50 protein-coding genes and 1 tRNA gene (2 of these 51 cut by a window edge) are annotated in these 57,671 nt (G+C 32.9%); 25 read left to right on the top strand and 26 right to left on the bottom strand.

The annotated features are described in order from the left end of the window. From AAGV28_RS11850 to AAGV28_RS11885, 8 genes are all read right to left on the bottom strand, one after another. A protein-coding gene (locus tag AAGV28_RS11850; RefSeq protein ID WP_373407022.1) for a PepSY-associated TM helix domain-containing protein crosses the window boundary here: on the bottom strand, positions 1-652 show its 5' portion. It extends 908 nt beyond the left edge of the window; only the first 652 of its 1,560 coding nucleotides appear in the window; it begins with the start codon at positions 650-652; its stop codon lies beyond the left edge, outside the window. 3 nt (positions 653-655) lie between these two features. Continuing rightward, positions 656-958 (bottom strand): hypothetical protein, encoded by a 303-nt coding sequence (locus AAGV28_RS11855; protein ID WP_373407023.1) that lies wholly within the window; start codon positions 956-958, stop codon positions 656-658. Between the two features lie 12 nt (positions 959-970). Beyond that, complete coding sequence (locus AAGV28_RS11860; protein ID WP_373407024.1) at positions 971-1,300, bottom strand: hypothetical protein; 330 nt, start codon at positions 1,298-1,300, stop codon at positions 971-973. Positions 1,301-1,497: 197 nt separating this feature from the next. Next, positions 1,498-4,674: an efflux RND transporter permease subunit gene (locus AAGV28_RS11865; protein ID WP_373407025.1), complete on the bottom strand. Its 3,177-nt coding sequence runs from the start codon at positions 4,672-4,674 to the stop codon at positions 1,498-1,500. Between the two features lie 224 nt (positions 4,675-4,898). Then, positions 4,899-5,966, bottom strand: coding sequence for an efflux RND transporter periplasmic adaptor subunit (locus AAGV28_RS11870; protein ID WP_373407026.1), 1,068 nt, complete (start codon positions 5,964-5,966; stop codon positions 4,899-4,901). Position 5,967: 1 nt separating this feature from the next. Beyond that, positions 5,968-7,308, bottom strand: coding sequence for a TolC family protein (locus AAGV28_RS11875; protein ID WP_373407027.1), 1,341 nt, complete (start codon positions 7,306-7,308; stop codon positions 5,968-5,970). Further along, positions 7,308-7,904: a TetR/AcrR family transcriptional regulator gene (locus AAGV28_RS11880; RefSeq protein ID WP_373407028.1), complete on the bottom strand. Its 597-nt coding sequence runs from the start codon at positions 7,902-7,904 to the stop codon at positions 7,308-7,310. Before AAGV28_RS11880 ends, AAGV28_RS11875 begins: the two co-directional genes overlap by 1 nt. A gap of 31 nt (positions 7,905-7,935) precedes the next feature. Next, a complete protein-coding gene (locus tag AAGV28_RS11885) occupies positions 7,936-8,508 on the bottom strand; it encodes a YceI family protein (protein WP_373407029.1) in 573 nt (190 codons plus the stop codon). Between the two features lie 165 nt (positions 8,509-8,673). Between AAGV28_RS11885 and AAGV28_RS11890 the strand changes: the two genes are divergently transcribed. Together AAGV28_RS11890 and AAGV28_RS11895 are read left to right on the top strand one after the other, a co-directional pair. After that, positions 8,674-9,648 carry a polyprenyl synthetase family protein gene (locus tag AAGV28_RS11890; RefSeq protein WP_373407030.1) on the top strand — a complete coding sequence of 325 codons (975 nt, stop codon included), beginning with the start codon at positions 8,674-8,676 and terminating at the stop codon, positions 9,646-9,648. Between the two features lie 153 nt (positions 9,649-9,801). Beyond that, positions 9,802-10,155 carry a hypothetical protein gene (locus AAGV28_RS11895; protein ID WP_373407031.1) on the top strand — a complete coding sequence of 118 codons (354 nt, stop codon included), beginning with the start codon at positions 9,802-9,804 and terminating at the stop codon, positions 10,153-10,155. 88 nt (positions 10,156-10,243) lie between these two features. Here the strand turns inward: AAGV28_RS11895 and AAGV28_RS11900 are convergent, their stop codons facing one another. After that, complete coding sequence (locus tag AAGV28_RS11900; RefSeq protein ID WP_373407032.1) at positions 10,244-10,789, bottom strand: hypothetical protein; 546 nt, start codon at positions 10,787-10,789, stop codon at positions 10,244-10,246. Positions 10,790-10,905: 116 nt separating this feature from the next. On the opposite strand from AAGV28_RS11900, the gene AAGV28_RS11905 reads away from it, so the two are divergent. The 5 genes from AAGV28_RS11905 to AAGV28_RS11925 all read left to right on the top strand — a co-directional run bounded on the left by AAGV28_RS11905 (position 10,906) and on the right by AAGV28_RS11925 (position 17,230). Then, positions 10,906-13,695: a 2-oxoglutarate dehydrogenase E1 component gene (locus tag AAGV28_RS11905; protein ID WP_373407033.1), complete on the top strand. Its 2,790-nt coding sequence runs from the start codon at positions 10,906-10,908 to the stop codon at positions 13,693-13,695. 17 nt (positions 13,696-13,712) lie between these two features. Next, positions 13,713-14,306 carry a hypothetical protein gene (locus AAGV28_RS11910; RefSeq protein ID WP_373407034.1) on the top strand — a complete coding sequence of 198 codons (594 nt, stop codon included), beginning with the start codon at positions 13,713-13,715 and terminating at the stop codon, positions 14,304-14,306. A 74-nt stretch (positions 14,307-14,380) separates the two neighbouring features. After that, positions 14,381-15,625, top strand: coding sequence for a 2-oxoglutarate dehydrogenase complex dihydrolipoyllysine-residue succinyltransferase (gene odhB / locus AAGV28_RS11915; protein WP_373407035.1), 1,245 nt, complete (start codon positions 14,381-14,383; stop codon positions 15,623-15,625). A 409-nt stretch (positions 15,626-16,034) separates the two neighbouring features. Next, entirely contained in the window at positions 16,035-16,430 is a 396-nt protein-coding gene (locus AAGV28_RS11920) for an endonuclease domain-containing protein (RefSeq protein ID WP_373407036.1), read from the top strand. A 20-nt stretch (positions 16,431-16,450) separates the two neighbouring features. Further along, the gene (locus tag AAGV28_RS11925) at positions 16,451-17,230 is read left to right on the top strand and encodes a ThuA domain-containing protein (RefSeq protein WP_373407037.1); all 780 of its coding nucleotides are present in this window, start codon (positions 16,451-16,453) and stop codon (positions 17,228-17,230) included. 68 nt (positions 17,231-17,298) lie between these two features. On the opposite strand, the gene AAGV28_RS11930 is transcribed toward AAGV28_RS11925, so the two are convergent. From AAGV28_RS11930 to AAGV28_RS11960, 7 genes are all read right to left on the bottom strand, one after another. Continuing rightward, positions 17,299-18,063, bottom strand: a complete 765-nt coding sequence (locus tag AAGV28_RS11930; RefSeq protein WP_373407038.1) for a hypothetical protein — start codon at positions 18,061-18,063, stop codon at positions 17,299-17,301. Continuing rightward, on the bottom strand, positions 18,044-18,520 hold the full coding sequence (locus AAGV28_RS11935; RefSeq protein WP_373407039.1) for a retropepsin-like aspartic protease: 477 nt from the start codon (positions 18,518-18,520) through the stop codon (positions 18,044-18,046). The genes AAGV28_RS11930 and AAGV28_RS11935 overlap by 20 nt, the downstream gene beginning before the upstream one ends. Then, complete coding sequence (locus AAGV28_RS11940; RefSeq protein WP_373407040.1) at positions 18,495-21,089, bottom strand: CHAT domain-containing protein; 2,595 nt, start codon at positions 21,087-21,089, stop codon at positions 18,495-18,497. Before AAGV28_RS11940 ends, AAGV28_RS11935 begins: the two co-directional genes overlap by 26 nt. A gap of 96 nt (positions 21,090-21,185) precedes the next feature. After that, positions 21,186-21,599: a GxxExxY protein gene (locus AAGV28_RS11945; RefSeq protein ID WP_373407041.1), complete on the bottom strand. Its 414-nt coding sequence runs from the start codon at positions 21,597-21,599 to the stop codon at positions 21,186-21,188. Between the two features lie 54 nt (positions 21,600-21,653). Then, complete coding sequence (locus AAGV28_RS11950) at positions 21,654-23,609, bottom strand: PKD domain-containing protein (RefSeq protein ID WP_373407042.1); 1,956 nt, start codon at positions 23,607-23,609, stop codon at positions 21,654-21,656. 141 nt (positions 23,610-23,750) lie between these two features. Continuing rightward, positions 23,751-24,725, bottom strand: coding sequence for a hypothetical protein (locus tag AAGV28_RS11955; RefSeq protein ID WP_373407043.1), 975 nt, complete (start codon positions 24,723-24,725; stop codon positions 23,751-23,753). Between the two features lie 377 nt (positions 24,726-25,102). Continuing rightward, on the bottom strand, positions 25,103-25,402 hold the full coding sequence (locus tag AAGV28_RS11960) for a hypothetical protein (RefSeq protein ID WP_373407044.1): 300 nt from the start codon (positions 25,400-25,402) through the stop codon (positions 25,103-25,105). 114 nt (positions 25,403-25,516) lie between these two features. On the opposite strand from AAGV28_RS11960, the gene AAGV28_RS11965 reads away from it, so the two are divergent. The 6 genes from AAGV28_RS11965 to AAGV28_RS11990 all read left to right on the top strand — a co-directional run bounded on the left by AAGV28_RS11965 (position 25,517) and on the right by AAGV28_RS11990 (position 30,133). Continuing rightward, complete coding sequence (locus AAGV28_RS11965; protein ID WP_373407045.1) at positions 25,517-26,098, top strand: RNA polymerase sigma factor; 582 nt, start codon at positions 25,517-25,519, stop codon at positions 26,096-26,098. 6 nt (positions 26,099-26,104) lie between these two features. Beyond that, positions 26,105-26,830 carry a tetratricopeptide repeat protein gene (locus tag AAGV28_RS11970; RefSeq protein ID WP_373407046.1) on the top strand — a complete coding sequence of 242 codons (726 nt, stop codon included), beginning with the start codon at positions 26,105-26,107 and terminating at the stop codon, positions 26,828-26,830. 162 nt (positions 26,831-26,992) lie between these two features. Further along, complete coding sequence (locus tag AAGV28_RS11975) at positions 26,993-27,772, top strand: TatD family hydrolase (RefSeq protein WP_373407047.1); 780 nt, start codon at positions 26,993-26,995, stop codon at positions 27,770-27,772. Between the two features lie 60 nt (positions 27,773-27,832). After that, positions 27,833-28,975 carry a 1-acyl-sn-glycerol-3-phosphate acyltransferase gene (locus AAGV28_RS11980; RefSeq protein WP_373407048.1) on the top strand — a complete coding sequence of 381 codons (1,143 nt, stop codon included), beginning with the start codon at positions 27,833-27,835 and terminating at the stop codon, positions 28,973-28,975. Next, on the top strand, positions 28,959-29,987 hold the full coding sequence (locus AAGV28_RS11985; RefSeq protein WP_373407104.1) for an asparaginase: 1,029 nt from the start codon (positions 28,959-28,961) through the stop codon (positions 29,985-29,987). Before AAGV28_RS11980 ends, AAGV28_RS11985 begins: the two co-directional genes overlap by 17 nt. Positions 29,988-30,046: 59 nt before the next feature. Next, positions 30,047-30,133, top strand: a tRNA-Ser gene (locus AAGV28_RS11990). 59 nt (positions 30,134-30,192) lie between these two features. Here the strand turns inward: AAGV28_RS11990 and AAGV28_RS11995 are convergent. The 5 genes from AAGV28_RS11995 to AAGV28_RS12015 all read right to left on the bottom strand — a co-directional run bounded on the left by AAGV28_RS11995 (position 30,193) and on the right by AAGV28_RS12015 (position 37,128). Continuing rightward, positions 30,193-31,173: a LuxE/PaaK family acyltransferase gene (locus AAGV28_RS11995; RefSeq protein ID WP_373407049.1), complete on the bottom strand. Its 981-nt coding sequence runs from the start codon at positions 31,171-31,173 to the stop codon at positions 30,193-30,195. Between the two features lie 528 nt (positions 31,174-31,701). Continuing rightward, on the bottom strand, positions 31,702-32,043 hold the full coding sequence (locus tag AAGV28_RS12000) for a T9SS type A sorting domain-containing protein (RefSeq protein ID WP_373407050.1): 342 nt from the start codon (positions 32,041-32,043) through the stop codon (positions 31,702-31,704). Between the two features lie 238 nt (positions 32,044-32,281). Beyond that, the gene (locus AAGV28_RS12005) at positions 32,282-32,830 is read right to left on the bottom strand and encodes a hypothetical protein (protein WP_373407051.1); all 549 of its coding nucleotides are present in this window, start codon (positions 32,828-32,830) and stop codon (positions 32,282-32,284) included. A gap of 72 nt (positions 32,831-32,902) precedes the next feature. Then, on the bottom strand, positions 32,903-34,279 hold the full coding sequence (locus AAGV28_RS12010; RefSeq protein WP_373407052.1) for a hypothetical protein: 1,377 nt from the start codon (positions 34,277-34,279) through the stop codon (positions 32,903-32,905). Positions 34,280-34,317: 38 nt separating this feature from the next. After that, complete coding sequence (locus AAGV28_RS12015; RefSeq protein ID WP_373407053.1) at positions 34,318-37,128, bottom strand: TonB-dependent receptor; 2,811 nt, start codon at positions 37,126-37,128, stop codon at positions 34,318-34,320. Positions 37,129-37,306: 178 nt separating this feature from the next. Here AAGV28_RS12015 and AAGV28_RS12020 point away from each other — a divergent pair, with 178 nt between their 5' ends. From AAGV28_RS12020 to phoU, 8 genes are all read left to right on the top strand, one after another. Beyond that, positions 37,307-37,993, top strand: a complete 687-nt coding sequence (locus AAGV28_RS12020; RefSeq protein WP_373407054.1) for a response regulator transcription factor — start codon at positions 37,307-37,309, stop codon at positions 37,991-37,993. Positions 37,994-38,174: 181 nt separating this feature from the next. Beyond that, complete coding sequence (locus tag AAGV28_RS12025) at positions 38,175-39,257, top strand: sensor histidine kinase (RefSeq protein ID WP_373407055.1); 1,083 nt, start codon at positions 38,175-38,177, stop codon at positions 39,255-39,257. 337 nt (positions 39,258-39,594) lie between these two features. After that, on the top strand, positions 39,595-40,923 hold the full coding sequence (locus AAGV28_RS12030; RefSeq protein ID WP_373407056.1) for a porin: 1,329 nt from the start codon (positions 39,595-39,597) through the stop codon (positions 40,921-40,923). A gap of 127 nt (positions 40,924-41,050) precedes the next feature. Continuing rightward, a complete protein-coding gene (locus AAGV28_RS12035) occupies positions 41,051-41,914 on the top strand; it encodes a PstS family phosphate ABC transporter substrate-binding protein (protein ID WP_373407057.1) in 864 nt (287 codons plus the stop codon). 133 nt (positions 41,915-42,047) lie between these two features. Then, positions 42,048-43,298, top strand: a complete 1,251-nt coding sequence (gene pstC, locus AAGV28_RS12040) for a phosphate ABC transporter permease subunit PstC (RefSeq protein WP_373407058.1) — start codon at positions 42,048-42,050, stop codon at positions 43,296-43,298. 2 nt (positions 43,299-43,300) lie between these two features. Next, the gene (gene pstA / locus AAGV28_RS12045; RefSeq protein ID WP_373407059.1) at positions 43,301-44,179 is read left to right on the top strand and encodes a phosphate ABC transporter permease PstA; all 879 of its coding nucleotides are present in this window, start codon (positions 43,301-43,303) and stop codon (positions 44,177-44,179) included. Positions 44,180-44,222: 43 nt separating this feature from the next. Then, positions 44,223-44,975, top strand: a complete 753-nt coding sequence (gene pstB / locus AAGV28_RS12050) for a phosphate ABC transporter ATP-binding protein PstB (protein WP_373407060.1) — start codon at positions 44,223-44,225, stop codon at positions 44,973-44,975. A gap of 44 nt (positions 44,976-45,019) precedes the next feature. Continuing rightward, positions 45,020-45,688, top strand: coding sequence for a phosphate signaling complex protein PhoU (gene phoU / locus AAGV28_RS12055; RefSeq protein WP_373407061.1), 669 nt, complete (start codon positions 45,020-45,022; stop codon positions 45,686-45,688). A 305-nt stretch (positions 45,689-45,993) separates the two neighbouring features. Here the strand turns inward: phoU and AAGV28_RS12060 are convergent, their stop codons facing one another. Both AAGV28_RS12060 and AAGV28_RS12065 read right to left on the bottom strand, forming a co-directional pair. After that, on the bottom strand, positions 45,994-46,419 hold the full coding sequence (locus AAGV28_RS12060; RefSeq protein WP_373407062.1) for a response regulator: 426 nt from the start codon (positions 46,417-46,419) through the stop codon (positions 45,994-45,996). A gap of 145 nt (positions 46,420-46,564) precedes the next feature. Then, on the bottom strand, positions 46,565-51,469 hold the full coding sequence (locus AAGV28_RS12065) for a PAS domain S-box protein (RefSeq protein WP_373407063.1): 4,905 nt from the start codon (positions 51,467-51,469) through the stop codon (positions 46,565-46,567). A gap of 463 nt (positions 51,470-51,932) precedes the next feature. On the opposite strand from AAGV28_RS12065, the gene AAGV28_RS12070 reads away from it, so the two are divergent. Both AAGV28_RS12070 and AAGV28_RS12075 read left to right on the top strand, forming a co-directional pair. Beyond that, positions 51,933-52,925, top strand: a complete 993-nt coding sequence (locus tag AAGV28_RS12070) for a response regulator (RefSeq protein WP_373407064.1) — start codon at positions 51,933-51,935, stop codon at positions 52,923-52,925. Positions 52,926-53,016: 91 nt separating this feature from the next. Next, a complete protein-coding gene (locus tag AAGV28_RS12075) occupies positions 53,017-53,439 on the top strand; it encodes a response regulator (RefSeq protein WP_373407065.1) in 423 nt (140 codons plus the stop codon). A 379-nt stretch (positions 53,440-53,818) separates the two neighbouring features. On the opposite strand, the gene AAGV28_RS12080 is transcribed toward AAGV28_RS12075, so the two are convergent. Continuing rightward, complete coding sequence (locus tag AAGV28_RS12080) at positions 53,819-54,937, bottom strand: glycosyltransferase (RefSeq protein WP_373407066.1); 1,119 nt, start codon at positions 54,935-54,937, stop codon at positions 53,819-53,821. A gap of 58 nt (positions 54,938-54,995) precedes the next feature. Here AAGV28_RS12080 and AAGV28_RS12085 point away from each other — a divergent pair, with 58 nt between their 5' ends. Continuing rightward, positions 54,996-55,181, top strand: a complete 186-nt coding sequence (locus AAGV28_RS12085) for a hypothetical protein (protein ID WP_373407067.1) — start codon at positions 54,996-54,998, stop codon at positions 55,179-55,181. Positions 55,182-55,199: 18 nt separating this feature from the next. Here AAGV28_RS12085 and AAGV28_RS12090 read toward each other — a convergent pair whose 3' ends face one another. Together AAGV28_RS12090 and AAGV28_RS12095 are read right to left on the bottom strand one after the other, a co-directional pair. Next, entirely contained in the window at positions 55,200-56,456 is a 1,257-nt protein-coding gene (locus AAGV28_RS12090) for an aspartate kinase (protein WP_373407068.1), read from the bottom strand. A gap of 11 nt (positions 56,457-56,467) precedes the next feature. Beyond that, a complete protein-coding gene (locus tag AAGV28_RS12095) occupies positions 56,468-56,980 on the bottom strand; it encodes a GNAT family N-acetyltransferase (protein ID WP_373407069.1) in 513 nt (170 codons plus the stop codon). 171 nt (positions 56,981-57,151) lie between these two features. Between AAGV28_RS12095 and fbp the strand changes: the two genes are divergently transcribed. Then, a protein-coding gene (fbp, locus tag AAGV28_RS12100) for a class 1 fructose-bisphosphatase (RefSeq protein WP_373407105.1) crosses the window boundary here: on the top strand, positions 57,152-57,671 show its 5' portion. The gene runs 491 nt beyond the window's last position; only the first 520 of its 1,011 coding nucleotides appear in the window; its start codon is at positions 57,152-57,154; its stop codon lies off the right edge, out of view.

The raw sequence follows: 57,671 nt of genomic DNA on the forward strand, positions 1-57,671 counted from the left end.
ATTTAATCATAAAAAAAGCACCAGTAACTGCATATACAAATTGAAATGGCAAACCCAGCATTCCTAATGAAGTATGTGCATCCGTCCACCATGTTTTTAGTTTTTCTTTTGGGCGGAAAACATAAAAACTGGAAATGATTTTTTTCCAATGCAGCAACACTCCGGTTGCAATGGCAAACAAAAAAAACAAAGCAATAAATCCAGATAAATAGTAGCCAACAGGATAAGGAATTTGCGCTAAGAAATGCAAACGATAAATAAATTCGCCTAGACTATATGATTCCTCATAACTAGTCGTTTTGTAAGTCGAATTTTTTAAAATTAAATATTGCGATTCTTTCCCTTTTTTTGAAGCTAAGCTGTCTTTTGAAGCTTCTAGAGAAGTGCCTACACTATGTTCATTTTGAGGTTGATAAAAACTGATTTTTCTACCATGCAAGTCGTAAGCAGTGTCTAGTACTTTTAGAGCCTGATCGAAATTTAATTGTATTTTATTGGTCTGCAAAGTGGATTCTCCTTTTTCCCAACTTGTAATATCGTCTTTGAAAAAAGAAAATGATCCTGCGAAAAAAATCACATATAAAACGACGCTAATAACGATGCCGCTAACGGTGTGGGTATGGAAAAAAATGTTGTAATTTCTATTGTTCATTGTTTATTTTGCTATCGGATTATAAGCTTGACCTAAAAAAAATATTCCTAAAAAGAAGAGGCTTAAGCCTAAGTAGATTAGCCAAATGTTCCAGCCGTTTTTAGCTAAGAATGCCACTACCATAAGGGCTACCCAAAGTATAAAACCACTAAAAGCCATTGTTATTATTACATCAGCTCTGTTAAACCAACTGGCTAGGGCTAAATGAAAGCTGATAGCAACCAAATAACCACCTAGAATTGCTGCGATGATTTTAGAAAAACGTTGCCATTTGGACTGCGTTAAATATTTTGGATTTGCTGGCATGTTTCAGGGATTTTAAGAATAGGTTTCAAAAAAAACAACTAGAAAAAACATTCCTAATATCAATTTATAATTAATGATTTTTAGTGGAGCTAAAATCACAACAAGACTTCCTATAGTCATAATTTGAATTAGATAAATTAGTGCACTTGAACCAATTGCTTTTTCTAATAATAATATTAAATAAGCTGTAATCAATAGTCCCAAGCCTATTAATTTAGAAGGTTTAGGATTGTTTTGCAACCATTTTTCAACAGTAAGCGTATTTGATAAATATGCTTTTTGAGAGGTATTGTACAAAGTATAGAAACCAAAAAACACGAGTAAACTTGCAATTGAAATCATCTTATTTAGAATTGTTTTTGATAACGCAAAAGTAATTAGCAAAATGTTATAAAACAAATTATTTTAATTTATTCTAAATAAGAAGTGTGAGATAGATTTAGTTTCAATTAAAAAATCACTAGAGAGTTACTTTGATTAACCAACAAAGCCTGCACATTTGATTGTGCAGGCTTTGCTTATTAATTTAATTAAGATAATTAAACCGTGTGTTTCGGGTTAAAACCGTCTTCGCTTAATTCTGTGTGAACATAATCAGCAACCATTTCAGCTTCGTAATCCACTTTTTCTCCTTTAGAGAATTTACGAATTAATTTTTCCATGATTTCATAAATCACAGGAACAATAATCAGAGTTAAGAATAGAGAGGAAATTAATCCACCAATAATTACCCAAGCTAATCCGTTTTTCCATTCGGCTCCCGCTCCAGAGGCCAGTGCAATTGGGAACATACCAAAAACCATCGCAATAGTTGTCATTAAAATAGGACGCAAACGAGCGTGATTCGCTTGAATCAATGCGGTTCTGATAGATTCTCCGGCTGCTCTTCGTTGATTGGTATAATCGACTAACATAATCGCGTTCTTACAAACTAAACCAATCAACATAATGATACCTAAAATGGTAAAGATGTTTAATGAGTTGTTTGTTAAAGCCAAGGCTAGCATTGCTCCAATAAATGAAAGTGGAATAGCAAACAATACTACAAATGGATGCGCAAAACTGTCATACAAACCAACCATTACTAAGTAAACCAAGATAATAGCGGCTAATAATGCAATTCCAAGTGTACCAAAACCTTCCGATTGGTTTTCCTGATCACCACCCCAAATGTAACTTACACCTGTAGGTTTTTCTAGTTTATCCAATTTTTCTTGCCATTGGGTTACAATAGTTCCTGCTGGTACTCCAATATTTTGACCTTGAACAGTAACCGAAGCCGTTTTGTCTCTACGTTCTAATTTACTTGGACCAGAACCTTCAGTAATAGAAGCAAATTGAGATAATTTAATTTGTTGTCCTAAATCATTAATAAAGATAAGGTTACTCACATCAGTAATGTTTTTTCGATCAAAAGCATTGTACTTTATGTTGATGTCGTATTCGTATTCTCCTGCTCTAAATTTACCATCGGTGTTTCCGCTGTAAGCCGTTTGCATGGTCATACCTACCGTTTGTAAATTCAATCCCAGTGCCGCCATTTTATCACGATCTACTTGAACGTTAACCTCAGGATTTCCATCTTCAACGGTTAATTTAATCTCAGTAGTTCCAGGAATTGTTCTTAATTCAGCTTCGGCTAATTTGGCAAAATTCATAGCACTTTCTACATTTGGACCAGTAACAATTAACCCTAAGGTAGCATCTTCGGCAGTACCAAGAATACCTACAGGAACCGTTTTTACTTTGGCACCAACCAATATTTTTTCTAATTGGCGTTTCATTTTTGCTGCATAAACGGAGGCATCATCTGTACGTTCTGATTGTTCAATCATTTTTACATTGATTTCCGCTTTGTAAGAAGTTGCCTGAGAAGCACCCATTCCTTCAGAAGTTTGACCCACTGTTGTAATTTGGCTATAAACATATTCCTGTGATTTCAAGTAAGCTTCTGCTTTTTGAGTCATAAAGTTGGTTTGCTCTAGCGAAGCATCTTTAGGTAATTCGATTTGAACTAAAAATTCCCCACTGTCTGAAGTAGCGAAAAATTCTCCACCAATGAAACCACCGCCAATTAACCCTACAGTTGAAGTAAAGAATAATACTAATACCACTAAGATGGTTTTGATGTAATGATCCAAAGACCATTCTAAGATTTCAGTAACCCAGTTTGTAAAACGAGTTAATAATTTTTCGAAACCAAGAATGATTCTTCCAAAAAGATTTTTCCCTTCAATATGTTCTAATTTTCCAAAACGAGAAGATAACCAAGGAATAATAGTAAAAGATGCTAAAAGAGATAATAATGTAGAGATTACAACAGTCATACAAAACTGTGTAATAATGTTAGCTACTAATCCTGTACTCATAGCAATAGGTAAAAATACCACCACAATTACTAAGGTAATTGAAGTTACAGTTCCACCAATTTCGGCAGTTCCATCATAAGAAGCACGAATACGGCTTTTACCCATTTCCATGTGTCGGTAAATGTTTTCCAATACCACAATGGCATCATCCACCAGAATACCTACAACAAGTGATAATCCTAATAAACTCATTAAGTTTAAGGTGTATCCTAAAAGGTAAATACCAATAAAAGTAGCAATTAACGAAGCAGGAATAGAAACCATTACAATCAATGAGTTTCTAATACTGTGCAAGAAGAATAACATTACTAGCGCAACAAGAATTACCGCAATTAATAAATCGTGTAAAACAGAGTCTGCTGCTTCCAGTGTAAAAACGGTACTGTCTTTTGCAATAGCTAGTTTTAAATCATTTATCTTGTAATCCTTTTCCAGAGTAGCAATGGTTTGTACTAATTGCTCACTTACTGCAACAGCATTAGCGTCCGATTGTTTCACAATTTGTAATATGATGGCGCTTTTTTGATTTACACGAGCTACTTTTTCAGCAATTCTTTGCGTGTCTTGTACATCGGCAATGTCTTGTAAACGAATTTGAATTCCGTTTTTTGACGAAATTACTAAGTTTCTTAATTCGTCAACATTTTTGTATTTACCCGCTAAACGAATTAATATTTTTTGCTCACGGGTTTGAATGTTTCCAGTAGGGAAGTCCAAATTTGAAGCTAAAATAATTTGTTGAACCTGTGGAACAGATAATCCATATCCTTGCATTCTGGTAGCATCAAGGTTAACTTGAATTTCACGTTCCTGACCACCAATGATATTTACTTGTGCCACACCCTGAACACGAGATAATACGGGAGCAATTTTTTTGTCAATTAAGTCATAAAACTCGGCTTCATCCATTTTTCCATTGGCACCAATAGTCATAATTGGTAAATCACTCAAAGAGAATTTAGTCAATGAAGGCGGATCGGCATCATCAGGTAAGTCACTCAGTACGGCGTTGATTTTTCGTTGTGCATCGTTCATCGAATTGTCAACATTGGCATTTGATGTCAATGTTATCGATACAATCGAAAGACTTTCATACGATTTAGAATCTATCTTTTTGATGTTTTCTAAAGAAGCAACGGCATCTTCAATCTTTTTAGTGACTGTATTTTCAATCTCACTTGGAGAAGCTCCTGGATATACCGTAGAAACCGTGATTACATTGGTCTCAAATTTAGGAATCAATTCATAGCCCAGTTGGCTGTAACTGAATATTCCTCCAAGGATTAGTATCGTAAATAAAACGATAACTAACGAGGGACGTTTTATGGATATTTCTGCTAATTTCATATTTTCTTTTATGTTTTGTGGAGTGCTTGGTTTTTTGTCCTTAGTTCTAAGTTGTTAGTTCTTAGTTTTTAGTTTTTAGTTTTTAGTTCTATGTTGTTAGTCCTTAGTTGTTGTACCTAGTTCTTAGTCTTTAGATAATTTCACTAGGTACTATTCACTAAGTACTGAGTACTATGTACTATTCACTAGGTACTAAGGACTATGTACTAAGGACTAGTTACTAATTACTTAATAACCTCTACCGTTTTACCGTCTTGTAAGTTAATTTGACCAGTTGTAATAACTGTTTCACCATTTGACAAGCCGTCTAAAATTTCAACTTTATCACCCAATATTCTTCCTGCAGTAACTGTTTTTAGTTTTGCAATTCCATTTTCAACTACAAAAACTTGGTTACTACTTACGCTACCTACAAAGGCATTTCTTGGTACAACAGTTAAAGTTTGTTTTTGTTGAGACGATTTGAATACAGCAGTTCCGTACATCCCCGCTTTTAAGTCATTGTTGGCATTGTTTGAAATTTCAATTTCAACAGGGAAATTCAAACTATTATCTGCTTTAGCAGCAATAAAAATAATTTTACCTGAAAACTGTTTATCAGGATATACGCTTGTTGTAACGCTGATATTGTTGCCTACTTTTAAACTCGCTACTTGAGATTCGTTAACTGTTACTTTTAATTTTAGAGTATTCACGTTTACAATTTCAAACATTTGTGTAGGAGGCATAGCAGCTAACATGGAGCCTGGCTCGATAAGTTTTTTATTGATAATGCCGCTTATAGGTGCTTTTATTCTAGTGTCACCAATGTTTATTTTTGCTTGTTTGTAGTTCGCTTCAGCATTTATTAAGGCTACTTTTGCCTGATCTAATTGCTGTTTAGTCACACCGCCTGTTTTGTAAGCGTTGTCAAAACGACTGTAATCCGATTTTGCATTTTGGTAAGCCGCTTCGGCCGCTTGAGCACTTACATTGATGGCATCTCCTCTCATGATTGCTAGAGTTTGCCCCGCTGATACGCGGTCTCCTTCTTTAGCTAATACTCTAACAACCTTTCCTGATTTTTCAGCAGCAAATGTTAATTCTTGTTTTGGTTCAAAACTTCCATTAGCAACAAAATCTAAATTGATTTCTTCTGTTTTAACCGTAGCCACTTTTACAGAAACACTGGCGTTTTTCTCAGCAACAATAGCAATTTTTTCTGCGTTTGCTTCTTTGTTCTTCATTAAAATAAATCCTATTAAAGCTAGAGTAGCAATAATTACAATTCCGATAGTTATGTTTTTTTTCATCTTAGTTATTTAATAATGTTCTTAGTTCTCCTTTTGATTTTATTAGTTTAATTTCTGCTAGTTTGTAATCTAAAATTGCAGCAGTATAGTTGTTTTGTGCTTCTGTTGAAGCATTTTCAGCATCAAGCAAATCTGTTAAAGATGCTAAACCTTGTAAATAATTATTGTTGATATTTTTAAGGATTTCATTTGCAAGTCTCATGTTTTCTTTTTGATTTTGCAGCGTGATGATGCTGTTTTCAATTTGAGTTTTAGCATTTTTATAATCTAAATTCAATCCTAATTGAGTGTCTTTAATGTCTTCTTGGATGGTTCTTAATTCTACATCAGCTTGTCTTACTTTAGCTCTTGTTCCAAAACCGGAGAAAATAGGCACTCTTAAGTTTAATCCAATAGCAGAGAAATCAGACCAGTAAACACCATCTGAAGGTTTTGCAAACCAAGGCATTTGTGGTCCTTGACCAATGTAGTTGTAGCTGGCTGAAAGTGAAAGAGTAGGGTAATAACCTGCAATTACTGATTTTTTTTGTAGCACCAATAACTCTTCTTGTTTTTTCAAGATTAAATATTCGCTTCTGCTAGCCACATTTGGAGTGTCAGAAAAAGCGGCTGGCGTTATTTCAAATTCTGATTGTGGAATATTGATTTCAGCATCAATTGGCATCCCAATGTAAAATTTTAAAGCATTTTCCTGTAATTGTACTGCATTGATGATTTGTTGTTTTTGGGTATTGATGTTCGATAGGTTTACGGTCATTCTATCTAAGTCAATTTTTTTAGCTAATCCGTTGTCAAATTGTCCTTTAACAATATCGCGAACCTTTGAGGTTGTATTCAAATTACTTTCGGCTAATGCTAATTTTTGACGTAAAACATAGACTTGGTAATAGTTGTTTGCTACTCTTTCAATCACTTGTTCTTCGGTCAACTGATTGTTAATTTGGTAAAATTCACGTGTTGTTTTTGCTGCTTTTAAACCCGTAAAAACCGATTGATCAAACAAAGCTTGTGTTAACGAAACCCCTGCAGTTGAAATCCATTTTTGTCCAAAAGCTGCTTGAATTGTTGTGCCGGGTGCGTTAAATGCAGCACCATCAATAACAGTTGTTTGGATGATAGGGTTGTAAGTTAGACTTCCATTTGCTGAAATTTGAGGCAAAGCTCTAGAACGTACTTCCTGAATTTGATATTCGCTGTTTTCAATTTTTAATTGTGCTTTTTTAGCATCGGCTTTGTTCTCAAGCGCATATTTTATGGCTTCTTTGAGTGTCAGTGTTGTTTTTTCTTGTGCATTTGCAATTGTTACAAATGATAGAATTGTTAGTATGAGTAATTGTTTCATTATTGAGATATATTAAGTAAATTTTTTTCTAATTCGATAATCCCTTCAGCTGTTGCCATGGCTCGGGTATGGTATTCTAAGGCTTCTAATTCTAACTGATAGGCTTCTCTTTCAGATTGGATGTTTTCGTTGATGTTAAATATCAAGTAATAGTAAAATTTGACGTAAGACTCTATGTTGAGGTCTTTTCGATATAAATTTTGAGCAATCCCTTTATGAATATTTTGTCGAAAACAAAATTCACATTCATCGATTTGAAATTTTAAAGCATTTCGATAAATTTCAGGATAATGTTTTTTGAGTTGGTAGATGGGAGAGCTTTCAGACGATTTGAACATTTCGCCAAACATGCGTCTGATTTCAAAGTTTTCTTCTATGGCATTGAAGTTTTTAGAAATGGCTTCGTTAATCAATTCGCTAACTTTTTGATGAATCAAATCGACAGTTTGTTCAATTAGGATTTCTTTATTGCAAAAATATTTATATATTGTTTTTTTAGAAATGCACATTTCCCCCGCTATGTCATCCATAGTGATACTTTTAAAACCTAGTTTTAAAAACATTTCACTTGCCTTAGAAATTATCTTCTCTTTCATTTTATTTTTAATTCATTAAGGGCAACATTAATTAAATGCTAAATTCTACGTTTGCCACCAGTTTAATATCTTGTCCCATTGTTAATCCGTTATTTGTATTAAAAGAATTTGATGCAAGTCCAAAATCTTTTCGGTTTATATCAGCTGTAAGTTCAAAGGATACTTTTTTCTCTCCATCTAAATAATCTGTTTCTATCAATTCTACATCAAGTTCTACGGTTTTAGTAATATTTTTGATAGTTAAATCTCCTTTAAGAAAATTGATGTTTTTGTTAATTTTTTGAAAAGAAGTTGATTTGAAACTAATTGTTGGATATTGATTGACATCAAAAAAGTCATTCAATTTTAAATAGTTGCTAAACTGCTCTAGTTTTGATTCTCTGTTTTTAACATTCAACGAAAATGCTATTGTTGCATCTTGGATTTCGTTGTTTTTAAAATCGGCATGACCCTGAAAATTATTTAGATTTCCGTCTAAATAGGCAATTATTGAATGTCTCATTCTGATTAAAACATCAGATTGGCTTGAGTTAACTTTCCACTTTGTTTTCATAATTCTTTTTGTATTTGTAACGACCAATCTGTTTTGCTTGAAGTGCTTCATTTTAAGCGCCTCCGAATTTAATTGTTAAATTCTGGCGCAAATATAGAACGGAAACTTTAAACACCAAAATAGTTTCCAATGTATTTATGATAATTTAACATTTCATTGACAAACGAAGTTTGTAATCCAATGTGAATGCTGTAAATTAGCCCGAAAATTAAATTTATGCACGCCGTAAGTCAATACCAAGAATTTTTATCCGAATACCTTCAGTCCCAATTAGAAGTTAAAGAGCCAAGAAATTTATACGAACCTATACATTATATATTAGGACTTGGTGGTAAAAGAATTCGTCCTGTTTTAACGCTAATGAGTGCTGAGATTTTTGGTGTATCTTATAGAAAAGCTTTGTCAGCAGCATTGGCGGTTGAGGTTTTTCATAATTTTTCTTTGGTTCATGATGATATTATGGACGATGCCCCTTTGCGAAGAGGTAGTGTTACCGTGCATGAAAAATGGGATACTAATACAGCTATTTTATCTGGGGACGCCATGCTGATTTTGGCATACCAATATTTTGAAAATTACAAGCCTGCTATTTTTAGAAAATTAGCCAAGTTGTTTAGTAGAACAGCCTTGCAGGTTTGTGAAGGTCAACAAATGGATGTGGATTTTGAAGTTCGCCAGGATGTAACTATTCTGGAATACCTAAAAATGATAGAATATAAGACGGCGGTTTTAGTTGCAGCAGCTATGAAAATGGGTGCTATTGTTGCCAAATCTCCTAAAAAGAATGGAAACTTAATTTATGATTTTGGTTTGAATTTAGGATTAGCATTTCAGTTGCAAGACGATTATTTAGATGCTTTTGGAGATCCAAAAACCTTTGGAAAACAAGTAGGAGGTGATATTATTGAAAATAAAAAAACCTATTTGTATTTAAAAGCAATGGAGTTTGCGGGCGAAGCAGATAAACAAAAATTAGCTGATTTATTTTCGACTCAATTAGAAAATAACTCGTCTAAAATTACTCAGGCTAAAGCCATTTTTGTCAATTCTGGAGCTGCAACTGCTACACAAAAAGCCATTGAAGAATACACTTTTAAGGCTTTTGAAACTTTAGAGAAAATGAGTATTGGTGATAAAGAGAAACAAATTCTTAAGTCTTTTGGTGAGAATTTGATGGGAAGAAAAGTATAAATAATATCAATATCAATTTCAATATTCAATTTCAATAATGTAATTGATTTTTTTCATTGTTATTGTAATTGAATATTGAAATTGCTATTGCTATTGAATTTTGCCATTGCCATTGATTTTTGAAATTGTTATCGATTTTTTGATATTATAATTATGTATATTACTCCGTTAAATACCGATTTGTTGTTTGAAGAAGCTCAAAAGGAATCTTTGTATTTGAAATTAATTGAGCAAATCAATAAGGATTTCAACTTGGCCAATGAAGGAGTTGATTTTCCATTGAGTATTTCTCCGGATGATCTAAAAATCCAATTGCACGAGAAAGTCTATCGATTGATTCAGTATAAGTTTGCCGAATATTTGAATTTGCTTTATGTTATCGATGTTTCAGAAGAGGTAATTAAAAAACTCGATGGTTCTGATTTGGTTATTCTTGCTGAAGATGTTGCTTTTTTGATTTTAAAAAGAGAATGGCAAAAAGTGTGGTTTAGGAATAATTTTAAGTAAAGTTTCTAAGATGCTAAGGGTTTGAGTTGTTAAGGTATGTTGCCTCTTAGAATCTTAGAATCTTAGAATCTTAGCCTCAGTAACTTTCTTAAAAATAAAACCGTACAAAAGGCATAAACGCATCACTGTAAGCGCTTTTGTTATCATCATGTAAAACATTATAACGGGCACCTATGGTTACATTTCCATTGCGGTAACCAGCGCCTAAAAACAAACCAGTGTTCCAAAAGTTGTTACTGTAATTGTTTGTGCCAACTCCATTTACATTAACTCTCAGTTGTTCCAGTTCTGCCAAAAGTTGGATTTCAGGAATGGGATTGAATAGTGTAATTAAGCTTCCACCGTATAAATTTGAATTGTATGAATTTCTCACTTTGATATAGGTATATTGCACTCCTAAACCTACGGCGAAGTATTGGTTCACATTATAAATAGCACTTGGAGCAACCGAAATATCGGTGAAACCAGAGCCCAAACTTAATCCTAATCCGCCTCCAAATTGTACATTTTGCCAAAAATCATTGTTGGGTTCAAAGGCGGAATTCTGTTTTTGAGCTGATAATTGGAAGGAAAAAAATACGAATAAAGCGGTCAATGTTAAATTTGAAAAGACCATGGCATGTTTTTTTGTCATAAGTAGTAAGGTATTTAACATTTTAATAGTTAAAAGTGTTTTAATTTTCAAGTAAATTTAGTTGATTATTGTACTTTTGCCAAACTATTTTAACAAAAAGTATATTCACTAACATTATGGATAGGTTTTCATTTTTAAATGCAGCGCATACCGAATTTTTCGCTCAATTATACGATCAGTATTTAGTAAATCCAGATAGCGTAGAGCCTAGCTGGAGAAGTTTTTTTCAAGGTTTTGATTTTGGAATGGAAACGTATAATGACGAAAATCCAATTCAATACCATAGAGAAGTAGCTCCAGTATCTTCAGTGTCTTCGACTCCTGTAGATAATAGTAAAATATCAGAGCAGCTTCACAAAGAATTTAACGTTGTGAAACTAATCGACGGCTACCGTTCTAGAGGTCATTTGTTTACTAAAACAAATCCTGTTAGAGAGCGTAGAACTTTTTCTCCAAGTTTAGATTTAGAAAACTTTGGTCTTTCTTCAGCCGACTTAAACACTACTTTTGATGCAGCAAAAATATTAGGTTTACAGCCTTCTACTTTGTCGCAAATTATCAATCACTTAAAAGCAGTTTATTGCCAGCACATTGGTATCGAATACATGTATATTCGCAGACCAGAAATTGTAGAATGGATTCAAAAAAGATTGAATGTTAATGAAAACCAACCTACTTTTTCTGCTGATGAGAAAAAAGGAATTTTAAATAAATTAAATCAAGCGGTTTCGTTCGAGAACTTCTTGCATACTAAATACGTGGGTCAAAAACGTTTTTCTCTTGAAGGAGGAGAATCAATTATCCCTGCCCTTGATGCTTTGATCGAAAGAGCTGCTGAAAAAGGAGTTGAACAATTCGTAATGGGAATGGCCCATCGTGGTCGTTTGAACGTTTTGGCTAACATTTTTGGCAAATCGACTCAGGATATCTTCTCTGAATTTGACGGAAAAGATTACGATCAGGAATATTTTGACGGTGATGTAAAATACCACTTAGGTCTTACGGCTGACAAAATTACCAAATCAGGTAAAAAAATCAATATCAATTTAGCTCCAAATCCTTCGCACTTAGAAACTGTAGGTGCAGTTATTGAAGGAATTACCAGAGCAAAACAAGATAAATATTTCCCTAATGATTTTTCTAAAGTATTGCCTATCGCTGTTCACGGGGATGCTGCTATTGCAGGACAAGGTATTCTTTATGAAATTATTCAAATGGCTCAATTAGATGGGTACAAAACAGGAGGAACTATTCATATTGTAATTAATAATCAAGTTGGTTTTACAACGAACTACTTAGACGCACGTTCTTCTACTTATTGTACAGATGTTGCTAAAGTAACTTTGTCACCAGTATTACATGTAAATGCTGATGATGCAGAATCTGTAGTACATGCGATGCAATTTGCACTGGATTTCAGAATGCAATTTGGACGTGACGTATTTATTGACTTATTAGGATATAGAAAATACGGTCATAACGAAGGTGATGAACCTCGTTTTACACAACCAGTATTGTATAAATTGATTGCTAAGCATCAAAATCCAAGAGATTTGTATGCTGAAAAATTATTGTCTGAAGGAATTATCGATGCTAATTTGGTAAAAACTTTAGAAAAAGAATACAAAGACGATTTAGATCATAATTTAGAAGCTTCTCGTAAAAAAGACTTGACTATCATCACTCCATTTATGCAAAATGAATGGAAAGGTTTTGAACAAGTTTCTAATGTTGGAATGTTGCAAAAGGTGAATACTAAGGTTGAAAAATCAACTTTAGATTCTATCATTTCAACCGTTTCAAGTTTACCAACAGACAAAAAATTCATTAACAAAATCACTAAGATTGTTACTGATAGAAAAACGGGATACGATAACAATACTATTGATTGGGGTACTGCTGAAACATTAGCTTACGGTTCGCTTTTGACAGAAGGATTTGATATTCGTATTTCAGGTCAGGATGTAGAGCGTGGAACTTTCTCGCACCGTCATGCTGTAGTAAAAGTAGAAGATTCAGAAGAAGAAGTTGTTTTATTAAATCATATCGAAAACAAAAAAGGAAACTTCCATATCTTTAACTCTTTCTTGTCAGAATACGGAGTATTAGGATTTGATTACGGTTATGCGTTGGCTAATCCAAATGCTTTAACAATTTGGGAAGCACAATTTGGAGATTTCTCTAATGGAGCCCAAATTATGATTGACCAATACATTTCTTGTGGAGAGGACAAATGGAACAATCAAAACGGATTAGTAATGTTGTTGCCACACGGTTACGAAGGTCAAGGTGCTGAGCACTCTTCTGCACGTATGGAGCGTTATTTACAACTATGTGCACGTCACAATATGTACGTTGCCGATTGTACAACGCCAGCTAACTTCTTTCACTTGTTGAGAAGACAAATGAAAACTACTTTCCGTAAGCCATTAATTGTTTTTTCTCCAAAAAGTTTGTTACGTGATCCAAGATGCGTTTCTACAGTTGAAGAATTGACAAGTGGAGAATTCCAGGAAACTATAGACGATACAACAGTAAACAAAGCGGACGTTAAAACATTAGTTTTCTGTACAGGTAAATTCTACTATGATATTGTTGCCGAAAGAGAAAACAACGGACGTAAAGATGTTGCAGTGGTTCGTATCGAGCAGTTGTTCCCATTACCAGTGGAGCAATTAAAAGCAATTATTGCTCAATATCCAAATGCAGATGATTATGTTTGGGCACAAGAAGAACCTAAAAACATGGGAGCTTATAGCTTTATGTTAATGAATTTCGATTTGGTTAAATGGAGATTAGCTTCTCTAAAAGCCTATTCAGCTCCAGCAGCGGGAAGTTACACAAGAGCAAAACGCCGTCATGCTGATGCAATCAGAATGGTATTTGATAAAAAATTATTTAGATAAACTCAAATTTTGTAATTATGAAGAAACTTTTAACTTTATTATTTTTTAGTTTAATTTTTAGTTTTTCTTATTCTCAAGAATTAAAAAAACCTAGCGAAGGAAAGTCATTAGTGTATTTTACAAGAGCGACAGCGACAGGTTTTTTGATCAATTTTAAATATTTTGATGGGGAAAAATATTTAGGCAAATTTAATTATGGAAAATACTTGGTTTACGAATGTGAACCTGGAAAACATTTATTTTGGTCTAAATCTGAAAATACTGACTTTTTAGAAGCAGAATTAGAAGCGGGTAAAGTTTATATAATTGACTCGGAACCTCAAATGGGTGCTTTTAAAGCAGCTGTAAAATTAATGCCTTTTGATAATGATTCTAATAATTATAAGAATATCAAAAAGTACGAAAGAAAAAAAGAAGGAATATTAAAAGCTATTTCAGGAGCTAAAGAATATACTATAAGTGAAGATGATTTGGCTGAAGCCAAAAAAGATCAAGAAGATTTAGTGAAACGTTCTATTGAGAAATATACCAAACGAAAAGCAGAAGGAGAAGTTTATCCTACGATGACAGTAAATAGTAATTATGTTTCGAATTTAGAAACAGGAAAATAATTCAATTGCTAGTAAATAAAAAAACATAAGTAATTGTAACAAGAATTAAAATTCATAATTTAAAATAATAGAACATGATTTTAGAAATGAAAGTCCCGTCACCAGGGGAATCTATAAAGGAAGTTGAAATTGCAACTTGGTTGGTAAAAGATGGGGATTATGTTGAAAAAGATCAAGCTATTGCTGAAGTAGATTCAGACAAAGCTACATTAGAATTGCCTGCTGAAGCAAGCGGAATCATTACTTTAAAAGCAGAAGAAGGCGATGCAGTGGCAGTAGGAGCAGTAGTTTGTCATATAGATACTGCAGCAGCTAAACCATCAGGTTCTCCCGACGCTTCGGGACCAGCAGCGGAAACGCCTGCAGCAGAGGCTCCAAAAGCCGAAACACCAAAAGCAGCTCCTGCTCCAGCGGCACCAGCAGCACCAGCAGTTACTTATGCAACTGGAACACCATCTCCAGCAGCTAAAAAAATATTAGATGAAAAAAATATCGAGCCTGCTTCAGTTACTGGAACTGGAAAAGGTGGAAGAATTACTAAAGATGATGCAGTAAATGCAGTGCCATCAATGGGAACTCCTACAGGGGGTAACCGTGGTTCTGAGCGTACTAAATTGTCTATGTTGCGTCGTAAAGTAGCAGAACGTTTAGTTGCTGCTAAAAACGAAACAGCCATGTTGACTACTTTTAATGAAGTAAACATGACGCCAATCAACACTTTGCGTAATGAATACAAAGATGCATTCAAAGCAAAACACGGTGGTATTGGGTTAGGATACATGTCATTCTTTACAAAAGCAGTAACAAGAGCTTTAGAATTATATCCAGACGTAAACTCTATGATGGATGGTGATTATAAAGTAGCTTATGATTTTGCTGATATCTCTATCGCAGTTTCTGGACCAAAAGGATTAATGGTTCCTGTAGTTCGTAATGCTGAAAACTTAACTTTCCGTGGTATTGAAGCTGAAATCAAAAGATTAGCTATCAAAGCACGTGATGGTCAAATTACGGTTGACGATATGACTGGTGGAACTTTTACAATCACTAATGGTGGTGTATTTGGTTCTATGTTGTCTACGCCAATTATCAATCCTCCTCAATCAGGAATTTTAGGAATGCACAACATTATTGAGCGTCCAATTGCTGTAAATGGTAAGGTGGAAATTCACCCAATGATGTATGTGGCGCTGTCTTATGACCACAGGATTATCGATGGTCGTGAGTCTGTTGGTTTCTTGGTTGCTGTTAAGGAAGCTTTAGAAAACCCGGTAGAATTGCTTTGCGGTGGAAATCCTAAAAAAGCATTTGAATTGTAATTCAAAAATGTCATTCTGAGCGAAAGCGAAGAATCTAATTATAAAATCCCAAATTCCTCCCGAAGCCTCGGGACTGGAGTTTGGGATTTTCTTTTTATATTCGAAAAGTATATTATGCGTAAAACACCCCGCCCGCCGCGGCGGGCACCCCTCTTAAAAAGAGGGGAAGTGTAGCGTGTATTAGGAATGTCTTTTTTTAAGAATGATGAATTTCCCTTGGTAGCGTTGAGCAGAAGGTTGGAAATATAAGAAAAGAGGGAAATTGTAATCTTTATTTGTAATGCAATTTTTTAAAAATGATGGATTTCCCCTCCTCATGAGGGGTGCCCGCCGCAGCGGGTGGGGTGGTTACTATACATAAAACAAGAAATAAGTCTGATTATGAAACCTGAAATTCTTACTTATATTCATGAGAAACCTATTTATAGGAGAAGTGTCGGATTATTGCCCCGCAAAAGCATTAAGTGGCAGAGCCAAGGCTTTACGAAAAGCAGGAGTTTTGTCGGAAGTTATTTTTTGGAGACAAGTGCGAAATAATACTTTTTGGTCAGTTGATTTTGATAGGGAGCGAATTATAGGTAGTTTTATTGTGGATTTTTATATAAAATCTCTTGGTTTGATTATAGAAATCGATGGCTCAAGTCATGATGATAAACAGGAATACGACACATTGAGAGAGGAGTTTTTAAATAATTTAGGACTACATGTTTACAGGATTTCTGATTTTAGAGTGCAACACGATTTAGAAAATGTGATGAATGAATTAGAGGATTATATTTTGGAAAAATTCGGTTCATTATTATAAAATAAAATAAACCTATACCTATGAAAATCAAATTACTTTTAATTACCATTTTTTTTGGGCTAACTACTGTTTTCTCCAATCCGCCAGCTAAAAAACGAATTTTGGTTTATACTAAAAACGGAAAAGGTTATGTACATAAAAATATTCCTTTTAGTGTGGAAGCCTGGAAAAAAATAGGTGAAGCCAATAAATTAATTGTTGATGTTTCGGATGATCCAGCGGTGATGAATACCGAAAATCTGGCAAAATATAGTTGTATGGTTTTTTCGAATACCTGTAATGCTATTTTTGATACTGAAGAACAGAGACAAGCATTGGTAGATTACATTCATGCTGGTGGTGCTTTTGTAGGCATTCACAGTGCTTCTGATTCTGAGAAATCCTGGCCTTGGTATGCAAGAATGGTGGGGGGAAAATTTAAAAGCCATCCTGCTTTTCAATCTTTCGAAATAAAAGTGATTGATAAAAACCATCCGTCAACTTCGATGCTTGGCGAAACTTGGACAAAAGAAGATGAGTGTTATTATATGAATGAGTTCAACCCGAATATTCATGTTCTTCTAGCTGCCGATATGCGAACGGTAAAAGACAGCGAAAAAGAAGTTTATCCAGGACGTACTTTTGGCGATTATTTGCCATTGGCCTGGTGCCATGAATTTGAAGGTGCTAGGGTGTTTTATACCGCTTTAGGGCATGAGAGTAAGGATTATGTTGACCCTGTGTTTATAGAGCATCTCACAGGAGGACTTTTGTGGGCATTAGGAGAAAATCCAAAAAAGTCTCATTCGAATAAAAAATAAATAAAAAAAGCCTTCTTTTATAATGAAGATGCCCCAAAAAGTTGTACGCCATTTGGGGCATTTTTTATTTAATTCCCTTGGAATGTAACCCAATCAAATAAGGCGTAATTTTGTGTATACGGGATGTGGTCTCCCATAAAGCTTAGGTTTTCGACACTGCAAAATATCTTAAACTTAGTATTTGTACCATAAGTGAGCGTTCTTGTCGACAAAATTTGATTGTCTATTTTCCAAGTTGCCACATATTTTTTCTTAGCATTTAATGATAAATCGATGGTTAAGGTGTACCAATTTTCTCTTTTGAGTTTACTTTGAAAAGAATGATAGGGATTTGCCTGTGAAGTTGTATAAACAATAAGCTCATCTGGAGCCGCATTTAATTCTTCGCGTAGGACTTGATCTCCATAACCTATTTCAAAGTCGAGTTCGTGGGTGTCGTTGTTGTATAAAAACGCACCAATACTGGCCATATCACCTTCACCCATTGCAGGAACAAAAACCCTCCAGGAATAACTTCCAGTAGCGTATGCAGCAACCGATTTTATTTTTACTCTTTCCCAAGTATTAGGATTGGTAAAAATGCGAAGATTACTGTTTTCAATCCAGTAATTTGGATTACCTACTTGTGTGGCATCTTCCCATTCATTCAAATCGTTGAAATCCCAAGTTTTTAAAGGAGTCACTCTTGGAGTGCTTTTTCGTAAACTTGTTGGAATACTTGAATCAGAAACTGTTGTAGCATTTTGATTTTTTTCAATAATATCTTCAGATGCACAAGAAAACAAAAGCATTCCTAGTGCTAAACTGGCTGTTTTATAGTAGTTTTTTAGCATTTTTTTTTGTTCGTGTTGGTTGCTGTAAATATAGGCAATTATTGTAATAATCAATTATAGCTCTGCCTTTTAACAAAACATCGGCACCAATAATTCCGTCAACGGGTTTTGATTTGTAGGCAATCAAAGCTTCATTAACGTGAGATAAATCTAAAATAACCAAATCAAATTCATGATTTTTCCAAGAACCTAATTGTAGTTTATTTTCGGTAGCGGTTTGTGTCAGCATCCCTGTGGCTCCAGCACCAGAGGCTTTGGTCTTGGAATCCTCGGCGTTTAGATTAAATAATGTAATATGTTCAAAACCAACACAGCTATTAGAAGCACCCGTATCTAAAATAAAATTGCCCCGAACACCATTAATTTTTGCTTTTATCAACAAATGTTGGGTTTTGGTAATTTTGAATTTTACTTTTTTATATTTTTCCTTCTTAAGGATTTCGTGCAGGTTTTTCATTTCTAAATCGGATAAGAAGCCAAATTAAGGTAATTGCGAATACAATTCCCAAAATAATGTAAGTATAATTTGTGGGGACTTCATTTTTTTCTAAAGTACCGTAATATACAAAAGCACTCCAGTAATAAGGCGACTTTTTAGCATTGGAAATTGTCGGATTTTTTAAGAAATCTCGTTTGGCGTTAGCATTCGCTTCTAAGTATGATTGACCATTTTTAATGTTTTGGTAAAAAGAATCCATAAAAACCGAAGTCGTATAATCATTGACTTTCCATAATGAAAACAATAAATTTTGCGCTCCAGCCAATTGAAAGCCACGAGCAATACTCATAGCGCCTTCTGATTTGAAGAGTTTGCCAATACCCGTTTCGCAAGCACTCAAAACAACCAAATCAGGATTTATATTTAGATGATACAATTCGGAATATAGGATTTCCTGATCGTAAAATTTAATGCTTGCTGGACTAACTATATCGCCAGCATCAGCGTGAGTGGACAGATGTAAAATGGAGTAATCAGCAGTGTTTTTTTTGAAATTATCGAAAGTAGCATCCGCATTTTCTAAATATTTCCCTTTGAAATTTTTCTGAATCGAATGCAACTCGTCTTTTGAATAAGTTAATGCGTAAGGCGTGTTTTCGAAAACTGGAAAAACACCCAAAACGGTTTTATCCTTACTTGTCATCCTGTCCCGAAGCTTCGGGATGTCAAAGGACAAGTAAAATTGTGCCGAATTCTGGTAACCAATGTTATAATCATTCAATAAATAGTGCATTTGAGCAAAATTGGTTGTTGTAGATTCTTGAGTGATTAAGGCTTCGAAAGGAAGAAAATTTAATATTCCGTCAGGGATGATAATGAGGTTTTTATAAGTTGATTTTGTTGGTAATTTCAACATGTGATAAAGTGAATTACCATAATGATTATAGTCTGAAATGTTATCCGTTATTTTATTGGCATCACTAAAATAATCTAAAAAAGAAACTATTCTAGGAGTCGCGGTATGGTTATCCCAATAAAAATCGAGTTTTATTTTATTGTTAGCCAAAGTAAAATAATACATTTTTTCAAATCCCGAAAAATACTCAATCATCATGGCTTTGTCTTGTTCTAATTTGGCGAATAAAGCTTTAAAATCGATAGTTTCTTTTTCGGAAGCGATATTTTCGGAACGTATTTTTTTTAGCGAAAGCATCAATTGATTTTGTTTTTCGATGGCTTCGTTTATTTTGGTAATATCAGCTAATTCTCCTTTTTGTTGTTCTTTTAAAATAATGTTGCTCCAGTTTTGCAGCTGTTCGAGATGGAGTTTTTCTTTTCTTGAAGCGGTTTTGTTTCTGGATAAATAACTTTTTAAAACACCTGATTTTGTTTGGTCTGCCAATTGAAAAGCAGCTTCTAAATAAGTTTGTTTGTGTTCTTTTTGATATATTAAATCATAAATAGCGATACATTTTTCGGTTCGCATACGAACACGATTTTGATTGATGATTTTCGAGTTTTCATAAACTATCAAGTTAGCCAACAATTCTTCAATATGAAAAGCTAATCGATAGGCTTCTAATGCTTTTTTAGGTTGGTTTTGTTTCGAATAAATTTCGGCTCGTAAATCCAATGCATCCAGTAAACTAGTTTCGGTATATAATGAATTTTGTTTCGGTAAACTGTTTTTTTTGCTAGAATAATGGGGAATTAAAAGTTTAAAAACAGATTCAATAATGACGGCTGATTCATTTAATTTTTTCTGTTGAAACAATAAAGAAGCTTCTTCGCATTTAAATTTGGCTGTTTTTCGAGGCGAAAGATTTGGAGTTGCGTAGAAATATTCTCTGGCTTTTTCTAAATAAGAATTTGCCAATTTAAAATTTTCTCTTTGACGGTTAAGAGCTGACAGATTTCGATAAGAATTGGATAAAGTTTCAGATTGATTTTTTTCGTTTTGTAGATATTGGATAGCCAATTCAAATGCGTTTTTGGAATTTTCATGAATTTCAGGTCGCATTAAGTTTCCTCTGGAACTTAGTAAATAGTTGTTTCCTAAATTATTCCATAAAATTCCTTTTTGAATATTAGATAATTTTTCGGTTCGAATGGTTTTTTCGAGTAGATCAATGGCTAAGTTAATCTTTCCTGAATTTTGGTACACATTCGATAAATTGAGAATGGCGGCTATTTTTTTTTCCGAGGTTTCGGGACTGTTTTTTTCTTGGCTGGCAATATAATAATACTGTTTGATGGTATTTTCGGCATTGTCGTAATCGCCTAGAATGGTGTACAAATTCCCCAAAGGTTTCAGACAATATTCTACAATGTCGTAATTGTTGAGACGGTATTTTTGATAGATTTTCCATGCTTTTTCATAACTAATAACTGCCTCCTGAACTTGGTTGAACTGGTTTTCGTAATATGCTTTGTTGCAATTTAAAATGACAATAGCCAGCAGTTCGTTTTTAGTTTTGGGCGTTGGATTTTTCCAAAATGCGTTTTCTGTATTGTTGAGGTTATTTAATTTTTCGGCTGTTGGGTTTTCTATAAAAGCATCAACTGCATTGTAGATTTTGTTCTCCACAGTGATACTTTGTGAAAAAGAGAGTTGTGTTGTTAGAAACAGAATAAAATATTTTTTTAACCACATAAGTCATATAAGTTTTCCAAAGTCACAAAGCTATTCAGGTAAATTTCTAAAATATTCATTTACAAAAGTTTTTTGACCTTCATTAAATAAATTTACACAATGAAAGTTATATAAAATACCTTTAGGTACTTTGAGTAATTTCATATAAGTTAATATTTGTGCTTGATGAATTGGTGCAATTGTTTCAATTGCTTTTAGTTCAACAACAATGCAGTTTTCAATCAATAAATCACATCTTAAATCAGTTTCAATGTCTAGTCCTTTAAAATTTATTGGTACATAAAATTCAGATTCAAATGAAATTTTTCTGTTTAATAGTTCTCTTTTTAAACATTTGTGATAAACACTTTCTAATAATCCTGGACCTAATTCTTTGTGAACTTCAATTGCTGCACCGTTTATTTGATACGTCAAATCTTTTAAATAAGTTTTTGTTAACTCCATTCTTATTAGTTTTTAGTTTAGAAAAACTTTTGTGACTTATGTGGTTAAAAAATATTAAAACTTCCATATCCCATACACTTGAAAATAATTAAAATTCTCCTTGAAATTCATAACATAACGAGCTCCTAAACTCGGGCCGATTCGGGCGAATCCTAGTGTTAAGTCAAACAATAATCCTGTTTTTAAATTGGTAAACGTTTTACTGTTGGATACACTGTTTTCTTTGGTGTCAAGAATTGGAGAATTTGGTTTTTCTGATTCGAAATATTCAATTTTAGTGTGTTCTTCTTGTTTTTCAGAAGCATTGATATTGGCTTGAACTCCAGATCCAATTCCGATGAAATTATTGATGTTGTAACGAAGAAGTAATGGAACCTCATTGTTGAAATTAGAAAAACTCAACGTTGTGGTAGTGCGTGTGGGTTGACGAACTCCATTGGCAGTATTTGTAAAACCAGTGGTAGTTGTGGTAGCAGAATTAAAATCATGAACACTATTGATTAATTCGGCTTGCCAATACAAACGATAGGATTTATATGGAGAAATGGTTGCTCCCACAAAATAACTTTTGGATTTGTCTAAATTAGGATAGTAATTATAACCCGCTTTTGCACCAATAGAAATTCCGGGAAGAAATCGGGTGGTGGCGTAATTGGTGATAATAGGTTCGTTTTTGTCGAAAATAATAGCGGTTCTGCTTCGGGTGTTTACTTTGTGGAAATCTTTATTGAATTTCAAAGAATACTTTACAAAACCTTTAGTGCTGTCTTTTTCTTTTACATTTTTCTGTTCGCTTCCGGGTAGATAAATGTTTTTGAAGGTAAAGAAGATTTGGTTTTGCTTAATTATGGTGTCCAAACAGCTGGTGGTTGGAATTTCATCTTTTGGACAAATGGGACATTCAGGATACATGCCTTCGATTTGAAATGTTTTCTTGTCGAACATATCAGGAATATCAGTTTCTAAGCGAATCATTCTTGCTGGTCCTTCGCCGTTGTTTTGAAAACGGGTTTTGAAATTCACTCTTTTAAAACGTACGAATCTATAATTCATAAAACTTCCGTTAGATCCCATTTTGTTAGGATCATGGGAAGTTACAATTTCCATTTCCAGATTTTTTACTTTATGATTTTTATAACTTCGATTTGGAACATAAATACCGCGCATGGTAATGGTAGCACTGGTGTCTTTTAGCATTTCTGGAGTCGTTTTGAAAGTATAAAAAACATTGCGGGTTTCCTGTGGATTAGCATTGTCAAATTCTAAGATAGAAACATTTTTGAATGTTTTATGTGCTTCGGCCAGAGTGGTTTCTAGATCTTCTTCGGTAGTAGTGTTTTCGTGTTTTTTTATTGGGAAATAAGTAGTATTCGAAGCTAAATACGAATTGGATTGATCAATTTCGTTAACGGATACTATCGAGTTATTTTTTACTTCTCTTTCTCCAGCATAGGTTCGAAAATCGGCTAATTCAAAATTATTGTCTTTGAATTGTGTTTCGTTGTAAAAAAGATAAATTTTTCCATTCGCAACATAGTTTTCCAGATTTTGATAACTAAGAATGACTTCCATTTCCTGGTCGGGAATGGGGTCACAATTTTTTTGAAGGGCAAAACCATTTTGCTCAGCAACAGATGCGATTTCGTCAAAGGTTTTATTCGATATTTCGTTAATTACTACTTTTTTTGGACGGGTAGCGGGAGGTTTTCCGTTGTCGTAATTATTAGTTACCGTCAATCGGGTGTTGTAAGTTCCTTTGTTTTTATAGGTATGTTTGGGTTCAGCAGCTTTACTGTAATTTCCATCTCCCATTTCCCAGAGATAAGAAAAACTAGGTTTTGGAGCACCAGCAATTGGGATTAATGGTGGTGTTTCAGGTTTGTATGAAACCGTGTTTCCATTTTGGTTGTAGTGTATCACGGCTCTTCGGGTAACGGTATCTTTTACTTTTTTTTGCGAGAAGGAGACAATAGAAAGTAGAATGAAGAAAATAGGTAATAGTGGTTTCATAATCAAATTTGGTTTTTCTAGTTATAAAAGATACAAGTATAAACTATTAATCCTCATTAGGATAACGGTTAAAAATCTTTTAAAAATAGAAAAAAGTGATGAGTAAATCACCACTTCTTTCAGAAATTAAATTTGAGTACTTTATTGAATCGCGTTGATTGCGGCAACTAATTGGGCTTCGGTTCCTACCGTTGTTTCTGCTAGTGTGAATGTAAAAACATCATTGGCTTGAACCGTTACACCTTTGATGGCGTATCTCCAGTTTCCGTTGTCTTCAGTTGCAAAGATGATGTGACAAGCTAGGCCTACTGGAATTTGACCGTAATGTTCGCTAAATAATCCTTCGGCTGTGTATGTATCGAGTTTTGCAAGTGCATTTGTTCCTTCGCCATCATAAGATAAGTAAATAGCGCTGTTCGTATTGTCGTATCCTTCGGGAGCATCAACAAGAATGGTAGTTTTTGGTCGTGGGTCGCTATAAAATTTATCGACATTCGTCCATCCGAAGTTTCCAAAACTTACATAATAGTTGTTCCCTTCGGCTTGTACACCGCCTTTCCCGTTATTACCTTCGGCATTTCGAGCATCTGCCCAAGCTAAGTTTCCTTCGTCATCGATGATTCCTTTCCATAAAGTCATGGCATTATCAATACCATCAGTAAGGCTGGCAGGAACTATTAAAGAGATATTGCAAGTAGTTGCTAATTCTTTGCCGTTTTGAGTTGCTTTGATGAAGAATTCGCCTCCAGAGATAAGTAAATTTCTTTTTCCATCAGGCATAATTCCCATTGTTGGTTTGTTAGTCACTAACATGTTTCCTTTTTCGAAAATTTCTACATATTCGATTTTTACATCTCCGGTTACAGGATTTCCGTCTTTAGTTAAGCAATTTCCGTTGATGGTAATTTTTACACCATTTTCAGAAGTTAAGGTGGTCGCTCCATCTTCGGCAGCGATGGTAAATTCCTGAGTGATTTTGTTTAAGGCAGCTTCTCTAATATTTGCAAATTCGGCTGCTGTTGCTGGCATTTGTTGATTGTCATCGTTGTCATTACAACTTACTAATGAAATTGCCGCTAAAAATAAAAGTCCGATGGTTTTAAAATTTGATTTCATAATTTCTTGTTTTTAATTATTGTTAAAATGATTTTCTAGGTTTATACTGTTAGATCAATTGGGTTTTAAAATTGTTACCCCAGTATTTTAATTTTTTTTAAATTGTTTTCGATTCTGTTGTTATATCAATTCTTGTTTTAATTTGTTACCCTGATTTTTAAAATATTTTTTTAGTACTTCGGGTTTCTATAGCTATATCAATTTGGGTTTTGAATTGTTACCCTTCAATCTGAATTTATTTCAGATTAGTTTTTTAAAGCCTGTTTGAAACTCATCAAAATTATTTCCCCAACCCTAAAGGGTGTAATTTTGATGAGTTTTAAAGATTTTTTCCAGTCATTAGGAGCGGTTTTTTCTTTAAACCTTCAAACAGGCTCTTAATTGAGTAAACATTTTTCTTCAAAAACATTTCCGTCTTCATCAATGGCAATTAGAATTTCTTTTTTTGGAGTATGAGTTAGTGTCAAATAAATCCAGACGATGGACCAAATCCCAATTGTGATAAAAGAAAGTTGAAGATGTAAAGCATGATTGATGTTTTTTTGTTCTTTTATCAAAACCACATAAGGCAATTTGTCATTGTATTCGATGATTTTAAAACCTGCCCGAATTTTATTTGATAGTTTTTTCGAAAAACGATCAATAGTGGTTTTAGAGGGTAATTGTTCCTTTTTCATGGCTTATCAATTTGAAAGGTTTTACATTTATATCCACTTGATTTTATAATTGTTACCCGTGAAATTGATTTTTATTTCAGATTCTTTTTTACATTAGCAGTTCAATTTTTCCTTATGTCAGCAAACAAAATTCATCCAGACCAATATTTTATAGAAGGATTAGCGAACAATGATTCTGCAATAATCCAGTCTATTTATAAAAAGTTTGTTCCCAAAGTGGTTTCTTATATAAGAAATAATTCTGGCGATGAAGATCAGGCGCAAGATGTAATTCAGGAAATCCTGATTTTGTTGTTCAATCAGGCAAAAGCCAAAAAGTTACAGCTTACTTGTCCTTTTGATGCTTACTTTTTTTTGTTATGCAAAAGAAAATGGCTAAACGAACTCAAAAAATCTTCAAATAAAGGGGTAACAATTCCCGATGATTTTACATCTACTAATGAACCCACGGAAGAGTTGGTAGCACAAACCGAACTATTTGAAGAAAAGCATCAACTTTTTGATATGATGTTTCAACGATTAGGCGAAAAATGTCAAGAAGTTTTAAAGTTGAGTTTTACCTTGAAATCAATGGAAGAAGTAGCCGAGAAACTCCAAGTAACCTATGGGTATGTTCGAAAGAAAAAATCCTTGTGTACAGGGCAACTTACCCAATGGATTCAAGAACACAGTAGTTTTAAATCATTAAAAAATTAAGGAGCCATGAACGAAGAGAAATACCTATTATTTGATCAATATCTTCAAGGCGAATTGTCGGATGAAGCCCGTTTGAATTTCGAAAATCAACTTTCTGAAAACCTGAAATTGGCATCTGATTTTGAAACGTTTAAAGAAGTGCAAATCCAGTTGGAAACAAAATTTGATTTCGCAGCCGACAGAGATGCTTTCACAGCAAATCTAAAAGCGATTTCGAAAGAACATTTCAAAGCAGATAAATCGAAGGTGATTTCGTTGAAACCTTGGGCTTATCTGGTTGCTGCTTCAGTAGTCCTTCTGTTAGGATTGTTTTTGTTTAATCCAAGTTCCAAACCTGGTTTTGAAGAATACAATCAATATGAAAATGCCTATTTGACTGAAAGAGGAGAAGGAATTGATACTTTAAAACAAGTTGAAACTGCTTTTAATGCTAAGGATTTTAAAGCTGCGATTCCGCTTTTTGAAGCTATTTTGAAGACGAATAAAACCGCTGAAATTCAGTATTTTTATGGGGTTTCTTTATTGGAAAATAACCAAATCAATCAAGCTGAAGCGGTTTTTAACGAAATTAAATCAGGAAATTCTATTTATAAAAACAAAGCCATTTGGAGTTTGGCTTTAGCTCAATTAAAGCAAAAAGATTATAAAGGGTGTAAAGAAATCCTTTTGACAATTCCATCTGATTATGAGCATTATGATAAGGTTCAGGAGTTGTTGGATAAGTTGGATTAGATGTTTTAACCACAAAAGGCACAAAGAAAATTTCAAAGGCACAAAGGGTATAGAGATTACTCTTTGTGTCTTTTGTTTTAAATATAAATGAGGTGAAACTTTTGTGACTTTTGTGGTTAAATTTTAAAAAACTTTGCAATTTTGCATACTTAAACTTTAGACTTGGAAACAAAACCCATAATTACCGATACCCACACGCATTTATACAGTGAAGAATTCGATCAGGATAGAGACGAAATGATGCAACGTGCCTTTGCAGCTGGAGTGACTCGATTTTTTGTTCCGGCGATTGATTCGGCTTACACGGCTGCCATGTATGATTTGGAACAAAAATATCCTGACAACGTTTTTTTGATGACAGGTGTGCATCCTACGCATGTGAAGGATAATTATTTAGACGAATTGCAATTTGTTGAAGACGAATTGAAGAAGAGAAAATTTTATGCTATTGGCGAAATTGGTGTCGATTTATATTGGGATAAAACCCATTTAAAAGAACAACAATTGGCTTTTAAAAGGCAAATTCAGCTGGCAAAAGAATATCAATTGCCTATTGTTATCCATTGTCGGGAAGCCTTTGATGAAGTTTTTGCAGTTTTAGAAGAAGAAAAATCAGCCGATTTATTTGGAATTTTTCATTGTTTTTCTGGAACTTATGAGCAAGCTTTACAGGCTTTGTCTTATAATATGAAATTAGGAATTGGTGGTGTGGTCACTTTCAAAAATGGAAAAATCGATCAGTTTTTGGGTAAAATAGATATAAAACATATTGTTTTAGAAACCGATGCACCGTATCTTGCTCCCGTTCCTTTTAGAGGAAAAAGAAACGAAAGCAGCTATCTTATAAATGTAATTGATAAGTTATCAAATATTTACGGTATTTCTGGAGAGGAATTAGCCAGAATAACGACTGAAAATTCCAAAGCAATTTTTGGGATTTAAAGTAGAATTCGCTAAAATTTAATATTTTTTTTGTTCATTTGTTTTTCTAATAGTACCAAAATGCAAAAGTTTGACGAGATTCGGCCTTATTATGATTCCGAAATAAATAAAGCCATAAAAAAAGTGATTCATCATCCAATGTTAAAGTCATTGATGAATTTTTCTTTTCCTAATGTTGCTGATGAAGTTTGGAAAGAACAATTAATGAAAACGCATTCTATTCGTGATTTCCAATGTAATTTTATTTACCAATCGGTTCAAAAAGTATTAGAAAAAAGTTCAGAAGGCTTGATGACTGCTGGTTTCGAACATTTAGAACCTAACACTCCTTATTTGTTTGTCTCTAATCACAGAGATATTTTATTAGATACCACTTTGCTAAATGCTACCTTGTTTGAGCATGATTTAGTAATGACAGCTTCGGCTATTGGTGACAATTTGGTTAAACAACCTTTCTTAAATGTTTTGGCAAAGTTGAATCGGAATTTCTTAGTGAAACGTGGATTGTCGCCTAGAGAGATGTTGCAAAGTTCTAAAACCCTATCAGAATATATTAGTCAGTTGTTGCAACATGAAAATCGTTCGGTTTGGATTGCACAACGAGAAGGAAGAACCAAAGATGGTAATGACGCAACTAATCCTGGGGTATTAAAAATGCTCGGAATGGCTTCTGATGAAGCTAATTTGATGGATTATTTTAAAAAAATCAAGATTGTTCCTGTTTCTATTTCGTATGAATACGATCCTACTGATGCTTTAAAAATGCCTCAATTATTGGCGGAAGCCAATAATGAAGTGTATGTAAAAGAGGAAAATGAAGATTTTATGACGATTTTAAGTGGCGCTTTAGGGCCTAAAAAACGCATTTTTATCCATATTGGAAAAGTTTTAGATACTGAAATTGATGTTATTAAAGCTGAAAACGATAATGTAAATAAGCAAATTCAAGGATTGGCACAAGCCATAGACGATTCGATTTTGAAAAGTTATAAGTTGTGGCCAACGAATTATATCGCTTATGATATTTTGAATAAATCTGATACCTATTCGCATTTTTATACTGAAGATGAAAAAGCAGTTTTTGTGCGTAGATTAGAAAAACGAATTGATGCCGAAAACCCTATTGCACTTCAAGGAATATTGGACATGTATGCTAATCCTGTAGTCAACAAATTGAAATATGCTCATGAACTCAAGGACTAAAATTCTTTTAATTTATACTGGAGGAACTATTGGAATGCGCAAGGATTTTAGTACCGGAGCATTAAAAGCGTTCAATTTTAGTAAATTATTACAAAGAATTCCTGAGTTGAAACAATTGGATTGTGAGATTGAAACTCTTTCGTTTCAGAATCCAATTGATTCTTCTAACATGAATCCTTCTTATTGGTCAGAAATTGCTAGAATTATCCAGGCAAATTATTCTGTTTTTGATGGTTTTGTAGTGCTTCACGGTTCAGATACGATGTCGTATACGGCTTCGGCTTTGAGTTTTATGCTCGAAAATTTAGCTAAACCAGTTATTTTAACGGGTTCGCAATTGCCTATTGGCGATTTACGTACGGATGCCAAGGAAAATTTGATTACGGCTATCCAAATAGCCTCTCTACAAGAAAACAATAAGGCTGTTATTACTGAGGTTTGTCTTTATTTTGAAAATAAATTATACCGAGGCAATAGAACGACAAAAATTGATTCTGAAAATTTTAATACTTTTTGTTCTCCAAATTATCCAGCTTTGGTCGAATCAGGTGTGAATTTGATTCCGAGACCAGAATTGTTTTTAGTTCGAGAAGAGCATAAAGAATTAATTGTTCATCAATTATTGGACACAAATGTTAGTATCATAAAAATGTTTCCCGGAATGAGCGAAAGCATTTTTACGGCAATTCTTGAAATACCAAGTCTAAAAGGAATTGTTCTAGAAACTTATGGTTCAGGAAATGCAATCACCGAAGATTGGTTTATAAACGCATTGACTAAAGCCATAAAAAAAGGATTGCATATTGTAAATGTAACCCAATGCACGAGTGGAAGTGTCAATATGGGGCAATATGAAACAAGTTCAGCATTGAAGCAAATAGGAGTGATATCTGGAAAAGATAGTACTACCGAAGCGGCAATTACTAAATTAATGTTCCTGTTGAGTCAAAATATTCCACCTAAAGATTTTAAAACGGTGTTTGAAACTCCATTAAGAGGAGAAATACTGTAAATTAATTTCGATTTGACTTTTCTAAGTCATATTTTTTAGTGTTATTTGCAAACCAAAATAGAGAGGTGTCCGAGTGGTTGAAGGAGCTAGCCTGGAAAGCTAGTATGTGGGTAACTGCATCGAGGGTTCGAATCCCTTCCTCTCTGCAAGAAAATTAATGCTTCCTGAAAAGGGAGCATTTTTTGTTTTATGTAAAATGGGGTATCTAAACCACCATTAAATTACAGCCTCTAATATCCGAATTGTCAAAACGTCCCAATACTTCAAAAGAGTTGTTGGGATATTTTTTACCTAAATCTTGTGTGGCAATAAAAGAGCAAGAATTGATGTTGGCCAAATCAATCACGTTGATTCCGCCTGTTTTTCCTTGCGGAATATAAGTCAAGGCATCTTCGGTATCACGGATAAGGATTTGCATCCAGGAAGAGTACTCAAATACGCCATTTCCTAAGGAATAAGCTTGCGAAAGCAATTCGGTCATGCCGTATTCTGAATGAATTGCCGAAACGCCAAAGCCATTGCACAATTGTTGGTGTAATTCTTCGCGAATCATTTCTTTGCGTTTGCCTTTCATACCGCCCGTTTCCATAATAATGGTGTTCTGGAGGTTGAATTTTTCTTTTTCGATTAAATCGAGTAGGGCATAGGTAACTCCAATTAAAATTACATTTTGTCCAGCATTTTCTAATTCGATTAGTTTTTGAATCAAATCGTCGTGATTGTGAAGGTAAAAACCACTTTCAGGATGATTAGAAAGCTGAATCAAATCTTCAACCATATAAATTAAAGAAGAACCTTCTCTTTCAAGATAAGAAGGCAAAAGTGCTAAGATCGCATAATCTTCGATATTGCCGTAAAATTGAGCAAAGCCTTTTCGGTAACTTTCTTCATACAATGTTACATCGGTTACAAGATGTTTACTGGTAATTGTACCCGTTGTTCCACTACTACTAAAAATTGTTTGAATGGGGTCAGAATTAGAAACTACATTGTGACTTTTAAAAAACTGAATGGGTAAAAAGGGAACTTGTTGTATCGTTTTTACACGTTGTACATCTGTTTTTAAGAAATCGCAAAATTCTCTATACACTAAATTGTTTTCGTATTGAAAACGGAAAACTTTTAAAGCTATTTTTTCAAATTGCTTTTGACTCGAAATAGTAAATATATCAGTTGCTGTAATCAAGAATTTTTTTATGCAAAGGTATAAATTATACCAATACTGATGTTGTTTTCGTTTAATCCTTCAAGGCAAACGTATCAGTTTTATTTTTGATACGAATTACACTAATTTTCACAATTTTTAGTGATTCTAAAAAAATCACACCAAGTTTATCTGCCTTTGGCAGATTTGTGGAATATTATGATAACCAAATTTGTATTATTTTGTGTAATGTCGACCAATGTCATTAAGTTAAGGGATTTTTGATTGAAGATTAACGATTGCTGATTTCAGATTTTTGTGTTAGTAAATAAAAATCCCTCGATTTTACGAGTCTCGCACATCTGAAATCAAAAATCTGCAATCAAATTATCATTCTATCCCTAACTTAATGACATTGGTCTGTCGGCAGACAGTTTCGGGTCTGTTTTTTATTTCTGAAACTGGTGCGTTAGCCCTGTTCAAACTTTCAGTTGTATTGCTGTCTTATTAGTTATAAAAAAAGCCTCAAGTGTTAATTGAAGCTTTCTGTCTTATTTCTAGATTTGTGTTTTATCGTATGATCAATTTTCGGGTTGCCGAAGCATTTCCTTCGTTTATTTTGATAATATACACTCCAGGAATTAAATTAGCGACATTTAATTCTCTTGTGCTAAGTTGGGTTTGCAATACTTTTTTCCCCAATAGGTCAAAAATGATGATTTCTTTATCGCTGTCGTTTTTAGTCGAAATGTTTACTATTCGGCTACTATTTACGGGATTGGGATATAAATTTAAACCCTCAATAAGATAGGGTGTGTTTGGGTTTACGGGCTGTTTGCTCGCCTGAGCACTAAGACTGAGGGAACAAAGAAAAACCATTAAAATGATACTATAAAAGTAGTTTTTTTTCATTAGCTTGATTTTGAGTAGTAAAGATAAAGAAAATATTTCAAATAGTATGCCAAAAAAAAACCATCTCAATTTTGAGATGGTTTTGTAAAAAAACAAAAAGTGTTTTTATTGATTTTATAGTAAAGCAACATTAGCAATTTTAGCTTGGCTTTGTTTGTGATGTTTACTCTTGATACAGTTGTGTAAATATTTAATTAATAGATTAAAATAACTGTTATGTGTTTGTGCGTTTTAAAAATTATTTTGTTTTCCAGACTCTGTTTTTAGTGTCATAATAGTTAATGTCATCGGGGAATTCAATCCAAAATTCTGGTTGCGAGTTTTTAGTGTAATAATTTTCAACCTCTTCATTGTTTACGATTTTATCAAAAAGCACTTTAGTTTTTTCTTTAAGTTCTGGTGCTTCCATTTTCCATGTTCTACAAATTTCTTCATAGTAAGTGATTGTATCGTTTTCTATTTTTAGTTTACCAATTGTAGCTACTTTTTTTATTTTTAAGCTAGGTGCTATTTTGGCTATTGCAAAGTAAATGTAGCCATCGTTGTCTTTGTAGTAGTGATACAAATCAGCACTTTTGGCTTTTTTACTGTAATATTCATTATGAACACTATCCCATTTTTTTTCAATAGTTACTTTTTTAGGAGGTTCTTCAAAATACTTCACTATTTTCTCTTTGAATTCTTGATTTTCAGTAGCCGAAAGATAGTTTTCTGGATTTGATTGCACTTCTTTTTGGCAACCAATTACTAGCATTAAAAAGGATAAAATGAAGGTGTACTTAAGCATAATGTGGTTTTATATAGTAAACCCCAAAGGTATAAACTTTGGGGTTTTTCTATAATTATAATTTAAATATTCTTAGTAAGCTTTACTGTTAGGAACAAATTCTGCCCAACCGTCTGTCCAGTCTGTTGAACCAAAAGCACCTCTGTAAGCTACAGTTTGTAAACCAGATAATTTAGTATCTGAGAAAGAAGCACCAGAAGCAAGTGTACCTGTTGTAACTGCAAAGTTTGGATTAGCAGGATAAGATGAAGTCACATTAGTACCAAAAGCTAAATTTGAATTTAAACCTAATATTGCAAATTGATCTTCAATAGCTGCGGTAATTGTAGTGTTTGTCAAATTAAACCAAGTTTGAACTGCAGCAGCATCAGCAGTCATACCTGTACCAACTGAGAAAGTAGTAGTAGGAGCAACCATAATGTTGTTCAATAATTTACCTGTTCCAGCCGCATAGTTATCGTAAACTGATTGTTGGTTCATTCTTAAACCTCTTGGGTAACCAATGAAAACAGAGTTAGCAATGGTTACAGCCGTTCTTCTTCTTAAATCTAAAGAATGTTGGTAATTTGCATTAATGCTTTGTGCGTTTGTAGCTTTTGGTCCAATACAAGTAAAGTTTGTAAATACACCTTGAGTTAATAAAGTAGTTACGTTATCATTTGGTCCATTATCACACTCAAAAGAGTTGGAACCTGATTGATCTGCATAAGATGGGTATCTAACTTCTAAACCAAATTGGTTTTTTCCAACATACCCAAAATCAACATCAAAACTATCATCCCATGAAGCAAATGAAATTAAATATTTTCCGTTTACTGTTCCACCAAACCATTCAAATCCATCATCTCCACCGTAAGTAACTTGACAGTATTCCATTACTGTTTCGCTACCAACACCACCTAAGGTAATAGAGTTAGTTTCGTTGTTAGGAGTTAATTCAATACCAGCATATTCAACTCTTAGATATCTTAATGTTCCTGAGTCATCATTTGAAACAGTTCCACCAAATACTACAGATGGAGTAATTCCTTCGATAGATGGATCAGTCTGATTAACAGGAGCGTTTCCAAGAATGATTAATCCTCCCCAGTCGCCTCTGTCTCTTGAACCAGCTGGTAAGTTTGAGGTCATTATGATAGGTTCAGTAGCTGTACCGTTTGCTTCAATCATACCCCCTTTATCAATAACTAATGTTCCTTTAGTTGCTTTATCTCCTTTAATAATTGTTCCAGGTTCAATTGTAAGTACTTTTCCAGTTCTTACAAAAGTTTGTCCTTTAATTAAATACTGTTTGTCTTTTGTAAGTGTTCTTGTTTCAAGGTTTCCTTCTAAGATAACTACTGTACCATCGTTGTTATCATCGTTGGAATTACCATCATCGTTAGAGCAACTAACAAATGTTAATGCCGTAAGCATCAAGCTTGCTAAAAATAATTTAGAAATTTTCATAGTTCAATGTTTAAATAGTTATGTTTATGATTAATATGTTAAAATTTGTAAGTGACATTAAAATTGAATAAGGCTCCAATTTTATGTGTAAATATTGCGTCATCTTCCGACTTAGTTATTTTGTTATCTATGTTAGAATCTTGAAAAAATCTATATTTATCATCTAAAAGATTAGAGATTCCTAATTTATAGCTAACTTTTTCAAACGTTTTTGATACCGATAGATCTACCTGATTTCTTGCTAACTCATAAATTGTTGGCCAAATATCACCTCCAACAGCAAATATTCTGTCGCCAAATCGATTGTAAATAAGGTTTGCATTCCATCCGTTATCCTTGTTGTCGTAGCCTAAAGCAAAATTAACTACGTATGGAGATTGCCCTTGTAATGCTCTTTTTTGCTGTTGTGCACTTGCTACCGCTCCTAAATTAACTTCAGAAACAATGTAAGAGGCATTAAGGTTTACAGATAAGTCAGATAAAAATCCAACTTTGAACATTTCTTTGAAAGATTTTCTCAATTCTACTTCTGCTCCATATAAACTAGCAGATTCAGAATTGCTATACTTCATCCTTCTTTGCTGGCTAACTACTGGCAAAGTGTATTCGATAGGATTTTTGAAATTTTTATAAAATACTCCAAAACTTAACGTCTCACCTTTTGAAGGGTATAATTCGTATCTAGCATCTAAATTATCAATTGTAGCAGTAGTTAAATCGCTATTTCCTTCTACTTCTGTATCCTCTTGAAAGTTGTAAAATAAAAATGGTGCTATTTCTCTAAATTCGGGTCTATTAACGGTTCTACTATATGCTAAACGTACTATGTTTTGTTCATTTGCATTGTAGCTCAAATTAAAAGAAGGTAACACGGAAGTTATTGGTTGTTCGATGACTAATTTAGTAACACCTGAAAAACCATTTACTTGTAGAAAATTGTTTTCAACTCTTACACCACCAGTAAGAAGGAATTTTTTAATTGGATATTCTCCGTAAATATAACCAGCAGTAAGGAAGTTGTTTGCAGTGTATGAATCACTTAAGTTTGAACCTTCTCTTAATACCCAACCATTACTTGCTGTTACGTTTTCTGGTGCAAATACGTGTGTTAATGGTAAACTAATTAACTCTTCTTTTCTTTCAAACGAAACATTTCCAGGAATTACATAAGAAAAGTATCTAGCTCCAAAGTCTCTGTTTTTGTAATCTGCAAATAAACCTGTTTTAATTATAATTTTTTCTGAATCTTCATCTCCATCTGGATTGTTGATTTTATAAGTATAATCTAAACCTCCATTAATTGTATTTTCTTTTAGGTCAGAGAAAAATCTTCCAGTGTCAAAAGGGTTTGAACTTGGGGGGTCAATCATTAAAAACGGAGCATTAGGTTCGTCAATTTCTCTAAAAGTTCTAAACCTTCTTAAGTCTGGCATCATATCTCTGATGATGTTTCCACCTATTACCCAGTGTAAATTTTTATTTTCTGAAAGGATATGATCACCATTAAACTGAGAAGAAAAGATTCTTCTGCCTGTATATCCAAACTCATAGTTTTTTAATAATTGACCTGGTCTTTGATCAAAATCAAATCCTTCACGAAGAGTAGTTAAATTTTCGCCAATTTGGCTAAACAAATTTTTAAAATGAATTTTGTTATTAGGATTTAATTTTAAAGACCAATTGGACATTAACGTAAGTTTAGTTTCATTAGAATTAAAATTGTCATTAAAAACTCTTTGCTGTTGAGGAACATTGTTTCCGCCTGAAAAATTATTTATAAAAGTGTTTACTTTTTTATTATAATTTTCGAATTTGTTTGTATAGGATAAAATATTAATTGTGCTTAGTTTTTTATCGTTCTTCAAATTTATATTTCTACCAATAGTAAATCCGAATCCAGTGTCTAAAAAGGCATTACTTTTTCCAGGGTTAAAATTATTTTCCAATTGATTTGCAAAAACAACACTCTGATCATTATCATTCAACACATTTGAATTTGTAGGAAAGCCAGATGGTAATTGTCTAAAACCATTATCATACCCTAAAAAATCTGTTTTTGATCCATCCGTTTGCCAATAATCTCCAAAAGTTGTATTGGCTCTGTAACCCACATTAAATGATACTTGAGTAAAATCTGTGAAATTTTCAGAAGTAGTTACATTGATAATTCCACCAGCAAAATCACCAGGCAAAAATGCAGCTCCAGTTTTGCTAATAGTCATTTTTTCTAATGTATTTGTAGGTAATAAATCAAAAGAGAAAGTTCTTCTGTCAACTTCCGTACTTGGAGCTAAAGAGTTATTGATAAGTACATTATTGTATCTTTCACTCAAACCTCTGATCATAATAAATTTGCCATCAACTATTGTAACACCCGGTACTCTTTGCATAGCTTGAGCAGCATTTCCATCAGTACCTTTGGATATTTGTTCAGCTGATATTGCATTTAAAATTAATTTAGATGCTTTGATTTCGCTTATGGCAGCTACTTCAGTATTTTTTCTTCTAGTTGTTGTAATTACAACATCATCTAATGTATACCCGCCAGAACCCAATTCTTGGTTTATAGTTATTGTTTTATTAGCAACTACAGTTACAGGGATTTCTACAGCTTCATAACCTACAAAACTAAATTGTATTATGTGTTTTCCAGGAGTTACAGATAAAGAATATTTTCCATCGATATCTGTATTTGTGCTTTCCTTTGTATCTTTGATAAGAACATTAGCAAAAGGAAGTGATTGTGAGTTAGTATTTTTATCTGTTAAGATTCCAGTGATGGTTCCTTTGTTTTGTGCAAAAGACATTGCTGTTATAAATAAAGTTAAAAACAATAATTTGAATTTCATTTGGTTTAATTTTTTCTGCAAAGTAACAGCCGAAATCCAGAACAAAAGTTACCCGTCTGTTATGGTTATGTTTTGTTTTTGTTCTCAAAACCGTTCCAATATTAAATTACGGTTAACACCACTTTTATGCTGTTTTTTTATTATTACATTTACAACGCAAAATAAAATTTGCTAGATTATGAAAAAGAAAAGCACAAAAATTTTACTGGTAGATGATGAACCAGATATTTTAGAAATTGTTGGTTATAACCTAACTCAAGAAGGCTATCAAATTGTTACAGCTTCTAATGGTAGAGAAGCAATAGCTAAAGCCAAAAAAGAATTACCCGACTTAATTATCATGGATGTGATGATGCCAGAAATGGATGGTATGGAAGCTTGCGAAAACATTCGAAACATCCCTGAATTAAGCAACGTAATTATAACTTTCCTGACCGCACGAAGCGAAGACTATTCTCAAGTAGCCGGTTTTGACGCTGGAGCGGATGATTATATTACAAAACCAATTAAGCCAAAGTTATTAGTAAGTAAGGTAAAAGCTTTGTTGCGAAGATTAAAAGAAGCCAACGAGCAAGATAGTGAAACACTAAATGTAGGCGGAATCGAAATCAATCGCGAAGAATACAAGATTATTAAAGATAATATCGAGATTGCTTTGCCTCGTAAAGAATTTGAATTGTTTTACCTTTTGGCTTCAAAACCTGGAAAAGTATTTAAAAGAGACGAGATTTTAGATAAAGTTTGGGGGAATGAAGTAGTTGTAGGTGGAAGAACCATTGATGTACACATTAGAAAACTTCGTGAAAAAATAGGTGATGAGCTTTTTAAGACCATAAAAGGAGTAGGTTATAAGTTTGAAGTATAGTTATTATACCTTACTTTAGTTATAAAGAATAATGGTTTTACTAGAAATGTTGTTGCATTTTTTTAACCATTAAGCAAATTAAGAAACTTAAGCAATGCAAAGTTTAATTTTCTTAAATGCCTAAATGGTTTAAAACTTTTGTCTTCAATATATATACCAATAGAACGAGAATAATTAATAAATGAAAATTAGTTTTAAAAAAACATACAAGTTTGCCATAAAATCGGCCTTTTACATCAGTGTTTTTTCTACAGCTTTTGTTGTTTTTTTGGCGATGATTATTTTTAAAACGAATACCAAAGACCTCTTGTTTTTTGGTATCACTTTTCTTTTTATCATTTATCTTTTTTCCTTTTTAGTGTTGCAATATCGCGTGGAACGTTTTATTTACAGAAGAGTAAAAAAAATCTACGATGATGTTTCTTTGTTAGAATCCAGTACACTTATCAATCAGCCCATCACAACCGATATGGAAACCTTGACTCGAGAAGTTAAAAAGTTTGCTACTGATAAGAAATTGGAAATCGAAATGCTGCAAGTTCGTGAAGAATATCGAAGAGAGTTTCTAGGTAATATTTCGCATGAATTAAAAACCCCGCTTTTTACCGTTCAAGGTTATATATCTACGTTGCTTGATGGGGCAATGGAAGATAAGAATATTCGAAAAAAATATTTAAAACGTGCTGATAAAGGTGTAGAACGTTTGATATATATTGTAGAAGATTTGGATATGATTACCAAGTTAGAGTCGGGGGATTTGAATTTAGAAATCACAGAATTTGATATTGTCGAATTGATTCGGAATATTTTCGAATTATTAGAAATGAAAGCCGATAAGAAAAAAATTACACTAGCATTTGAAAACGAATACATTCGCCCTAATTTTGTGAAAGCTGATAAAGATAGAATTCAGCAAGTAATAGAAAATCTCATAGTCAATTCGATTAAATATGGTAAGAGAGAGGGAACAACTGAAGTGGCTGTTGTAGGCTTAACAAAGGAAAAAGTATTGGTTCGAATAAGCGATGATGGCGAAGGAATTGAAAAACAAAACATACCAAGGCTTTTTGAACGTTTTTATCGTGTGAATAAAAGTGGTTCTCGGTCTGAAGGTGGTTCTGGATTAGGATTAGCCATTGTAAAACATATTATCGAAGCGCACAAAGAAAAAATATATGTTGAAAGTGAATACGGTATTGGTTCAGAATTTTCATTTACTATTGAAAGAGCAAAGAAGAAAAAAGAAATTATTACCGAGGAATAAAAAATAAATTCATTAATAAATACAATGCTAAAAGGCAGAATTGTTAGTTCAATTCTGCCTTTTTTTTATGCCTAGAATTTAAAAAAGCGGTTCGCTATAGATAAAATCAAAAATTCCACCCCTCTAATGTTAAGTTAATGTTAACAGAAAAAAGCTTCTAAGGTCTTATTTTTGTTCAGTTTTAGGTTTTTGGATATTCGTTTTTTGACAATATTAGGAACTAATGTGAACAAAAGTTTACGTTATGGTGTCTTTATGATAACACAGGCTTAATTTTCGAAAAGAAGTTTAACATTAATTTTGCGCAAAAATAATATAATATTGATTTTTAGTTAAAATGAGAAAATTTTTATTTACAGGTTTACTGCTTGTTTCGTATTTGATGAATGCTCAAGATGTTAAGAAAGACGAAATTAAAAAGGAAGTAGTTCGTATTTTAGATTCTATTAATTCGGTTAATAAACAAAAACAAAGTGAACCACAAAAGCTAGTTCTTACTGATAAACCTGAAAAAGCAGACAAAAAGGAACGTTGGTATGATAACATTGGTCTTAGAGGATATGCTCAAATTAGATACAATGGATTGTTGTCATCTAATGACCAAGTGGCTTGTGACCAGTGTGACAAATCATGGGGTACAACTTCAACAGCTCCAGATGCAAAATCAAATAACGGTTTTTTTCTAAGACGTGCACGAATGGTTTTTTCTGGACAAGTACATCCAAATGTTTACATTTACATACAACCTGATTTTGCTAGTTCTCCAGTTTCTGGGGCCAATCATTTTGTGCAGTTGCGTGATGCTTATTTTGACTTGTCTTTCGATAAAAAAAGAGAATTTAGAGTGCGTATTGGACAGAGTAAAGTGCCTTTTGGTTTTGAAAACATGCAATCCAGTCAAAATAGATTGGCATTAGATCGAAATGATGCTTTGAATAGTGCTGTAGCTAACGAACGTGATTTAGGGGCTTTTTTCTATTGGGCGCCAGCTGTAGTTAGAGAACGTTTTGCCATGTTAATTAAAGAAGGGTACAAGGGTTCTGGAGATTACGGTGTGTTTGCTTTTGGAGCTTACAACGGTCAAACGGCTAATAAATCAGAAGCGAATAGAAACCTGCATGTTGTAACTCGTATTAGTTATCCTTTTGTAGTAGGAAACCAAATTATCGAGCCAGGTATTCAGGCTTACACTGGAAAATGGGCGTTTACTAGTGAACTTTCAACAGGAGTAACTACTGCAAACAAACTAAATACCTTAGATCAACGTGTGGCTGCTTCTTTTATTATGTATCCAAAACCATTTGGTATTCAAGCCGAATACAACATTGGTAAAGGGCCTCGTTACAACAAAACAACTAATACAGTTGATGTCTCTCATTTAGAAGGAGGATATGTAACATTGAACTATAAATTAGATTTACCTAAACATCAATTGATTTATCCTTTTGCAAAATTTCAATATTATGATGGTGGTAAAAAATTCGAAAAAGATGCCAGAAGTTATATTGTAAGAGATTACGAATTTGGTATCGAATGGGAGCCTTTTAAAGCATTTGAATTAGTTGCTGAGTGGGTAGTTGCTGACCGAACTTTTGAAGACAGTGCGCGACCAGACAACAGGCAAAGAGGGAATTTATTGCGTTTGCAAGCGCAGTTTAATTTTTAATAAAGTAGCTGTAAATCAAATAATTATATAATGGTTTTTAATTATAAATAAACATTAGATAATGCAGGATTAACGTTGAGGTAATACTAGAGAAATACATTTGTATAAATTAAATTAAAACATAAAAATGAATAAAGTTAAATTATTTTTGATTTTACCTTTAATAGGTATGTTGAGTTGTGGTAAGGCTAAAACAGAAGAAAAAGGTTCTGAAGATAAAGCAGCAGCTGTTTCGGTAACTATAAAAGGGAGTGATACTGTTTTGCCATTAGCACAAAAAGAAGCCGAAGATTTGATGAAATCAGATGCAACTATCAGTATTACAGTTGTAGGTGGAGGATCAGGAGTAGGAGTTACTGCTTTAATTGATGGAACTACTGATATTGCAATGGCTTCAAGAGATTTAAAGACAGAAGAAAAATTAAAATTTTCTGAAGCTAAAAAAGAAATCGAACAGGTTGCAATTGCTTTTGATGCTTTAACAGTAATTGTTAATCCTGCTAATGGTGTTTCTAAATTAACTCGTGAGCAATTAGAAAAAATTTTTACAGGAGAAATTAAAAACTGGAAAGAAGTAGGTGGAGCTGATGAGAAAATTGTAGCGTATTCAAGAGAATCTTCTTCTGGAACGTATGAGTTTTTTAAAGAAGAAGTAATGGGCGAGAAAAACTATGCAACTGATGTATTGAGTTTGCCTGCTACAGGAGCGATTGTTCAGGCTGTAGGTCAAACTAAAGGTGCAATTGGTTATATTGGTTTAGCTTATGAAACTAAAGAAGTAAAACAATTAGCTGTTTCTTATGATCAAGGAAAAACTTTTATAGAGCCTTCTGTAGCAAGTGCGAAAGATAAAACGTATCCAATTTCAAGACCATTGTATTTTATGTTTGATAAAACCAATGCTGCAAAAGTGAAGTCTGTAATTGATTATGCGCTTTCTGATGCAGGCCAAAAAACAGTTTCTGAAATTGGTTATGTTCCTTTGAAGTAATGCCTTCAGTGTAAATATTGATACATGAAAAAGGTTATCGTTTTTGATAGCCTTTTTTTGTATCATTTTTTAATTACAAACATTACCTTAACATTAAGTTAACCCAATCATAATAACTACAGAACATTCAATCATGAGGACTGATGTAGTTTTGCGAAAATTAAAAGATACTGATTTGAAAACAAATTTGAAACAGCTAAAAGAGAAAATCATAGAGACCATCTTGATGCTAAGTGGTGCAGCTACAAGTATTACGGTACTTTTGATTGTCTTTTTTCTATTTATTGAAGGAGCTGGAGTTTTTAGCAGAAAACCCATTGATGACGGTTATTTGTTAGCAGTAAATACGACTAACAATGTAAAGACGCTACAACCTTCCCAAATTAAAGATATTTTTGATAAAAAAATCACTAATTGGAATCAAGTAGGAGGAGAGAATAGGCCTATTGTATTGTTTAGAACCAGTGATATTACAAAGTATTTTAGCGAAGAACAATTAGGGCCTAATTTTGAATATTTTCCAGATAGAATCAACGAATTAATCAAGAAAGAACCTGGGGTAATTGCCTTTTTTTCAGATAAATACAAGTCGGATCAATTTGTTGGTAAAGAGTTAGATATTGATAAAATTAAGGTTTGGGAATTTTTGTCTGGCGAAGAATGGTTTCCTACCGCACAACCCATCGCTCAAATGGGAGTGAAGCCTTTAATCTATGGAACTTTGTGGGTAAGCTTTGGCGCTATTTTATTGGCTTTGCCTATTGGATTAGCAGCTGCAATTTACCTTAGCGAAATTGCTAAAAAAAGAACCCGCAGTTTATTAAAACCTTTAATCGAATTATTAGCAGGAATACCATCAGTAGTCTATGGCTTTTTTGGATTAGTAGTTATTGTTCCTTTAATACAAAGTACTTTTAATTTGCCTGTGGGCGAAACAGCATTGGCAGGAAGTGTGGTTTTAGCCATCATGGCTTTGCCTACTATTATTACCATTTCAGAAGATGCGATGCGCAATACACCACGCGCAATGAAAGAAGCCAGTTTGGCTTTAGGAGCATCCAAGTGGCAAACTATTTATAAGGTTGTAATGCCTTATTCGGCTTCTGGAATTACTGCGGGAGCAATTTTAGGAATTGGTAGAGCTATTGGAGAAACCATGGCGGTATTAATGGTTACTGGAAATGCTGCTGTAATTCCGCATACACTTTTAGCACCTGTACGAACCATTCCTGCAACCATTGCCGCAGAACTGGGTGAAGCACCAAATGGAGGTTTGCATTACGAAGCTTTATTTGCTTTAGGTTGTATTTTATTCTTGATCACATTTGGGATTAATATGTTAGTCGAATTAGTTACTAACAAACAATCACACAAAAAACATTAACAATGAAATCAGAAAAAAAATTAGCACGAAGAAAGAAAATCAATCAGCAAATAGCTTTTGGAATCTTTACGGCAATAAGTTATGCTATAGTAGCTCTTTTATTTGTAATATTAGCTTTTATAGTTGTAAAAGGAATTAGTGTAATAAGTTGGGAATTTATTAGTGCGATGCCAACTAACGGAATGACCGAAGGCGGAATTTTCCCAGCCATTGTCGGTACGCTTTGTTTGGTATTTGCCAGTATGATTTTTGCATTTCCAGTGGGTGTTTTAGCCGCTATTTACATGAATGAATATGTAAAAGACGGTTGGGCAAAAAAGATTATTAAACAAATGACCAATAATCTTGCGGGAGTTCCTTCGATTGTTTTTGGATTATTTGGAATGTCTTTGTTTGTAAATAAACTGGGTTTTGGCGATTCGATTTTAGCAGGTGGATTAACATTAGGTTTGCTAGTGCTTCCTGTGGTTATTAGAACTACCGAAGAATCTTTAAAAGCAGTAGATTCGACTTTTAGACAAGCGAGTTTAGGTTTAGGAGCATCGAAATGGCAAACCACAAGCAAAGTAGTTTTGCCTATTGCATTTCCAAATATTATTACCGGTTTGATTCTTTCGATAGGAAGGGTTTCTGGAGAAACGGCACCTATTTTATTTACTGTAGCTGCTTATTTTTTGCCTAAATTACCTTCCTCCATTTTTGATCAGGCAATGGCTTTGCCGTATCATTTATATGTAATTGCAACCAGCGGGACAAACATAGAAAAATCGAGAGCGATGGCTTATGGAACAGCACTTATTTTGATTATTATTGTATTAATTTCTAATTTATTAGCGAATGCTCTTCGCAAATATTACGGGAAAAAAGTAAAAATGAATTAATACCAACACAGTTGGTTCCTTAAATAAAAATAAATTGTTAAACATGCACAAAATAGAATCCAGAAACGTAAACTTTTTTTACGGAGAAACTCAAGCCTTACATGATATTTCTTTGTCTATGAAGGAAAACACCGTTACAGCGCTTATTGGTCCTTCAGGATGCGGAAAGTCTACTTATTTGCGTTTGCTGAATCGAATGAATGATTTGATTGATAATACCCGAATGGAAGGAAGTATTTTAATCGACCAAAAGGATATTTATCTTAGAAATACGAATGTAGACGACTTGAGGAAGAATGTAGGGATGGTGTTTCAAAAACCAAATCCTTTTCCTAAAACAATCTATGAAAATGTGGCTTACGGTTTAAGAGTAAATGGAATTGAGGATAAAAATGTTATTGAAGAAAGAGTAATTACCTCAATTGAGCAAGTGGCGCTGTGGGATGAGGTAAAAGACAAATTAAAAAAATCGGCATTTGAACTTTCTGGTGGACAACAACAGCGTTTGTGTATTGCTCGTGCCTTAGCTATTCAACCATCAATTATATTAATGGACGAACCTACTTCGGCATTAGATCCTATTTCGACTTCAAAAATAGAAGAATTAATACACGAATTAAAAAATCAATACACCATTGTTATTGTAACGCATAATATGCAACAAGCAGCTCGTGTAAGCGACAATACTGCTTTTTTCTATATGGGAAAATTAATTGAATGTGATAAGACAAAAACAATTTTTACAAAACCAGCAATTCAGCAAACTGAGGATTATATAACTGGAAGATTTGGTTAATATTTGTTCCCAATTTATAATCGAAAAACTTTAAAATTTAAAAAATGGCATCACACTTCGAAATAGAATTAGATAAACTTAAAAATGTAATTATCAAGATAGGTACTCTTGCCGAAAATCAATTGATTGAAGCGGTAAAAGCGTTGCTTTCTGAGCCTATGGCTGAGAAAAAAGAGGTTAAGAAAAACGAAGAAAAAATCGATAAATTAGATGTGAAAATTGATGAGATTTGTCAAACTATTTTTGCTTTACAACAACCTGTAGCTTCTGATTTGCGATTTATAATGGCTTCCATGCAAATTAGTAATGAAATTGAAAGAATAGGTGATTTAGCCATTAGTGTGATTAAAAATTCAAAAAACATTAAAGATAAACACGATTTGATTCTTAAATTTAATGTTGCAGAATTGGCGAAGCAAGTGGAGGAAATTACAAAAAAAATGAACCAATGTTTTTTAGATAGAAGTGAAACAACTATTGGAGAGATTTTTGTTTTAAATAATAGTATCAAAAAAGGAACTGACGATACCATTCATAATTTAATGAACGAAATGAAATCTAACTCAAAGGCTGTGGTTTCAGGAATGAATTTAGTAATGGTTTTGAAACATTTAGAGCGAATCTCAGAACATTGTACTAATATTGCTGAGCATATTCATTTTATGATTAAAGCTAAGATTATCAAACATGAAAAGTTTGATGATAAACAGTAGTAATTCGTAAGATGTTTTAAGTGATAAAAAAAACTAGGTTTTTCATAAGAAGAACCTAGTTTTTTTGTGTCTTTTTAGTTTTGAAAATGCAGTCGTTTAAACTTTTTTCAATTGGCTTTAAAAATGTATTTTGAACCGTATTTCATCTTTTTTAATTCCCTAACCCAAATATGCAATAAAAAAAAACTAAAATATGAAACAATAAATCTAATTCTTAGCTACGATTTTAAAAAAAACAAATAAAAACCTTAGGGCTTTTACTTAACTAAAAATAGAGAGCTTTCGACAAAATGTATTTTAATAAATCAATTAGCTAGTTTTGATAACTGTAGCCAAAATTCTTCTATCTTAAGAATCGCCTTTAAAAATTCATCCATGTCAATAGGCTTAACAACATAACTATTACTGTGATTTTCATAGGCAGCATTAATGTCTTTTTGAGCTGAAGAAGTCGTTAACATAATCACGGGAATTTTTTTTAGTATTTCATCGTGCTTAATTTGCTTTAAAACTTCATGGCCTCCAAATACAGGCATATTAATATCTAATAATATCAAATCTGGTTTTTCGGCATTGCTATATGTTTTTCTCTTAAAAAGAAAATCCAAAGCATCTCTACCATTTCTAACTACACTAATATTGGTTTTGATTTTACTTTCTTCAAAGGCTTCAAGCGTTAGGATAATATCTCCTTCGTTATCTTCAACTAATAGAATATGTACTGGTTTCATTTTATTTATGTATTTAAAAATAAACAATGATTTTTATTTGTCTCGTATTGAATCTTAATTCTACTTCAACAACAGGATCTTAAAATATTTTGAATAACAAGTATACTATTAAAACAAAAATTCCATTTTTATTACTTTTTGATCCCTATTTTCTCTTATCATCTTTAGGCAATGTAAAATAGAATATAGTGCCTTTATTCACTACGGATTCTAACCATATTTCACCACCCCAGGATTCTATATGTTTTTTGGCTATCGCTAAACCTATTCCTGTACCATTATATTCATCTCTATTGTGTAGCCGTTGAAAGATAATAAAAATTTTATTAAAAAATTGATCTGCTATTCCTATTCCATTATCTTTTATTACAAATAACCAGTGTTCTCCTTTATCCTCAAGTCTTAATTCAATAATAGGAGTAACATCCTCGAATGTATACTTAATTGCATTATCAAGCAAACAATGTAATGTTTGAATCAATGGAACTCTATACGCGTCAATTAGGGGTAAATCTGAAAAATTTATTAGTACAGATTTTTCAGAGATAACTTTCCTCCTAAGAATTTTATAATCGTCAATTATATCAATAATATTAACTATTTCTTTCTTTTCTTCAAATTTACCAGCTCTCGAATATTCTAATAAATCAAGAATAATCTGTTTCATTCTTTTAGCACCATCTGTTGCAAAACTTATATATTGATGTGCTTTTTCATCTAAAACGGGGCTGTATTTTCTTTCTAACAAATTCATAAAACTAGTTATCATTCGCAAAGGTTCTTGCAAATCATGTGAAGCTATAAAGGCAAACTGTTCTAATTGTTCATTACTAACTTCAAGCTCATGAGTATATTTTTTTAGGGAATTATTGGCTTCTTGGAGTTTAACTTCTTGGAGTTTTCTTTCTGAAATATCACTTGCAGCGCCTATCATTCGTGTCGCTTTTCCCTCTTTATTTCTTATAATTACAGCTCTATCAACAACAAAGGCATAAGTACCATCTGCTCGTTTGAACCGGTATTCACTTTTCCAATTTTGCGAATTAATATTTTCCTCTGTTTTTAAGATACTTTCCTGTACCGATTCAAGATCATCAGGATGCACATTTTCTATCCAAAATTGCATTGTAGGGGTGATTTTATCTACATCATAACCAAAGAGTTCTTTAAATCCAATTCCCCAAAATAAAGTATTCTCTTCTATTTTTAAATCCCAAATAGCGTCATTGGTTGCTTGGGTTACTTTCTCAAAACGTTCATTGGCTTGAAGCAAACGCACATCAGCCTTTTTTCTTAAGGTAACATCTTTAAAATAAACTGAAAGGCCATCTGGAGACGGATACACTGATACTTCAAACCACTTATTTAGAGTCTGATAATATTCCTCAAAACTGTTGTTTTTTTGTGTCTTTAGTGCTAAATGGTATTGGCGATAAAAGTCAGTATCTATGGCATCTGGATATTCTTCCCAAAGGTTTTTACTAATCATCGACTCCCTTTTTTTACCCAAAACATTTTCGGCTTCTTTATTCCAATAAGTTACAATCCAATCATTATCAAGCGCAAAGAAGGCGTCTCCAATGCTCTCTAAAATTTTATTTCTTTCTAAATAAGCTTTTTCCAGTTTTTCCTTAGCCTGTTTATGTTCGTCAATATTTTTAAAATAAGCCGAAATTCCACCGCTAGATGGGTAAGCATTAATCTCGTACCATTTTTCATCACCCGGAAAAAAATACTCAAAAGAGACTGATTCACCCGATTGTACCACCTGATGATAAATTTCTTCCAAAGGGGTATTTATAGCCTCCGGATACTCTTGCCATATATTTTTTCCTATTACATCGGTAGATTTTTTTTGAAGTAAGTTTTCTGCCTCTTTGTTAAAGTAAGTAAAATTCCAATTTTTATCAAGAGCGTAAAAGGCATCCGAGATACTTCCTAAAATTTCGCTTAATTGTAGTTGTAATGTTTTGGGCGTATGAATATCCTGAAAACTTCCATAAATTTTAACACACTTCCCTTTTATACGCTCACTTTTACCAATACACCTTACCCAGCGATCTTTGCCAGAAGTGGTAATGAGCAAAAGTTCTTCATCAAACTCTACTCCATCAGCAATCAATTTATCTACAACGTCTTGGACAACAACCCTGCTTTCTTCTGAGTAAAATTCAAACCCACCCGTTAATGACGGATTATAGTCTTCATCAACCTCTAATATTTGTTTGACAATTGGAGACCAATACATGGTGTCTTCATTTTGATTAATCAAATCAAGCTCCCAACTACCAATTTTAGCCATAGAAGTAGCTTGCTCTAATAATTCTTCGTTTTTTGTCTCACTGGTAATATCCAATATTAAAGAGTTAAAAACAATAGTGCCATCAGATAGAAATTCTGGTGCTCCATGACCAATATGGGTTCTTAATTCTCCATTTGGCATTACGTAGCGCCAGCGAGCTGTCCATTTATTAACATTCTTAATCGATTCTAAAATACTGAGTTGTACTTGTTCAAAATCGCCTCCTGCTTTAATATTATCCCAAATTAGATTGTTGTTATTCATTGGTAATTCTGGTTCATAACCCCATATTGCAACACTACCTTTGCTCACATATTTTAAGGCATCACTACCATCGGGGTTTATCACATACTGAAATACTACTCCTGGCACATTATCGGCCAGAGAATGAAGACGAATTTCAGCTTCCTTTATTTCATGAATATCTTGGAAACTACCATAGACACGAATACATTTTCCATCTACTAACTCGGCATCGCCAATTACACGCACCCAACGTTCATTATTTTTAGCGGTAACAAGTGCTGCTTCAAAATGGAATGATTTACCTTCAGAGATACAAGAGTCAATATTCTGCCTAATTCTTTCACGAAAATCTTTTCGATAAAAAAGGATACCTTTAACTAAATCTGGAACAAAGGTTTTGGGATCTGTTTCATGCAGCTTATGTACCATATCAGTCCAAAACATTTTGTTTTCAATCAAATCAATTTCCCAACTTCCTATTTTCGCTAAAGATGCAGTTTGTATATTGAGTTCGCTTAATTTTTTTTCATTTGTAATGTTTTTTGCTGTAGCATAAATCAAACCTTCTTCAATCTTAGAGTTACATACCCAACTTAACCAAACAATTTCTCCTTTTTTAGTAATGTATCGGTTTTCGAACTTAAAAGTAGTTTCACCAATTCCTAATTTCTGGACTTCTTGTGTATAAATATCTTTATCTTCTGGATGTACAAACTCATCAAAATAATGAAAAAGTAATTCTTCTTCTGCAAATCCCAAAAGTTCGCATCCAGCTTTATTCATTTTTACAAATCTTCCTTGAAAATCAGCCAAACAAATAATATCAGGAATAGCTTCAAATAAGTGCTTAAGACTAGACTCAAGTGATTTTCTATTCATTTCCGAACCTATAAAACTTTCTAATTCTTTAAAGACATCAACATACCGGTTCAATAAAGTACTTTGTTTGGTAGTGCCAAAAACCAATACACCTACAATTGAATCTTTAAACAATAATGGGATTCCTGAAACGGATCGAATACCTGCTTGTAATGCTGCCTCCTTCCTAACAAAAAAATCTTGACTTTCTTGTATATTCCAGATAGTAGGTTTTTTAGTTTCCCAAACTTGCCCCGTAAGACCTACACCTAATTTAATATGTTTGACCTCCTGTGAATGAAAATGAAACTTTATGGCAGCCTCAGAATTATCAAAATAACTGAGTAATTGAATATGCGAATTTTCCTGATTGGGAACCCAAACTTCTACAAAATCAAATGCTCCAAAAGCAGCAAATTTGGAACACAATTTGTACGTGGCACTTTTCAGGTCTGCTTCTTCATTAAAGATGAGACTAATTTGACTTAATAAATTTTGTTCTAACTCTCGATTCTTTTTTTTCGTTACATCCCGTTCTACTGCAATCCAATGAGTATACTCACCTTTTTCATTAGCTACAGGAGTTACAGAAAAATTATTCCAAAATTCTTCTCCATTTTTCTTGTAATTAATAGTTGTAATTTCACAAGATTCCCAGTTTTGAAGTGCCTTTTTTAATTTAGCAAGCTCTACCTTATCTGATTTAGGTCCTTGTAACATACGAGGACTTTTACCAATAACTTCATCAGCGGCATAGCCAGTCATTTTAGTAAATGCTTCATTAACATATACAATACGTGGTCCAGGGAAATCAAAAGGTTCGGCTTCTGTAATTAACACAGCGTCAGAGGTGTTAGTAATGACACTTTCTAATAGTTTAAGCCTTTGTACTTCTTGCCTCTCCTTAGTAATATCCCTCACTGTTCCTTCAAAAGCAATTGGCTCTCCATTTTTGTCTTTCACCAAACGCCCTAATTCATGCACCCATCTTATACTGCCATCTGGCAAAATAATTCTATGTACAAGATCATGTTCTCTCTCTCCTGAAAAAGAAATATTTTGTTCAAGTTCAAAAGTTTCCTTATCATCTGGATGAATAGTTTCAAAAAAACTCTCGTAATTTACTACAAAATCTGTTTTTAATCTTCCCCAAATAGTGTAAACTTCATCAGACCAAGAAAGTGTATTTGCATCCAATTCTAATTTCCAGTAACCTAATTTTGCAATAGCTGAAGCAGCTTTTAGCTTTTTTCTAGACTCTTTTAATTCTTTAATTTGTAATTCACGCTGCGTTACATCCTGACAAACAATAACTATACTTTTTCGCTCTTGAAACTCAACCTGATGTCCATTAATTTCTATTCGAACTCTTTCTCCATTCTTTTTTTTATGTGTAAAAATGCCAAAGAAAATAGTAGCCTCGTTCGAATCTAATTGTGAATGGACAATAAGCAGTTTTGAAATTTCTTCATACTGCGTTAAGTCTTTTATAGAAAGCCTTAAAAAATCCTCTCTATTATAGCCATATAAAGCTATAGCTGCTTGATTTATATCTAGAATTTTAAATGTCAACAGATCATACACCAAATTAGGTAAAGGATTAAAATAAAACAGAGTGCTATAATTATCTTTTTCTTTTTTCATCTTTTATTGTTTTTTACAGCTTCTTTATTAAAACTTACTTTTTTAAATTTGTTAAGTTGACTAATCTATTTTATAATATTTAGTATATAAAATTTAAAAATCCATACCATAAACTACTACTTTACGCAAATATTTGAATTTACAAAGTGGATGTCCTAGAAACAAATATAAAGATATCAGCATCAACATTTAATAAATTAATGTTGTTCTTTTATAAAAATGGTTAATTATTTTAGGAATAACAAAAAAATAATTTATCGAAAGTAAATGAATCTACACAGTAACAATGGAGTTAATTATGAGAAAAAAAATACACTAAAATAAATTATGATGATACAGGTAATTCATATAAATTTACTACATTTAGACGTAAGGTTGACTAAAATTATTTTATCTCATTATAAAAATCGCAAGCCAAATTGAAAATTTCCAATTGTTCAATTTTCCAATCAATAAATATCTAATGGAAGAAAGTTTAACTATATATAAATTTCTCATCGTAGAGGATAATCCGGGTGATTTCTTTTTAATAGAAGAATATCTAACAGAAAGCTTTAGTTTATTTTCATTAAAGATAGAAAATGCAAAAGATTTTGCTGAAGCAAAATCTTTTTTATCAGATCCATTGCAATGCTTTAATATGATCTTTTTAGATTTAACCTTACCTGATAAACAAGGAGAAGAACTCATAAAAAATATTTTACAGGAAGCTAAAGAAATTCCAGTAATTATACTTACTGGTTACAGTGAAATTGAATTTAGTATTCGATCTTTACAGCTTGGTGTTGCAGATTATTTAAGCAAAGATGAATTAAATACTACATTACTCTATAAAAGTGTACTATATAATATTGAGAGAAAAAGAAAAAAAATGGAATTAGAAGAGTCTAAAAAACTCTATAGTGATTTGTTTCATTTAAGTCCAATTCCTATGTGGGTTTATGATATGGAAACACTCTGTTTTTTAGATATCAATCAAGCTGCCGTTAGTCATTATGGCTATACCTCAGATGAATTTTTATCAATGACAATTAGAGATATTAAGCCAACTCAGGAAATGGAGAAAATGAACTTAGTATTAAAAAACAAAGGAACATTATTTAAAGATAAATTCAAACATATCAAGAAAGATGGCACTCTAATAGACGTAGAAATAGAAAGTAGTTGTATCGATTTTTTGGGTCGTAAGGCAAAATTAGTATTAGCTAATGATATTACTGAAAAAAACAACTATTTAGAAACGATTGAAAATCAAAATCAAAATTTAAAAGAAATTGCACGTATTCAATCTCATGTTGTCCGTGCTCCTGTAGCGCGAATTTTAGGTTTATTAAACTATATAGAAGAATACGATTTGAATGATGATGAAAAAAAATTCTTTCAAGAGAGTATAAAAGTATCTATTTTAGAATTAGATGAAATCATAAAAGATATAACTAATAGAACAAATTTATAATACAGGAAATAGATTATTTTAAAGAAATAGATTGCAAAAATATTACGATTTATTTCACCATTTTAACTTAGAGACTTTTAAACCTTATTCTATGATAAATTTATCGAAACCAGACTTTGAAAGAATCATGATTATTGATGATAATCAAATTGATCTCTATATAATTTCTAAATTAATTTCTAAAAATAACTTTTGTGAAAATATTTTAGAGTACAATTCTGCTCAAAAAGCACTTAACTATATTGTAGAAAATCAAGAGAACAGTAGCTTAATGCCGCAAATCATTTTTCTTGATATCTATATGCCTGTAATGGATGGTTTTGAATTCTTAAAAAAGTATAAAAAGCTTTTTAAAAATGCTAACCAAAAATGCAAAATAGTAATGGTTTCTTCATCAATAGATCATAATGATATATCCCGTGCAAAATCTGACAAGAATGTAGTGTTATTTGCCACAAAACCAATAAACAAGAAATTATTTGATGATGTGGTTGCTCTTGAAAACAGACATTAAAAACCACTACTCATTTTAGAACTTTACACATTTTTTCATTCGGGAATAGTTGTTCATTGTTTTTTAAACTATAAATCATCGACTGCTCTTGTAAAAAATGCAGATTACTTTTTTTAATTTATCACACACTAACTCGGTATTTTTTGAGTTTTTTCAATAGTTCATGAATTTTTACTTGCTAGCGTGTTAGTTTTATATTTCCTTTCCCAGGAAAAATGCCTTTCCCAAACTCCTCGAACTCTTTGCGCTATTTATACAGCTAATCCTATTTCTCTGGCGAATTCAGATATATTTGTTCATTCATAACTCAATTGGACTATTTTCTCATTAAACGCTTTGTCGTAATCTTTTCGGAATTGTTACTTAGTAAAAATTAAGATTATTTCTTAACTTTATATGATGCCTCATTTAGCATATCCAGTTTGTTTTTGTTTAATAAAAAAACTTTGAATATTTCCGGCCAATTCAAATCGGATTTTATTTCAGAAAGTCCTTTGTAGTTATTGATTTCATCTAAATTTTTAATAGTAAATAGGTTTTGTTCGATATAAGGAACAAGACCTTCTTTTTTTAATTTTTTAGCTAAATATTCTTGTTCGTATTGCCCTGGAGTAGGAATAAAAAAAGCTTTTTTATTGAGTTTTGAGAGATCCATAATAGAAGTATATCCTGAACGGCAAACAATAATATTACTTTCGTTCAATGCTTGTTCCAGCTGACGGCTGTGCATAAAATTGTAAAAAGTAACATGGTCTGTTTGTTCTTTTTTCTGCTCTTTTTCTATAATTCCTTTTATAAAAAGAATGTTACCATTGTAAAGTTTAATTTCTTTTTTCAATTTCTCTTCCAGCATTCCCCGTTGTGGTTCAGGACCGGAAAGTATGATCATTAAATCATATTTTTTGACCACTTTTTTAGGATTCATTCGGCTCAACGGGCCAATGTATTTGATGTTTAAGTCAGGGTTTTTTAAATGACTTAATTCACCCGCTAAATTAGGCGTTCCAAGGGTGTCTGGAACCCAGCATTCCGTAAATTTTTTTATAATATTTTGATGCAACAAACTAGTTATCCAAGTGGTGTTACCAGTCATAACATTAAGTTGATGTGTAATAAATACCGAGGGTATTTTTTTACTGAATACGCCAAGTCTGTTGTCTGAAATGATGCCGTCTATATCATGTTTTTTTACCCATTTTTTAACTAATCTTTTTTCTTCTAAAATGGCTTCAATCATTCTAGGACAATTCTTGAGTAGTTTCCATTTAAAATATTTGCCATTTTTAGCATATTCTATTTCGTATGAGGGCAATTCAAGGAATTTTAGATACGGAAATTCTTTTTTTAATAAGTCCAAAGCAATTCCGTCCGAAGCTATGATGGGGATAAAATTATTCTCTTGCAGTGCTTTGATAATGGGAACGCATCGTGTGGCATGACCTAACCCCCAATTTAATGGAGCGACTAAAATAGTTTTACTAGGAGTGTTTAAATTCATTTTTTTTAATCGTTTGAAACGATAAAAATAGTTAAACAAAGTTTTTATTAATGAGCTTATGAATTATCAAACTATTAAGTTATTATTTCCTAATCTAATTATCAATCTTGGATTGGATTTTAGACCATGGAGAAGTAAAAATAATCTTTTTTTAGTTCCCTTTCCTTTGGAGAGTCCCGAAACTTCGGGAGAGGTGAGGCAAAAAAAAGACACTATGTTTAATGTAAAACACAGTGTCTTTTAGAAAATATATAAAAAACGTTTAGTTTTCTTTGGTTACAATCTGCATCGTTTCAGTGCCTAACTGTTTTAGGAGTACTGTTTTTCCTTCAACAACGGTTTGAGCAGCAGTGTCGTTAAAATGTCTAATGGTGTATAAAGTAACATTTTCGTTGTAGCCTACTTTGAATTTTTTAGATAAAATAGCAAGGAGGTCTTTATAGTTACCAAACTTGTCTTCCACACACACGGAGAAACTAATAGCCGAGTTTTGAATTAAGTTTACCTTAATTTTAAATTCGTGGAATAAAGCAAAAATTTCGCTGATATTTTCTTCCATAATGAATGAAAAATCGATGGAAGAAAGCGAAATTAATAATTGTTCTCTTTTTACAATAAAACAAGGCATAAATGGTTCTAACGCCGCTCCTTTGCTCACTACAGTTCCTTTTAATAAAGGATTAATAAAGGATTTTACGTGTAAAGGAATTTCCTTTTTTTGTAGTGGTTGCAATGTTTTTGGGTGAATAACCGTTGCGCCATAAAAAGCTAATTCGATGGCTTCTCTATAAGATATTTGGTTTAACAAACTAGCGTTTTCAAAGTATCTTGGGTCAGCATTCATTACTCCAGGAACATCTTTCCAAATAGTAACACTTTCGGCATTCAGGCAATAAGCAAAAATAGCTGCAGTATAATCGGATCCTTCACGACCTAAAGTAGTAGTAAAATTATTTTCGTCAGAACCCAAGAATCCTTGCGTAATGTTTAGAACTTTCGATTTGAAATTGCTGGCAATATTTTTTTGAGTTAATTCCCAATCTACTTCTGCATCTCTATAATTAGCGTTTGTTTTAATATAATTACGCACATCAATCCATTCGGTTTTAATACCCATGAAACTCATAAAACGACTTAAAATTGTTGTCGAAATCAACTCACCATAACTTACAATTTGGTCGTAAACAAAATTATAATTTGGAGATTTGTTATGGGATAAGAAATATTCTAAATCCGTAAAAAGATTGTTTACAGCTTCAAATACTTCATGTTTATCATCTTCAAATAAATCTAATAAAATTTGATTGTGGTATTTTTTTATTTCTTGTACTGATGCATTCAGTTCAGCCGATTTATCGAAATAGTTTTTGATTACTAATTCCAGTGCATTAGTAGTTTTCCCCATTGCCGAAACCACTAATAATACATCTTCGTAACCTGCTTTTTGTAAAACGTCGTACACGTTTCTTATTCCAGCTGCATCTTTTACAGAAGCACCACCAAATTTAAATACTTTCATATTTTATATTTCTAATATTGTTTTAATCTATTTTTTATAAAATCATCAATTCCTGCTTCATCCATTTGAGCCACATGCCACTCTTTCAGGACTTTTGCTCCTGTTTTTTCATAAAAATCAATGGCAGCTGTGTTCCAGTCTAGTACATTCCAATCGATTCTTTTTACCTTGTCTTTTTTAGCCTGTTTGATAATTTCAGTATACAAAGCATAACCAATTCCTTTACCTCGCATATTGCTTTTGACTACCAAATCTTCAAGGTGGATTGTTTTTCCTTTCCAAGTAGAATAACGGTAATAATAAAATGCAATACCCACAATTTCTTTTGTGTCTTGATTATTATTTGTTTCCAATTCTACTTCGGCAACAAAAACATGAAACAAGGGTTGGGTGCCAAAACCATCTCTTATCAAATCGTCTACTGTAATTTTGACAGCATCAGGTTCTTTTTCAAAATCGGCTAATTCTTGAATTAAGCTTAGAACTGCCTTCATGTCTTCTTTTTGACCAACTCTAATATTCATAAATTCATATAATTAAGCCTGTAAATTTATTAATAAACGTACTTAAAATTCTATAACACTACAAATCCTTAGCAAATATACAATACTGACAAACTAAGTAAGTTTTATTGAGTCATTATCACAAAAAAAACGATATTTGTGACTTCAAATTCAAATTATATCGATTTCGTAATGGAAGAAAGCAGTAAAACCCTAGGAGAATTTATTATTGAAAATCAAAAGGCATTTCAATATTCATCAGGTGAATTATCTCGAATCATCAATTCAATACGTTTAGCCGCAAAAGTGGTGAGTTATAAAGTAAATAAAGCGGGCTTAATTGATATTACAGGAGCAGCAGGTGAACAAAATATTCAAGGAGAGGATCAGCAAAAATTAGATGTGTATGCAAATGAAGTTTTTATTCAAACTTTAAAAAACCGTGAAATTGTTTGCGGAATTGCATCCGAAGAAAATGATGATTTTATTACTGTTGAAGGAAACGATAAAGGACATAAAAATAAATATGTGGTTTTAATGGATCCTTTAGACGGTTCGTCTAATATTGATGTGAATGTTTCGGTAGGAACAGTTTTCTCGGTTTACAGACGTGTCACTCCTGTGGGAACGCCAGTTACAATAGAAGATTTTTTGCAACCAGGAACCATGCAGGTTGCTGCGGGATATGTAATCTACGGAACATCAACTATGT

It is taken from the genome of Flavobacterium zubiriense, assembly GCF_041729725.1.
Lineage (GTDB): Bacteria > Bacteroidota > Bacteroidia > Flavobacteriales > Flavobacteriaceae > Flavobacterium > Flavobacterium zubiriense.

Bases quoted from the DNA above. Each gene is read 5' to 3' on its own strand.
- AAGV28_RS11855 (WP_373407023.1), bottom strand. From the start codon at position 958: ATGCCAGCAAATCCAAAATATTTAACGCAGTCCAAATGGCAACGTTTT.
- AAGV28_RS11860 (WP_373407024.1), bottom strand. From the start codon at position 1,300: ATGATTTCAATTGCAAGTTTACTCGTGTTTTTTGGTTTCTATACTTTG.
- AAGV28_RS11865 (WP_373407025.1), bottom strand. From the start codon at position 4,674: ATGAAATTAGCAGAAATATCCATAAAACGTCCCTCGTTAGTTATCGTT.
- AAGV28_RS11870 (WP_373407026.1), bottom strand. From the start codon at position 5,966: ATGAAAAAAAACATAACTATCGGAATTGTAATTATTGCTACTCTAGCT.
- AAGV28_RS11875 (WP_373407027.1), bottom strand. From the start codon at position 7,308: ATGAAACAATTACTCATACTAACAATTCTATCATTTGTAACAATTGCA.
- AAGV28_RS11880 (WP_373407028.1), bottom strand. From the start codon at position 7,904: ATGAAAGAGAAGATAATTTCTAAGGCAAGTGAAATGTTTTTAAAACTA.
- AAGV28_RS11885 (WP_373407029.1), bottom strand. From the start codon at position 8,508: ATGAAGCACTTCAAGCAAAACAGATTGGTCGTTACAAATACAAAAAGA.
- AAGV28_RS11890 (WP_373407030.1), top strand. From the start codon at position 8,674: ATGCACGCCGTAAGTCAATACCAAGAATTTTTATCCGAATACCTTCAG.
- AAGV28_RS11895 (WP_373407031.1), top strand. From the start codon at position 9,802: ATGTATATTACTCCGTTAAATACCGATTTGTTGTTTGAAGAAGCTCAA.
- AAGV28_RS11900 (WP_373407032.1), bottom strand. From the start codon at position 10,789: ATGACAAAAAAACATGCCATGGTCTTTTCAAATTTAACATTGACCGCT.
- AAGV28_RS11905 (WP_373407033.1), top strand. From the start codon at position 10,906: ATGGATAGGTTTTCATTTTTAAATGCAGCGCATACCGAATTTTTCGCT.
- AAGV28_RS11910 (WP_373407034.1), top strand. From the start codon at position 13,713: ATGAAGAAACTTTTAACTTTATTATTTTTTAGTTTAATTTTTAGTTTT.
- odhB (WP_373407035.1), top strand. From the start codon at position 14,381: ATGATTTTAGAAATGAAAGTCCCGTCACCAGGGGAATCTATAAAGGAA.
- AAGV28_RS11920 (WP_373407036.1), top strand. From the start codon at position 16,035: ATGAGAAACCTATTTATAGGAGAAGTGTCGGATTATTGCCCCGCAAAA.
- AAGV28_RS11925 (WP_373407037.1), top strand. From the start codon at position 16,451: ATGAAAATCAAATTACTTTTAATTACCATTTTTTTTGGGCTAACTACT.
- AAGV28_RS11930 (WP_373407038.1), bottom strand. From the start codon at position 18,063: ATGCTAAAAAACTACTATAAAACAGCCAGTTTAGCACTAGGAATGCTT.
- AAGV28_RS11935 (WP_373407039.1), bottom strand. From the start codon at position 18,520: ATGAAAAACCTGCACGAAATCCTTAAGAAGGAAAAATATAAAAAAGTA.
- AAGV28_RS11945 (WP_373407041.1), bottom strand. From the start codon at position 21,599: ATGGAGTTAACAAAAACTTATTTAAAAGATTTGACGTATCAAATAAAC.
- AAGV28_RS11950 (WP_373407042.1), bottom strand. From the start codon at position 23,609: ATGAAACCACTATTACCTATTTTCTTCATTCTACTTTCTATTGTCTCC.
- AAGV28_RS11955 (WP_373407043.1), bottom strand. From the start codon at position 24,725: ATGAAATCAAATTTTAAAACCATCGGACTTTTATTTTTAGCGGCAATT.
- AAGV28_RS11960 (WP_373407044.1), bottom strand. From the start codon at position 25,402: ATGAAAAAGGAACAATTACCCTCTAAAACCACTATTGATCGTTTTTCG.
- AAGV28_RS11965 (WP_373407045.1), top strand. From the start codon at position 25,517: ATGTCAGCAAACAAAATTCATCCAGACCAATATTTTATAGAAGGATTA.
- AAGV28_RS11970 (WP_373407046.1), top strand. From the start codon at position 26,105: ATGAACGAAGAGAAATACCTATTATTTGATCAATATCTTCAAGGCGAA.
- AAGV28_RS11980 (WP_373407048.1), top strand. From the start codon at position 27,833: ATGCAAAAGTTTGACGAGATTCGGCCTTATTATGATTCCGAAATAAAT.
- AAGV28_RS11985 (WP_373407104.1), top strand. From the start codon at position 28,959: ATGAACTCAAGGACTAAAATTCTTTTAATTTATACTGGAGGAACTATT.
- AAGV28_RS12000 (WP_373407050.1), bottom strand. From the start codon at position 32,043: ATGAAAAAAAACTACTTTTATAGTATCATTTTAATGGTTTTTCTTTGT.
- AAGV28_RS12005 (WP_373407051.1), bottom strand. From the start codon at position 32,830: ATGCTTAAGTACACCTTCATTTTATCCTTTTTAATGCTAGTAATTGGT.
- AAGV28_RS12010 (WP_373407052.1), bottom strand. From the start codon at position 34,279: ATGAAAATTTCTAAATTATTTTTAGCAAGCTTGATGCTTACGGCATTA.
- AAGV28_RS12015 (WP_373407053.1), bottom strand. From the start codon at position 37,128: ATGAAATTCAAATTATTGTTTTTAACTTTATTTATAACAGCAATGTCT.
- AAGV28_RS12020 (WP_373407054.1), top strand. From the start codon at position 37,307: ATGAAAAAGAAAAGCACAAAAATTTTACTGGTAGATGATGAACCAGAT.
- AAGV28_RS12025 (WP_373407055.1), top strand. From the start codon at position 38,175: ATGAAAATTAGTTTTAAAAAAACATACAAGTTTGCCATAAAATCGGCC.
- AAGV28_RS12030 (WP_373407056.1), top strand. From the start codon at position 39,595: ATGAGAAAATTTTTATTTACAGGTTTACTGCTTGTTTCGTATTTGATG.
- AAGV28_RS12035 (WP_373407057.1), top strand. From the start codon at position 41,051: ATGAATAAAGTTAAATTATTTTTGATTTTACCTTTAATAGGTATGTTG.
- pstC (WP_373407058.1), top strand. From the start codon at position 42,048: ATGAGGACTGATGTAGTTTTGCGAAAATTAAAAGATACTGATTTGAAA.
- pstA (WP_373407059.1), top strand. From the start codon at position 43,301: ATGAAATCAGAAAAAAAATTAGCACGAAGAAAGAAAATCAATCAGCAA.
- pstB (WP_373407060.1), top strand. From the start codon at position 44,223: ATGCACAAAATAGAATCCAGAAACGTAAACTTTTTTTACGGAGAAACT.
- phoU (WP_373407061.1), top strand. From the start codon at position 45,020: ATGGCATCACACTTCGAAATAGAATTAGATAAACTTAAAAATGTAATT.
- AAGV28_RS12060 (WP_373407062.1), bottom strand. From the start codon at position 46,419: ATGAAACCAGTACATATTCTATTAGTTGAAGATAACGAAGGAGATATT.
- AAGV28_RS12065 (WP_373407063.1), bottom strand. From the start codon at position 51,469: ATGAAAAAAGAAAAAGATAATTATAGCACTCTGTTTTATTTTAATCCT.
- AAGV28_RS12070 (WP_373407064.1), top strand. From the start codon at position 51,933: ATGGAAGAAAGTTTAACTATATATAAATTTCTCATCGTAGAGGATAAT.
- AAGV28_RS12075 (WP_373407065.1), top strand. From the start codon at position 53,017: ATGATAAATTTATCGAAACCAGACTTTGAAAGAATCATGATTATTGAT.
- AAGV28_RS12080 (WP_373407066.1), bottom strand. From the start codon at position 54,937: ATGAATTTAAACACTCCTAGTAAAACTATTTTAGTCGCTCCATTAAAT.
- AAGV28_RS12085 (WP_373407067.1), top strand. From the start codon at position 54,996: ATGAATTATCAAACTATTAAGTTATTATTTCCTAATCTAATTATCAAT.
- AAGV28_RS12090 (WP_373407068.1), bottom strand. From the start codon at position 56,456: ATGAAAGTATTTAAATTTGGTGGTGCTTCTGTAAAAGATGCAGCTGGA.
- AAGV28_RS12095 (WP_373407069.1), bottom strand. From the start codon at position 56,980: ATGAATATTAGAGTTGGTCAAAAAGAAGACATGAAGGCAGTTCTAAGC.